At 71.3% G+C, this 47,187-nt stretch carries 39 protein-coding genes and 1 pseudogene; 24 read left to right on the forward strand and 16 right to left on the reverse strand.

Annotation, left to right across the window (positions count from 1 at the left end; genetic code table 11):
• From AWQ71_RS42695 to AWQ71_RS20475, 7 genes are all read left to right on the forward strand, one after another.
• On the forward strand, nt 1-2,139 hold a 2,139-nt coding region (locus tag AWQ71_RS42695), incomplete at its 5' end, for a MinD/ParA family ATP-binding protein (protein WP_500778565.1).
• 215 nt (nt 2,140-2,354) lie between these two features.
• Entirely contained in the window at nt 2,355-4,832 is a 2,478-nt protein-coding gene (locus AWQ71_RS20450) for an ATP-binding protein (RefSeq protein ID WP_067135501.1), read from the forward strand.
• Nucleotides 4,829-7,144 (forward strand): type IV secretion system protein, encoded by a 2,316-nt coding sequence (locus tag AWQ71_RS20455; RefSeq protein WP_067135502.1) that lies wholly within the window; start codon nt 4,829-4,831, stop codon nt 7,142-7,144. Before AWQ71_RS20450 ends, AWQ71_RS20455 begins: the two co-directional genes overlap by 4 nt.
• A 2-nt stretch (nt 7,145-7,146) precedes the next feature.
• On the forward strand, nt 7,147-7,791 hold the full coding sequence (locus AWQ71_RS20460; protein WP_067135504.1) for a hypothetical protein: 645 nt from the start codon (nt 7,147-7,149) through the stop codon (nt 7,789-7,791).
• Nucleotides 7,788-8,879: a C40 family peptidase gene (locus tag AWQ71_RS20465; RefSeq protein ID WP_245658385.1), complete on the forward strand. Its 1,092-nt coding sequence runs from the start codon at nt 7,788-7,790 to the stop codon at nt 8,877-8,879. Before AWQ71_RS20460 ends, AWQ71_RS20465 begins: the two co-directional genes overlap by 4 nt.
• Nucleotides 8,880-8,884: 5 nt before the next feature.
• Entirely contained in the window at nt 8,885-9,277 is a 393-nt protein-coding gene (locus AWQ71_RS20470; protein ID WP_067135506.1) for a (deoxy)nucleoside triphosphate pyrophosphohydrolase, read from the forward strand.
• Nucleotides 9,278-9,350: 73 nt separating this feature from the next.
• Nucleotides 9,351-10,361, forward strand: coding sequence for a hypothetical protein (locus tag AWQ71_RS20475; RefSeq protein ID WP_067135508.1), 1,011 nt, complete (start codon nt 9,351-9,353; stop codon nt 10,359-10,361).
• A gap of 140 nt (nt 10,362-10,501) precedes the next feature.
• Here the strand turns inward: AWQ71_RS20475 and AWQ71_RS20480 are convergent, their stop codons facing one another.
• From AWQ71_RS20480 to sdhC, 3 genes are read right to left on the reverse strand one after another with little or no spacing between them, the layout of a single operon-like run.
• Nucleotides 10,502-11,254 (reverse strand): succinate dehydrogenase/fumarate reductase iron-sulfur subunit, encoded by a 753-nt coding sequence (locus tag AWQ71_RS20480; protein WP_067135510.1) that lies wholly within the window; start codon nt 11,252-11,254, stop codon nt 10,502-10,504.
• Nucleotides 11,254-13,149, reverse strand: coding sequence for a fumarate reductase/succinate dehydrogenase flavoprotein subunit (locus AWQ71_RS20485; RefSeq protein ID WP_067135512.1), 1,896 nt, complete (start codon nt 13,147-13,149; stop codon nt 11,254-11,256). The genes AWQ71_RS20480 and AWQ71_RS20485 overlap by 1 nt, the downstream gene beginning before the upstream one ends.
• Nucleotides 13,150-13,161: 12 nt before the next feature.
• Nucleotides 13,162-13,962 (reverse strand): succinate dehydrogenase subunit SdhC, encoded by an 801-nt coding sequence (sdhC, locus tag AWQ71_RS20490; protein ID WP_067135514.1) that lies wholly within the window; start codon nt 13,960-13,962, stop codon nt 13,162-13,164.
• A gap of 312 nt (nt 13,963-14,274) precedes the next feature.
• Between sdhC and AWQ71_RS20495 the strand changes: the two genes are divergently transcribed.
• On the forward strand, nt 14,275-16,398 hold the full coding sequence (locus AWQ71_RS20495) for a sensor histidine kinase (protein WP_218001880.1): 2,124 nt from the start codon (nt 14,275-14,277) through the stop codon (nt 16,396-16,398).
• A gap of 25 nt (nt 16,399-16,423) precedes the next feature.
• Here AWQ71_RS20495 and AWQ71_RS20500 read toward each other — a convergent pair whose 3' ends face one another.
• Complete coding sequence (locus AWQ71_RS20500; RefSeq protein WP_067135516.1) at nt 16,424-17,029, reverse strand: response regulator transcription factor; 606 nt, start codon at nt 17,027-17,029, stop codon at nt 16,424-16,426.
• Nucleotides 17,030-17,127: 98 nt separating this feature from the next.
• On the opposite strand from AWQ71_RS20500, the gene AWQ71_RS20505 reads away from it, so the two are divergent.
• Nucleotides 17,128-17,859, forward strand: a complete 732-nt coding sequence (locus AWQ71_RS20505) for an ABC transporter ATP-binding protein (RefSeq protein WP_067135518.1) — start codon at nt 17,128-17,130, stop codon at nt 17,857-17,859.
• Entirely contained in the window at nt 17,859-20,336 is a 2,478-nt protein-coding gene (locus AWQ71_RS20510; protein ID WP_174550739.1) for an FtsX-like permease family protein, read from the forward strand. The genes AWQ71_RS20505 and AWQ71_RS20510 overlap by 1 nt, the downstream gene beginning before the upstream one ends.
• A gap of 56 nt (nt 20,337-20,392) precedes the next feature.
• On the opposite strand, the gene AWQ71_RS20515 is transcribed toward AWQ71_RS20510, so the two are convergent.
• Entirely contained in the window at nt 20,393-21,319 is a 927-nt protein-coding gene (locus tag AWQ71_RS20515; protein ID WP_067135522.1) for a LysR family transcriptional regulator, read from the reverse strand.
• A gap of 155 nt (nt 21,320-21,474) precedes the next feature.
• On the opposite strand from AWQ71_RS20515, the gene AWQ71_RS20520 reads away from it, so the two are divergent.
• The 3 genes from AWQ71_RS20520 to AWQ71_RS20530 are packed head-to-tail and all read left to right on the forward strand — an operon-like array spanning nt 21,475 to nt 24,913.
• Complete coding sequence (locus tag AWQ71_RS20520; protein ID WP_084259092.1) at nt 21,475-22,233, forward strand: succinate dehydrogenase cytochrome b subunit; 759 nt, start codon at nt 21,475-21,477, stop codon at nt 22,231-22,233.
• Nucleotides 22,230-24,170 carry a fumarate reductase/succinate dehydrogenase flavoprotein subunit gene (locus AWQ71_RS20525; RefSeq protein ID WP_067135527.1) on the forward strand — a complete coding sequence of 647 codons (1,941 nt, stop codon included), beginning with the start codon at nt 22,230-22,232 and terminating at the stop codon, nt 24,168-24,170. The genes AWQ71_RS20520 and AWQ71_RS20525 overlap by 4 nt, the downstream gene beginning before the upstream one ends.
• 5 nt (nt 24,171-24,175) lie before the next feature.
• Nucleotides 24,176-24,913, forward strand: a complete 738-nt coding sequence (locus AWQ71_RS20530) for a succinate dehydrogenase/fumarate reductase iron-sulfur subunit (RefSeq protein ID WP_067135650.1) — start codon at nt 24,176-24,178, stop codon at nt 24,911-24,913.
• A 185-nt stretch (nt 24,914-25,098) separates the two neighbouring features.
• On the opposite strand, the gene AWQ71_RS20535 is transcribed toward AWQ71_RS20530, so the two are convergent.
• The gene (locus AWQ71_RS20535; RefSeq protein WP_067135529.1) at nt 25,099-25,575 is read right to left on the reverse strand and encodes a hypothetical protein; all 477 of its coding nucleotides are present in this window, start codon (nt 25,573-25,575) and stop codon (nt 25,099-25,101) included.
• A 173-nt stretch (nt 25,576-25,748) separates the two neighbouring features.
• Complete coding sequence (locus AWQ71_RS20540) at nt 25,749-26,342, reverse strand: TetR/AcrR family transcriptional regulator (RefSeq protein ID WP_067135533.1); 594 nt, start codon at nt 26,340-26,342, stop codon at nt 25,749-25,751.
• 103 nt (nt 26,343-26,445) lie between these two features.
• Here AWQ71_RS20540 and AWQ71_RS41760 point away from each other — a divergent pair, with 103 nt between their 5' ends.
• The 5 genes from AWQ71_RS41760 (at nt 26,446) to erm (ending at nt 29,893) form a co-directional block, all read left to right on the forward strand.
• Nucleotides 26,446-26,610 (forward strand): hypothetical protein, encoded by a 165-nt coding sequence (locus AWQ71_RS41760; RefSeq protein WP_157570456.1) that lies wholly within the window; start codon nt 26,446-26,448, stop codon nt 26,608-26,610.
• A 78-nt stretch (nt 26,611-26,688) separates the two neighbouring features.
• Complete coding sequence (locus tag AWQ71_RS20545; RefSeq protein ID WP_067135535.1) at nt 26,689-27,261, forward strand: dihydrofolate reductase family protein; 573 nt, start codon at nt 26,689-26,691, stop codon at nt 27,259-27,261.
• 42 nt (nt 27,262-27,303) lie between these two features.
• Nucleotides 27,304-27,873: a dihydrofolate reductase family protein gene (locus tag AWQ71_RS20550; protein WP_067135538.1), complete on the forward strand. Its 570-nt coding sequence runs from the start codon at nt 27,304-27,306 to the stop codon at nt 27,871-27,873.
• 201 nt (nt 27,874-28,074) lie between these two features.
• A complete protein-coding gene (locus AWQ71_RS20555; RefSeq protein WP_067135540.1) occupies nt 28,075-28,896 on the forward strand; it encodes an SDR family NAD(P)-dependent oxidoreductase in 822 nt (273 codons plus the stop codon).
• 199 nt (nt 28,897-29,095) lie between these two features.
• Complete coding sequence (gene erm, locus AWQ71_RS20560; protein WP_067135542.1) at nt 29,096-29,893, forward strand: 23S ribosomal RNA methyltransferase Erm; 798 nt, start codon at nt 29,096-29,098, stop codon at nt 29,891-29,893.
• A gap of 97 nt (nt 29,894-29,990) precedes the next feature.
• On the opposite strand, the gene AWQ71_RS20565 is transcribed toward erm, so the two are convergent.
• The 3 genes from AWQ71_RS20565 to AWQ71_RS20575 form a co-directional block, all read right to left on the reverse strand.
• Nucleotides 29,991-30,581, reverse strand: a complete 591-nt coding sequence (locus AWQ71_RS20565) for a Clp protease N-terminal domain-containing protein (RefSeq protein ID WP_067135545.1) — start codon at nt 30,579-30,581, stop codon at nt 29,991-29,993.
• A 2-nt stretch (nt 30,582-30,583) separates the two neighbouring features.
• Complete coding sequence (locus AWQ71_RS20570; RefSeq protein WP_067135547.1) at nt 30,584-30,817, reverse strand: RNA polymerase subunit sigma-70; 234 nt, start codon at nt 30,815-30,817, stop codon at nt 30,584-30,586.
• A gap of 128 nt (nt 30,818-30,945) precedes the next feature.
• Nucleotides 30,946-31,698, reverse strand: a complete 753-nt coding sequence (locus AWQ71_RS20575) for a VIT1/CCC1 transporter family protein (protein WP_245658386.1) — start codon at nt 31,696-31,698, stop codon at nt 30,946-30,948.
• Between the two features lie 242 nt (nt 31,699-31,940).
• On the opposite strand from AWQ71_RS20575, the gene AWQ71_RS20580 reads away from it, so the two are divergent.
• Both AWQ71_RS20580 and AWQ71_RS20585 read left to right on the forward strand, forming a co-directional pair.
• Nucleotides 31,941-33,632 (forward strand): ABC transporter ATP-binding protein, encoded by a 1,692-nt coding sequence (locus tag AWQ71_RS20580; RefSeq protein ID WP_067135548.1) that lies wholly within the window; start codon nt 31,941-31,943, stop codon nt 33,630-33,632.
• A 3-nt stretch (nt 33,633-33,635) separates the two neighbouring features.
• Nucleotides 33,636-35,507 carry an ABC transporter ATP-binding protein gene (locus tag AWQ71_RS20585; protein WP_084259093.1) on the forward strand — a complete coding sequence of 624 codons (1,872 nt, stop codon included), beginning with the start codon at nt 33,636-33,638 and terminating at the stop codon, nt 35,505-35,507.
• Between the two features lie 112 nt (nt 35,508-35,619).
• On the opposite strand, the gene AWQ71_RS20590 is transcribed toward AWQ71_RS20585, so the two are convergent.
• Nucleotides 35,620-37,665: a S9 family peptidase gene (locus AWQ71_RS20590; RefSeq protein WP_067135550.1), complete on the reverse strand. Its 2,046-nt coding sequence runs from the start codon at nt 37,663-37,665 to the stop codon at nt 35,620-35,622.
• A 31-nt stretch (nt 37,666-37,696) separates the two neighbouring features.
• On the opposite strand from AWQ71_RS20590, the gene mshB reads away from it, so the two are divergent.
• From mshB to AWQ71_RS20605, 3 genes are read left to right on the forward strand one after another with little or no spacing between them, the layout of a single operon-like run.
• The gene (gene mshB, locus AWQ71_RS20595; protein ID WP_067135552.1) at nt 37,697-38,602 is read left to right on the forward strand and encodes an N-acetyl-1-D-myo-inositol-2-amino-2-deoxy-alpha-D-glucopyranoside deacetylase; all 906 of its coding nucleotides are present in this window, start codon (nt 37,697-37,699) and stop codon (nt 38,600-38,602) included.
• Complete coding sequence (locus AWQ71_RS20600) at nt 38,586-38,999, forward strand: DUF6113 family protein (RefSeq protein ID WP_157570457.1); 414 nt, start codon at nt 38,586-38,588, stop codon at nt 38,997-38,999. Before mshB ends, AWQ71_RS20600 begins: the two co-directional genes overlap by 17 nt.
• Nucleotides 39,000-39,044: 45 nt before the next feature.
• Nucleotides 39,045-39,506, forward strand: coding sequence for a hypothetical protein (locus tag AWQ71_RS20605; protein ID WP_067135556.1), 462 nt, complete (start codon nt 39,045-39,047; stop codon nt 39,504-39,506).
• On the opposite strand, the gene AWQ71_RS20610 is transcribed toward AWQ71_RS20605, so the two are convergent.
• A complete protein-coding gene (locus AWQ71_RS20610; RefSeq protein WP_067135558.1) occupies nt 39,466-40,071 on the reverse strand; it encodes a TetR/AcrR family transcriptional regulator in 606 nt (201 codons plus the stop codon). The two genes, AWQ71_RS20605 and AWQ71_RS20610, sit on opposite strands and share 41 nt — an antisense overlap.
• A gap of 78 nt (nt 40,072-40,149) precedes the next feature.
• On the opposite strand from AWQ71_RS20610, the gene AWQ71_RS20615 reads away from it, so the two are divergent.
• Entirely contained in the window at nt 40,150-41,643 is a 1,494-nt protein-coding gene (locus AWQ71_RS20615) for an FAD-dependent monooxygenase (RefSeq protein ID WP_067135560.1), read from the forward strand.
• A 25-nt stretch (nt 41,644-41,668) separates the two neighbouring features.
• Here the strand turns inward: AWQ71_RS20615 and AWQ71_RS20620 are convergent, their stop codons facing one another.
• From AWQ71_RS20620 to AWQ71_RS20635, 4 genes and pseudogenes are all read right to left on the reverse strand, one after another.
• Nucleotides 41,669-42,373, reverse strand: a complete 705-nt coding sequence (locus AWQ71_RS20620) for a cysteine--tRNA ligase (RefSeq protein WP_067135562.1) — start codon at nt 42,371-42,373, stop codon at nt 41,669-41,671.
• A 162-nt stretch (nt 42,374-42,535) separates the two neighbouring features.
• Complete coding sequence (locus AWQ71_RS20625; RefSeq protein WP_245658387.1) at nt 42,536-44,368, reverse strand: sigma factor-like helix-turn-helix DNA-binding protein; 1,833 nt, start codon at nt 44,366-44,368, stop codon at nt 42,536-42,538.
• A gap of 60 nt (nt 44,369-44,428) precedes the next feature.
• On the reverse strand, nt 44,429-46,489 hold the full coding sequence (locus AWQ71_RS20630; RefSeq protein ID WP_067135566.1) for a UvrD-helicase domain-containing protein: 2,061 nt from the start codon (nt 46,487-46,489) through the stop codon (nt 44,429-44,431).
• Between the two features lie 6 nt (nt 46,490-46,495).
• Nucleotides 46,496-47,187: pseudogene (locus tag AWQ71_RS20635) on the reverse strand (hypothetical protein); the annotation flags it as partial.

Raw genomic sequence — 47,187 nt, forward strand, 5'->3', positions numbered from 1 at the left:
CCCGCCCCTGCCCCAGCGCCCGCCCCCGCCCCCGTCGGGAAGGGGACGGCGGACGCCGGCGCCGGGAGCACCCTTATCAGGAACGACGGCACACCGGCCAGGAGCGAGCGGGCGCCCTCCCGAACCGACGCCGGGTACGGCGCGCCCGCGGTGCCGCGCATCGGCCCCGACGCGCTGCGCAAGCTCCGCAGGCTGGCCGCCTCCGCGCAGGACGGCTCGGGGGAGCGCCGGGTCGCGGCACGGGCCGTGGGCCAGCCCGGCCTGGCGGAGCCCGGAACGCCCGCGCGCGACGAGCGCGGCGCCGCTCCGGGAGGCGAGGAGACGCTCCGCCTGCCGCAGAAGGTCTGGTCCTCGGCCGAGGCCCCGGAGCCGGACCCCGCGACAGCGGCCCACCGCGCCGATCCGGTCGGCGTCGCCCGTCCGGAGGTGGAAGTCGCCGAGGCGGAGCGAGCCGCCGAGGCGGCGGCCCTCGCGGCCGACAAGGCCGCCGAGGTGGAAAAGGCTTCCGAACCGGAAAAGGCTTCCGAACCGGAAAGGGCCGCCGAGGCGGCCGTGGCCGCTCCGGCGGAGGTCCCGCCCGCCGAACAGCTCGCACACGACCGGCCCCGGCACGCCCGGCCCGATTCCCCGCAGGGGGAGGAGCGCGAGGCCGCGCCCGAGGCGGCGAGACACGCGCGGCCGGATTCGGCCCCGGAGGAGGATTCGGCCCCGGAGGAGGCGGGTGCGTCCGCGCCCGAGCCGCCGCGGCCCGCCGAGGCGGAAGCGGCCGAGGAGCCGGGACGGATCGACCCCGGCCACCCGGACGTCGCCGCCGTGCCGTCGCACGTCCAGCCATCGCTTGCGGAGCGGCCCGTCCGAGATGCGGACGTGGCGCGCCCGGCAGCCGAGGCCGTCCACCCGGCCGACGGGGAGACCGGCGGGACTCCGCCGGTCCGCCCGCTTCGCGAGGTCGCGAGCGCCGCTGCGACCTCGACGGAGGAGCCGGCCCGCGAGGTCGTACGTCCGCTGCCGCGGGTCCCCCTGGAGGAGACGCGGCCGGGACGGCCGGCACACGAGCCGGTGGCGGAGACCCCGAGGCAGGGCGGAGCCGCAGAGAACGCCGGGGAAGCCGTCCCGCCGGTACGCGAGCCGGTCCACGAACCCACTGGGCAGCCGGCCCACGAACCCACCGGGCGGCCGGTCCAGCCCGCCGACCCGCCCGCGGTGCCCGTCTCGATCCGCGCCGCCGCGCCGGGCGACGAGCCGAAGGTGCGCCGGGTCGAGTCGGTCGTCGGCCGGGACACCTCCGGAGGGTGGCGCAGGATCGCTCAGGTCGTCGTGGGCGGCGGCGGAGGCCGTACCGACGGCATGGAGATCGACGTGGCGCGGGCCCGCACCGTGCTCACCGGGAGCAGGCGGATCCTGGTCCTCGGCTGCACCGGCGGCGCGGGACAGACGACGACGACCGTCATGCTCGGTCACACCTTCGCCAAACACCGCGACGACCGGATCGTCGCGCTCGACGCGAGCACCGGCGAGCACACCCTCACCACCCGCATCGCGGCGGAGTCACCCGAGACGCTCAGCTCCCTGCTCGCCGGATCGGGAGGGGTGAGCGGCTACCTCGGGATGCGCGCGTACACGACCCGGTGCGACTCGGGGCTGGAGGTCGTCGGCGCGGACGCCGACGCCGGTGCCGTTCAGCGGCTGGAGAGCGGGTGGCCGCGGATGCTCGCCGCGCTGGACCGCCACTACCGGCTGATCGTCGTGGACCCGGCCGCGGCGCTGGCCGCGCGGCTCCTGCCGTACGCGGACCAGCTGGTGCTGGTGGCGCCGGCCAGCGAGGACGCGCCCGACGCGGTGGCCATGACGTACGAGTGGCTGGACGGGCACGGCTGCTCGGACCTGCGGCGCCGGGCCGTCATGGTGGTCAACGGCGTGAGCAGGCGCAGCGCCTCCGACGTGGAGCAGGCCGAGGCGGTGGCCAGGGGACGCTGCCGGGCGATCGTCCGCATCCCCTGGGAGGACGAGCTCTCCCGGCAGGGGCCGGTCGATCCGGCCCGGCTCCGGCCGGGGGGCCGCAGGGCGTACGTGGCCCTCGCGGGAGTGATCGCGAGCGGCCTGGCGGCGAACCAGCACAAGCAGGAGGTGGCCAGGTGAGCGGTCCGCGGAGTGAGCGGGAAGGGGTGAGCGACCGATGAACACGGAGCGAACCCCGGCTCGCGAGCGGCGTGGCGCGCGAGGCAGGAGCGGTCCGCGGAGTGGGTGGGGAGTGGTGAGCGACAAGTGAACACCGGGCGGGCCCGGCACGGCGAGCTGAGCGATACTCCGGGAACGGGCGGCCCTCGGGGGCGGCGAAGAGTGGTGAGCGACCGGTGACCAGGACGCGCAGCCGGCTCGCGGTGCGGTACTTCGACGATCGAGTCCTGCTCACCGACACCGCGGCATGGGCGTATTTCCGGCTTCCGACGGTGAGCTACGAGTTCGTCACCCCGGAGGAGCGCGAGGCGCTGGCCACGAACATCACCATCGCGCTCGCGGCGATCAGAATGCCCGACGCGGAGGTCCACCTGCGGATCGCGCACCGGACCTATCCGGCGGCGGAGTGGGCGATGGCCCTGAACGCCACCTCGGACGAGGGGCCGGGCTGGCGCGACTACCTGGAGGAGATGTACCGGCACGTCTGGGCGAAGGACTTCTGGAGCAAGGAGATCTATCTCGGTGTGCGGCTTGGCCGGCGAGGGGCCCAGCTCGGCACCGGGGTGCTGGCCCAGTTGTTCGGCTTCTACCAGCGCAGCGAGAAGGCGCTCGGCATCGAGGACGACCACGTGCCCGAGCGCGAGATCGAGCGGTGGACCGAGCAGGCCGAGCGGCTCGGGCGCGCGCTCGCCTCCAGCTCCCTCTACGCCAGGCACGCCAACTCGACGGAGGTCGCCTGGTTGTTCCAGCACGCGGTGTCGGGCGCGCTCGGCGACCCGCCGCCGTCCGCGGCGCCGCGCCGCAGGTGGGGCAAGGGCGAGATCGAGTCCCTGGTCGAGGGCCAGATCCACAACGGCCGCTCGCTGCTGCGGATCGAGCAGCCGACGGGCGACTCGTTCACCGCGCACCTGTCGTTCGCGCGGTTCCCCGACCTGATGCCGTTCCCGGACGGCGAGCCGTGGATGCACTTCGCCGACCAGCTGCCGTTCCCGGTGGAGACCTCCAGCAGGATGCGGCTGATCTCTCCGGTGATGGCGAGCAAGGACGTGGCCAGGAAGCTGGCCCACGCCCGCGACATGGACATCCACATCCGTGAGGCGGGCGCGGAGGCCCCGCTCGCGCTGGCCGAGCAGATCGACGCCGCCCGGATGCTCGAACACGGCATCACCAAGGAGCGGCTGCCCTTCGTGTACGGCTGGCACCGGCTGAGCGTGAGCGCCCCCACGGAGGAGATCTGCGTCCAGCGGGTCGAGGCGATCGTCGAGCACTACCGCGACCTCGGCATCGACGTGGTGAACTCCACCGGCGACCAGTTTTCGCTCTTCTGTGAGGCGCTGCCCGGCGAGAAGGTGCGGGTCAACGCGTACGCGCAGCGCCAGCCGCTGCGGACGATCGCGGGCGGCATGGCGACCGCGACGGTCGATCTCGGCGACCGGGTGGACGAGTCGGGAGCGGGCTGGCACGGGCCGTACATCGGGGAGACGCTGGGGCGGGCGCGCAGCATCGTCCAGTTCGACCCGCTGGTCGCGGCGACCCGGAACCGCCCGACGGCCATCGCGATCACCGGCGAGCCGGGCGGCGGCAAGACGACGCTGGCGCTGCTGCTGATGTACCAGATGGCGCTGCGCGGCGTCACGGTCGCGGTCATCGACCCGAAGGGCGACGCCGAGTCGCTGGTGCGCCTGTTGGAGGACCGCGGCCGCCAGGCGCGGATCATCCCCCTCGGGGCGGCGGCGCCCGGCCTGCTCGACCCGTTCTCCTTCGGCGACGACATCGCGGCGAAGAAGACGATGGCGACGGAGACGCTCCGGCTGCTGCTGCCGCGCATGTCCGAGGAGCGCGAGTCGGCGATGATCCAGGCGGTCGCGGCGATCTCGAACCAGCCGGACCCGTCGCTGGGCAAGGTTGTCGACCATCTGGAGCGCTCCGAGGACCCGGCCTCGAAGAACCTCGGGGCCGTGCTGCGGTCGATGTCCGAGATGCACCTGGCGCAGCTCTGCTTCGACCCCTCGGGCGGCGACCAGATCGACACCGAGGGCTGGACGACGGTCTTCACCCTGGACGGGCTGACCCTCCCCGACGTGGCGACGCCCCGCGACGACTACTCGTACGAGCAGCGGCTCTCAGTGGCCCTGCTGTACCTGGTCTCGCAGTTCGCCCGGCGGTTGATGAACGGCCTGGACCGGCGCACGCCGAAGGCCATCTTCCTGGACGAGGCGTGGGCGATCACCTCCACGCCCGAGGGGGCCAAGCTGGTGCCCGAGGTGTCGCGGATGGGCCGATCCCGCAACACGGCGCTCGTCCTGGTCTCACAGAACGCCGGTGACCTGCTGAACGAGCAGGTCACCAACTGTCTCTCGTCGGTGTTCGCGTTCCGCTCCACGGAGCGGGTGGAGGTCGAACACGTGATGGAACTTCTCGGGGTCGAGCCGTCGGAGGAGCACAAGGCGGTGCTGCGGTCCCTGGGCAACGGAGAGTGCGTTTTCCGGGATCTGGACGGGCGGGCGGGGCGGATAGGGGTGGACCTTATCTCCGATGAGCTGCTCCGCTGGCTGGATACGAATCCGACCCACGACAAACCGCACGAGAAAAGGCATGATCTTCTTGGCGGGGGCGCCGACAAGCAGGGGGTCGCGCAGGAGGTGCGGTCTTGAGAACGCGGGTGAACGGTCGCGCTCGCTCTGGTCGTAGACGCAGGGTCGCCCTGCTCCTTGTGGTCGTCGCGGCGTTCCTGACGCTGCCCCTGGTGCTGTCCGGCACCGCCAGCGCGGCGGGCGTGTGCGACCTCTCGCCCGCCCTCGCCCCCGAGATCGTCGACGGCGGCGTGGACGGCCTGGTCAAGCCGCCACCGCCGGACAGCGCCGCCACCGCGGCCGGCGGCGCCGAGGGGACCGGCACCGAGTCGACGGGCGGCGTGACCGGCACCGGCGCGGGCGCCGCCCCCGCCGAGCAGGCCGCCCTCACCAACTACGGCCGGTACGGCATGGCCGGCCAGTTCTGGCACACGTACGACCTGGGCTGCTCCGATGTGACGGCCGTGCTGGGCAACTCCTGGGCGAACGCGATCTTCTCCTGGGCCAAGGCGATCGACCGGCTGACGATCAGCACCTACCAGGCGGCGGCCTCCGAGGGCCCGATCCAGCCCATCAAGAACGTGGTCGACGACATCGTCACCAACCTCGCCAACGCCATGTACTGGCCGTACCTGCGGCCGATCGTCATCCTCGGCGCGATCTGGCTCGCGTGGTACGGACTCATCCGCAAGCGGGCGACGACCACCACCGAGGGCGTCATCTGGATGGTCATCGCGGTGGTCGCGGCGGTGTGGTTCTTCAGCCGCCCCGGCGACTTCACCGGGCTCGGCAAGGTGGTGACCGACAAGACCGGTGAGATCGTCAACTCGGCCTTCTCCGGGTTGCCGGGGGCGGGGGGCGCGTCCTGCCTGCCCGCCAAGGAGGGCGGCGACGCCGAGACCACGGCCGGCGGGTACGCCCAGCCGGGCACGCCGGGAGTGGACCAGAATGCCGACGCGCTCTGGTCCACACTTGTTTGCAAGCCCTGGCTGATGGGCGAGTTCGGCACCGCGGACCCGGACGCCCCGGTGGTGAAGACGTTCGGCGCCAAGCTGCTCAATATCCAGGCGATCGACCGTGCGGAGCAGGTGGCCCGGCAGATGCCCGGCACCGACGCCCACCAGAAGCGCTTCGAGGAGGAGGTCGCCAAGCCGCTGCAGACCACCTCGATGTACTTCCTCTTCCAGGGGAAGGACTGGACCAGTCGGCTCGGCATCGCGATCGGCGCGTTCGTCGCGGCGATGGTCGCGGGCCTGCTGATCTTCCTGGTGGCCGTGTCCCTGCTGGCCCTCAAGATCGGCTTCCTGCTGCTGCTGATCCTCGGGCCGGTGTTCCTGTTGATCGGCGTCCATCCCGGCACGGGGCGGATCATCGCCATGCGCTGGGTGGAGATGGTCGTCGGCACGCTGCTCCGCCAGGCCGTGCTGGCGCTGGTGCTCGGCGTGCTCGTGTACGGCTACGCGCTGATCATCTCGACCAGCCTGCCGTGGGGCATGCAGATCCTGTTCATGGCCTTGATGACGATCGCGGTGTTCTTCTACCGGCGGCCGTTCCAGCACCTGTTCTCCTCGATGGACGGGCACACGTTCACCACGCGGATGCTCGGCGAGGCGGCCAGCGCGCCGACCCTCTCCCGCGCCGCGAACGCGTTGCCGCCGGTGGCGGCGAGCCGCGTCGGACGGTGGGGCCTGCGCAAGGCCGAGCCGATCATCGGCGCCGCCGCGATGGCGACCGGCGCGGGCACGGCGGCGGCGGTGGCCACCTCCTCGGTCGCGCAGGGCAGGGTACGCGGCGAGGAGGGTGCGCCCGGGACGATCCCGGCCGGGGTCCGGGCCGGGGCGCAGCCGGCGCCGCTGGAGACCGACGCGTCCGGCCCCGGGCGGCGCAAGACCACCACGATCCCGCGCCAGGGGTCGGCCCCACCGCTCAACCTTTCCGGCGTACGGCCCGCCACGCCCACGCGCGCGCCGTCCGGCTCGGGCTCGTCGGCCGGGTCGGGTTCCGGATCGGGCTCGGGTGGCGGTTCCGGCGGCGGCTGGTTCAGCGGCCGCTCGGGCGGCTGGGCGTCGCGCCCGTCCCGTAACGGTTCGGGGGGCCGCAGGTCGCTGTGGTCCGGCTCGTCGGGTGGCTCGTCCTCGCGCGGCGGCTCCGGCGGGTCGAGCCGATCGGGTGGATCGGGTGGATCGAGCCGGTCGAGCGGCTCGGCGCCCCGATCCGGCTCCGGCGGACGGTCGTCGGGAGGGAGCATCTTCGGCGGCGGTTCGGGCTCCGGCGGCTCGCGTTCCTCCGACGCGCCCCCGCTGTGGCTGTCCAGCCGCGGCGAGAGCGGACGCAACCCCGGTGACGCGCCCGGTCCCTTCTGGGCGAGGCCCTCCGGCTCCGACAAGGAGTGACCATGAAGGGAAGGGACGGCCGGCGGGGGCTGGCCTTCGCCGGGGTCGTGGTCATCCTCGCCGTCGTCGGCGTCTATCTCACGTCGTCCGGGTCGTCGGGCGACGAGGCGTCCGAGCGGCCGCCGGGCACGTCCGAGCCGACCAGAACGCCGTTGCCCGGGGCCGCCCCGACCACGGCGCCGAGCCAGGTCGCCACCACGCCCGCGACCTTCGACATCTACTCCTACCTGCCGCTGTCGAAGGCCGAGCTGGGCGCGGCGGCCGATCTCGCCCGCCGGTTCACCGAGTCGTACGGGACGTTCCGGCACGACGAGGACCCGGCGGCGTTCGCGAAACGGCTCGCGGGGTTCGCGACGGTCGAGTTCGGCGCGGACCTGACCCGCACGATGACCGCGCCCGCACTGGTGAACCACAACCGGTCCGACGAGGTGGTGTCGCGCGGCACGGCGACCGTGCGCTCCATCCGCGACATGACGGCCAACATGGTCACGCTCGTGGTCGGCTCGGTCCAGCACGTCACCGCGAAGAGCGGCGAGAAGGAGCAGCGGGACGAGTTCGCGGTGACGGTCGTCAAGGTCGGCGCCGACTGGAGGGTGTACGACCTGCAGCCCGCGGACGCCGGCCAGGACGGGGACACGTCGCAGTGATACCGTCCAAGGCCCTTGCGGGGAGGTTCTCCTGGCGCGGGCTGGCCGTCGCCCTCGCGGTCCTCGTCCCGTTCACGCTCTTCGGGTCGATCATGCTGATGACGCCCTCGCCGTCCATGCTCATCGGCGGGGGACTGGGCGGGGCGGACTGCGCCGAGGCCGCGACCGCCACCGACCTGTCCGAGTCGGCGCGCGAGGACATCCCCGCCGACTACCTGGAGCTGTACAAGAAGTTCGGCGCGCAGATCGGCGTGCAGTGGAACGTGCTCGCGGCGGTGGGCAAGCGGGAGACCGACCACGGCAGGTCCTCGCTCCCCGGCGTGAAGGACGGCACCAACTACGCCGGAGCCGCCGGCCCCATGCAGTTCCTGATCAGCACGTGGGGCGGCAAGTCCAGGATCAAGATGGGCACCGACTACAACGGGTACGCCTCGGACGGCGACGGCGACGGGTACGGCGACGTCTACGATCCCGCCGACGCGATCCTGGCCGCGGCCAAGATGCTCAAGCGCAACGGCGCCCCCGACGACCTCAGGCGGGCCATCTTCGTCTACAACCGCGCCGACTGGTACGTCGACCAGGTCCTGGCCATCGCCAAGCGGTACGCCGCCACGGGCGGGATCGACACGCCGAACCCCGCCTGCGACTTCGCCGAGGACGCCCCCGACGGCGTGGTGCAGAAGATCCTCGAGTACGCCCTAGCGCAGCGCGGCAAGCCGTACCGGTGGGGTGGGACCGGTCCGGACGCGTTCGACTGCTCCGGGATCATCTACATGGCCTACCGCAACGCGGGCCTGACGATCCCGCGCACGACCTTCGGCCAGTGGCCCTTCGGCCTACGGATCGAGCCGGGCAGCGAGCAGCCGGGCGACCTGGTGTTCTTCAACGCGGGACCGGGCACCGGGCCGGACCGGCCGGGACACGTCGGCATGATCGTCTCGCCCGGGAAGATGATCGAGGCCCGTTGCACCAGATGCGGCCCCATCAAAGTCACGACATATGCGGATCGCGGGAATGTGGTCGGGTTCACCCGTCCCCTCCAGAACGCGGATGTGCTGGAGCAATTGAAAAGCGCCGCTCTAACGTAAGGGGCATGGAGACCATCGTCGTCGGGGCAGCGATCATCGAGAACGGCCGACTCCTGGCCGCCCAGCGGGCCGACCCGCCCGAGCTGAAGGGTGGCTGGGAGTTCCCCGGAGGGAAGGTCGATCCCGGCGAGAGTGACCACGACGCGCTGGTCCGCGAATGCGCCGAGGAGCTCGGCGTCAAAATCGCGGTCGGGCGCCGGGTCGGCGGCGAATGGCCCCTGTCCAGCGGCTCGGTGCTGCGGGTATGGGTCGCCACCATCGTGTCCGGCGTGCCCGAGCCCCTGGAGCATCTCGCGCTGCGGTGGCTGGGTCAGGAGGAGCTTTACGACGTTCCATGGCTGCCGGGCGACCTGCCGATTGTCCGGGCGGTCCAGGGTTTGCTCAATGGTTCTTCGTGAGTTGTCTTTACTGTTCCTTTTGTCTGCGTAGAATTCCGCTTTAAGAAAGCGCGGGAAGGCGACGGAGGCGGCAGTGAGCGGAAGCGCACGACTGAGGGCCGCCTTCTCTGCCCTGATCATCACGATTTCGGTGCTGGTCGCGGTCCCGGTCATCGCCGCCGCGGCGGACGACGACCGGGTCGAGCCGTGCGAAGCCGGCCAGGTGTGCCAGCCCGAGGTCACGGTGACGATCACCGAGACGCCCGACGGCGCCTCCCCGAGCGAGACGGGCAGCCCGGTGGTGACGCAGACGGTCACCGTGACGCCGACCCCGAGCACGACGCCCACCCACACGCCCACTCCGTCGCCGACACCGAACACGGTCGAGAGCACGACGGCCGAGCCGATCCCCGACGTCGTGGAGACGACGCAGGAGCCGCAGCAGGAGGAGCAGAAGCCGGAGGAGAATCCGCAGATCTCCCTGCCGGAGGCGTCGGACAACCCCGCCGAAGTGGTGGCGCCGCCGACCGACTTCGGCGACCCGGCCCCGCAGGACGCGGCGTACGAGCTGCGCAACGCGACGCCGGAGTTCGACCAGGTCACGCTGAGCCACAAGCTGGCCATCCCGGCGGCGCTGCTCGTGCTGATCGCCCTGTTCGGCTGGCTCATCTTCGAGGGCCGGCTGCGGCGGATGGCGCACGCGACGGCGGCGCGCAAGGGCGGCCCGGCGGCCGGGGCGGTGCCCGTGCCGGGAGCGGCGTACGCGCCGATGGTCGGCCTCGTGCCCGTCCCGGTGGCGTACCCGCCGGCCTACGGCTACCCCTACGCCGCCGAGCACCCGTACGGATATCCGCATCCGCAGCAGGGCTACCCGCAGGGATACGCGCCCCAGCAGGCGTACGGCGCCCACCCGGCCTACGGGATGCCCCATGGGTACGGCGTGGCCCCGGGGTACGGCGTACCCGGGCAGCAGGCAGACGCCTGGAGCCTCGCCGTGAACGAGGCGGACCCGGCGGCGGCGCCCCGCCCGGACGTTCCGGGGAGCCCCGCTCCTGGCGCGCCCGAAGCCGGCGGAACCCCGGGCACCCCCGGCCAGACCGGCTGACCGTTCCGTTCTCCCCGACGACGGTCCTCGGGGAGACCCGTGAAAACGGCTTCCGGGGAGGCCCGTGAAAAGGGAACGGCCGCCCGCGCCCGAGGCGCGGACGGCCGCACATGGCTCCAGGGAGCCCGTTCAGCCCCTTCTCAGCTGGACCGCCGGAAGATCTTGTTACCCAGCCAGACCAGCGGGTCGTACTTCCGGTCGACCACGCGCTCCTTCATCGGGATCAGCGCGTTGTCGGTGATCTTGATGTGCTCGGGGCAGACCTCGGTGCAGCACTTGGTGATGTTGCAGTAACCGAGGCCGTGGTCCTCCTGCGCGGACTCCTTGCGGTCGGCCGTGTCGTACGGGTGCATGTCCAGCTCGGCGATCCGCATGAGGAAGCGCGGGCCGGCGAAGGCCGGCTTGTTCTCCTCGTGGTCGCGGATGACGTGGCAGACGTTGTTGCACATGAAGCACTCGATGCACTTGCGGAACTCCTGGGACCGCTCGACATCGATCTGCTGCATCCGGTATTCGCCGGGCTCGACGTCCTTCGGCGGGGTGAACGACGGGATCTCGCGCGCCTTCTGGTAGTTGAACGAGACGTCGGTCACCAGGTCCTTGATGACGGGGAACGTCCGCATCGGGGTGACCGTGATGGTCTCGGTCTCCTCGAAGGTGGACATCCGGGTCATACAGCCGAGCCGTGGCCTGCCGTTGATCTCCATCGAGCAGGAGCCGCACTTGCCCGCCTTGCAGTTCCAGCGGACCGCGAGATCGGGAGCCTGCGTCGCCTGCAGCCGGTGGATGACGTCAAGGACGACCTCGCCCTCGTTCACCTCGACGGTGAAGTCCTCCAGGCGGCCCTCGCCGCCCTCGCCGCGCCAGACGCGGAACTTGGCCTTGTAACCCATCACGACTCCTTGACCGCGTCGTACTTCGCCAGCTCGTCCCCGGTGAGGTACTTGCTGAGCTCCTCCCGGTCGAACAGGACCAGCAGGTCAGCGCGCATCGACGGCTGGATCCGCTCCTCGACGTCCACGGTGGCGCCGTCCGGCGTCGCCGAGCAGACCAGGAGTTTGCGCCGCCACTCGGGCGACATCTTCGGGTAGTCGTCCCTGGTGTGCCCGCCCCGGCTCTCCTCGCGCAGGAGCGCGGCCCGCGCCACGCACTCGCTGACGAGCAGCATGTTGCGCAGGTCGAGGGCGAGGTGCCAGCCGGGGTTGTAGATCCGGCCGCCCGGGGACGCGGTGTGGTTCGACCGCTCCTTGAGCTTCTCGACGGCGTCCAGCGCCTCGGAGACCTCCTCGGTCTTGCGGATGATGCCGACGAGGTCGTTCATCGTCCGCTGCAGCTCGTGGTGGACCTCGTAGGGGTTCTCGCCGCCCGACCGCTCCAGCGGCGCGAGCGCCTCGGCCCGCGCGTCCTGGACCGCCGTCTCGGACACGGCGGGCCGCCGTGCCAGGCCGTTCACGTACTCGGCCGCGCCGGCGCCGGCCCGGCGGCCGAACACCAGCAGGTCGGACAGCGAGTTGCCGCCGAGACGGTTGGAGCCGTGCATGCCGCCGGAGACCTCGCCCGCCGCGAACAGTCCCGGCACGGAGGCGGCGCCGGTGTCGGCGTCCACCTCGACGCCGCCCATGATGTAGTGGCATGTCGGGCCGACCTGCATGGGCTCCTTGGTGATGTCGACGTCCGCCAGCTCCTTGAACTGGTGGTGCATCGACGGCAGCCGCTTGGTGATCTCGTCGGCCGGCAGCCGGGTGGAGACGTCGAGGAAGACGCCGCCCTGCGGCGAGCCGCGGCCCGCCTTCACCTCGGCGTTGATGGCCCGGGCGACCTCGTCACGCGGCAGCAGCTCCGGCGGCCGGCGGTTGTTCGCCTGGTCGGTGTACCAGCGGTCGCCCTCTTCCTCCGTCGTGGCGTACTTGTCCTTGAACACGTCCGGCACGTAGTCGAACATGAAGCGCCGACCCTCGGAGTTGCGCAGCACGCCGCCGTCTCCGCGTACGGACTCGGTGACGAGGATGCCGCGCACCGACGGAGGCCAGACCATCCCGGTCGGGTGGAACTGGATGAACTCCATGTTGATCAGCTTCGCGCCCGCGAGCAGGGCGAGCGCGTGGCCGTCGCCCGTGTACTCCCAGGAGTTGGACGTGACGACGTAGGACTTGCCGATGCCGCCGGTGGCCAGCACGACGGCCGGGGCGTCGAAGACGATGAACTTGCCCGTCTCGCGCCAGTAGCCGAAGGCCCCGGAGACGTCCTCGCCGTCCTTGAGCAGGCGGGTGACCGTGCACTCGGCGAAGACCTTGATGTACGCCTCAGGGTCGCCGTGCAGCTTCTCGTCCTCCTGCTGGAGTGCGACGACGCGCTGCTGCAGGGTGCGGATGAGTTCGAGGCCGGTGCGGTCGCCGACGTGGGCGAGACGCGGGTACTCGTGGCCGCCGAAGTTCCGCTGGCTGATCTTGCCGTCCTTGGTGCGGTCGAACAGCGCGCCCCACGCCTCCAGCTCCCAGACGCGGTCCGGGGCCTCCTTGGCGTGCAGCTCGGCCATCCGCCAGTTGTTCAGGAACTTGCCGCCGCGCATGGTGTCGCGGAAGTGAACCATCCAGTTGTCGTCGGGGTTGACGTTCCCCATCGCGGCCGCCGCGCCGCCCTCGGCCATGACGGTGTGCGCCTTGCCGAAGAGCGACTTGCAGACGATGGCGGTGCGCTTGCCCTGCTGCCGCGCCTCGATCGCCGCGCGGAGCCCGGCGCCTCCCGCGCCGATGACGACGACGTCGTATTCGTGACGCTCGATTTCCACTGTGATCCCTCGTTATGCGAACGGGAAGTTGATGATGCCCTTGGCGACCAGCCGGACGTAGAGGTCGGCGATCATGACCGAGAACATCGACGCCCAGGCGAATTGCTGGTGCTTGGCGTTGAGTTTCGACACGAAGGTCCACGCCTTGTACCTGATCGGGTGCTTGGAGAAGTGGTTCAGCCGGCCTGCCGTGATGTGCCGGCAGGAATGGCAGCCGAAGGTGTAGGCGAGAATCAGGATCGCGTTGACGAGAAGGATGATCGTTCCCAGCCCCACGTGTCCCCAGTTGCCGTCTTTATCCCGGAACGAGAGAACCGCGTCATAAGTCAGGATTAGACCGATGATGACGGCGAAGTAGAAGAAGTAGCGGTGGATGTTCTGGATGATCAGCGGCAGGCGGGTCTCGCCGGTGTACTTGCCGTGCGGCTCGGCCACGGAGCAGGCGGGCGGCGACAGCCAGAACGAGCGGTAGTAGGACTTGCGGTAGTAGTAGCAGGTGAGACGGAAGCCCGCGGGCAGTCCGAGGATCAGCAATCCCGGCGGCCAGGTGTACCAGTCGCCGATGGGCGCCAAGCCGAACAGGCGTGCCCCTTCGGGGCAGGCCGTCGCCAGGCAGGGAGAGGCGAAGGGCGCGATGTACGGCTCCGCCAGGTAGCTCTGGTCGAAGATCGCCCAGAACCCGTAAACAAGGAATGTCATCAGTCCGGTGAATGTCAGCGCCGGCGCCAGCCACCATCGGTCGGTGCGCAGAGTGCGTACCTTGATCTGGGCGCGTTGCTTTCTGGCCGAGTTTTCGGCCGTTGTCTGGGTCATCAGAGACCTCTCCACCTTCCGCGGTCCCTTTTCTGTACGCCGAGGGCTCCGCGTCCATTCGTGTCGCGCCGGCCGATGCGCCACGAGGTGTAACAACGCCGTGTAACAACGCCGACGCCTGTTGGTGGGGCATACGTTACGACGCCGACAGGGCAAAATGTGAGAAGGGTCACCCCCTATTTCGGCAAGAGAGTGTGATTGTCGTCACGTCTCACTGAAGCGCAGGCACTATTCCCCCTCATGTCCGGTTTTTTCTGGTGTTCTGGAAGACTTGCCCTGGCGAATGGGGAGGTCGAGGCCAGAGTGAACAGGGTGAGATCCTTCGTGGCCGGCACCGAGCCCGGCCCCCGGCTCGCGCGGCTGACCGTCGCCGTGGTCTTCGCGGGTTTCGCCTCCGTGTACGTGCTGGCAGCCGACGGCGTGGCGGAGGCGCTGCTGCCGCTGGGCGTCCTCGTGCTCCAGCTGGGGCAGGTCTTCCCCCGGTGGCGCCGCCTGCGCGGCCCGGCCGCGCTCGCCGCGCAGGCCGTTCTCGCGACGGTGGCGGTGCTCGTCTGCGGCGTGTCCGTCGGTCTCTTCGGCTTTCTCGCCGGTTCGCTACTGCTCGTCTCCGCGTGGCCCGTGGCGGTCCTCGTGGTGGCCGGGGCCGCGCTCGTCCAGGCCACGCGTTCGGCGGACGCGCTCGCGGTGATCGATTCCACGATCACCCCGGCGCTCGCCGCTCTCGTGATCTACGGTCTGACCCGGATGGCGGAGCGGGTGGACGAGGTCGCCGCGGCCCGGGTGAGGCTCGCGCTCGCGGCCGTCGCGGAGGAGCGGCTCCGGATCGCCACCGAGCTGAACGAGGGCATCGGGCGGGGGCTCGACGCGATCGAACGCGGCGCGCGCCGCGCCATGGAGTCGGCGGTGGACGCGGGGGCGACCGGGCAGACGATCGGGGACGTCGCCGCCACGGCGCGGCGCTGCCTGGCGGACGCCCGCTCGGCGGCGGCGGACTACCGGGCGCTGTCGCTCGCCCCGGAGGTCGCCGCGGCGCGGGCGCTGCTGTCGGCGGCGGGGGTCGAGACGGAGGTGCGGATCGGTCACACCGAGCCGCTCGGCTCGGCCGGGGCGCTGCTCGCGACGGTGCTCCGCGACGCCGTCACCGACGTCGTACGGCAGGGAACCGCCCGGCACTGCCTGATCGAGACCGTGCACCGTGACGGCATGGTTCGGTTGCGCGTCACCAACGACGGTGTGCGAACGGCGGGCGCGGGCGTCGAGGGGTTGGACGACGTCATCGACCGGATGGCGGCGGTGTCGGGGGCCCTGCGCGTCGGGCTCGATCCCGACGGCAGGTTCGGCGTCGAGGCCGCCATCCCGGCCACGCCGCCCGCTCCGCCGCCACCGGACACCGCCTACGGCCTGTCGATCGCCCTGCTCGGCACGGTGGTCGCCGGATTCTGCGTCAAGGCGTTGCTCCTCGTCCCGGGAGATCTGGTTCTGCCGGCGGCGGCGTGCCTGGCCGTGATCGCGTACCTGCAGCTCCGGTCCGTGCGCGGGCGTCATCCGTACGCGTTGGCGGCCATGGCCCTGCTCGCCTATGCGCCGTTGTTCGTGTTCGGCCAGGACTGGCTGGGCGTGGGCGGCTTCCTGGCGGGCCCGCTGCTGCTCATGTTCCGCTGGGCGGTGTCGTTGCCGCTCGTGGCGGTCGTCATGGCGAGCGTGGCGACGGCCGCGGCGGCGTTCGGGCTTCCGGCGGAAGCCGTCGTCAACTACACCGCCAGCACGCTGGTCACCGGGTTGGTGATCCACGGCCTGGTCGGGTTGGCCCGGGTGGTCAAGGAGCTCCAGGACTCGCGGGAGGAGCCGGCCCGCGCCGCGATCGTCCAGGAGCGGCTGCGCGCCGCGCGCGACCTGCACGACCTTCTCGGACACAACCTGGCGGCGATCCTGCTCAAGTGCGAGCTGGCCCGGCGCCTGGCGGACGCCGCCCCGGAGCGGGCCCGCGCGGAGATCGCCGACGTCATCGTGATGGCCGGGCGGGCCAGGGCCGATCTGCGGGCCGCGTCGGGCGACCACCGTGAGATGTCGCTGGAGGAGGAAGCGGAGTCGGCCCGTTCCGTGCTGGCCGCGGCCGGGATGGAGGTCCGGCTCTCGCTCGGCCACGGGCCGCTGCCCGCTCCGGCCGAGACCGTGCTCGCGACCGTTCTGCGGGAAGCCGTGACCAACGTGCTCAGGCACAGCTCGGCGCGGAGCTGCCACATCGCGTCCGAGGTCTCCCAGGGCGTCGTACGGCTCAGCGTGCGGAACGACGGGGTGCGCCCGGACGCGGGGCGCGGCCGGCCGGGCTCGGGCATCGGCAACCTCACCGCCCGGCTGGCCGCGCTCGGCGGCGAGCTGACCGCGCGGGTGGAGGACGACGGCTGGTTCCGGGTGCGGGCCGTCCTGGTGCCGTGACCGGCAAGGTTTGCCCGGACGGGCATTAGATCCAGCCGGCCTCCCGGGCGATGCGGGCGGCGTCCGTCCGGTTGCGGGCGCCGAGTTTGGTCACGATCGTGGTGAGGTAGTTGCGTACGGTCCCGGCGCTGAGGAACAGGTCGGCGGCGATCTCGGTCGCCTCGGCGCCGCCGGCGGCCAGCCGTAGCACGTCGGCCTCGCGCGGCGTGAGGGGGTTGTCGGCGAGGTCCCAGGCGGCGACCGCCAGCGAGGGGTCGAGGACGCGGCCTCCGGCGGCGATCGTGCGGATCGCCGCGACCAGGTCGTCCGGCGGCGCGGTTTTCAGCATGAACCCGTTGACCTGCGCGCTCAGCGCCCGGCGAAGGTGGCCCGGCCTGCCGTTCCCGGTGAGCATCAGCGTGCGGCAGGCGGGCAGCTTCGCGCGCAGTTCGGCCGCGGCGCCGAGGCCGTCCAGGCCGGGCATGTCGATGTCGAGCACGGCGATGTCCGGCCGGTGCCGGAGCGCGGCGGGCAACACGGCCTCACCCGAGCCGACGGCGTCCACCACCGTCAGGTCGTCCTCCAACTCCAGCAACGCGACGAGTGCTCCGCGTACCACGTGCTGATCTTCTGCCAGCAGAACCTTGATCACGGCAATATGTCTATCAGTGTCCGACTCATGACGTCGTCATGTCCGACTCGTGATCGGCTCTCTGGTCCGCGTTTCCCCGGTTCAGCAGGCTTGATTCCATGAACGACGCGGTACGGCTGGACGCCGTGAGCAAGGTGTATGGCAAGGGGCAGGGCGCGGTGGCCGCCCTGCGCGAGGTGACGATCGGCATCCCGCGCGGGGGCTTCACCGCCGTGATGGGGCCGTCCGGTTCGGGCAAGAGCACGTTCCTCCACTGCGCGGCGGGGCTGGACCGGCCGACCTCAGGTTCGGTACGGCTCGGCGGCACCGAGCTGGCGGGGATGGACGAGACTCGGCTGACCGAACTGCGCCGGGAGCGGGTCGGCTTCGTGTTCCAGGCGTTCAACCTGGTCTCGTCCCTGACGGTGTCGGAGAACATCACGCTCCCGCTGCGGCTGGCCGGGTCCGCTGTGGACCGGCCCTGGCTGGACGAGGTCGTCCGGCGGGTCAAGCTCGACGGCCGTACCGGCCACCGCCCCGCGCAGCTCTCCGGCGGGCAGCAGCAGCGAGTGGCGATCGCCAGGGCGCTGGTCACCCGGCCCGAGGTCGTGTTCGGCGACGAGCCGACCGGCGCGCTCGACACGGTGACGGCACGCGATGTGCTCACCCTGCTCAGGGAGGTGGTCGACGGCCTCGGCCAGACGGTGGTGATGGTGACCCACGACCCGGTGGCCGCGTCGTACGCCGACACGGTGCTGTTCCTCGCCGACGGCCGCATCGTCGACACGATGAGCGCGCCGACGGCCGACAGGGTCGCCGACCGCATGACCCGGTTGGGAGCGTGGGTGTGATGTTCGGGTTCGCCCTGCAGACAATGCGGAGCCGCAAGGCCGGCTTCGCCGGAGCGTTCTTCGCGCTCCTGTGTGCCGCCGCGCTCGTCTGCGCCTGCGGCGCCCTGCTGGAGACGGGGCTGCGCGGCCAGATTCGGCCCGAGCGGTACATGGGCGCTCCCATGCTGGTCGCCGGGGACCAGAACGTCCGCGAGACGATCAAGAAGGAGAAGGGGGACGGCGAGGTCAAGACGAAGGTCAAGGCCAAGCCGCTGTCCGAGCGGGCCTGGGTGCCCGCCTCTCTCGCCGACCGACTGGCGGGCGTCCCCGGCGTGCGCTCGGTGGTCGCCGAGGTGACCTTCCCCGTCCATTCCGGCGGTGCCACGTTCACCGGCCACGGCTGGGAATCCGCCGCACTGACCCCCTTCACCCTGCGTGCGGGACGTGCGCCGGGAGCGGCCCGAGAAGTGGTCGCCGACGCCGCGTCGGGGCTGGCCGTCGGAGCGCGGCTCACCGTCGAGGCCGCGGGCGAGTACCGCGTGGTCGGCGTGACGGCGGAGGCGCTGGACAGCCAGGCCACCCTGTTCTTCGGCACGGCGGAGGCCCGCAGGCTGGCCGGGCTGCTGGGCGGGCGCGCGGCCGACTCCGTCAGCGCGATCGGTGTCTTCCCCGAGGGGGATGTCACTGCCGTTTCGGCGGGCGTGAACGCGGTGCTGAAAGGCACGAACACACTCGCCTACACCGGGGACGACCGTGGCACGGTCGAGTTCCTCGCCGCCGAGAACGCCAGGATCAAGCTGATCAGCCTCGGTGGCGCGCTGGGCGGCACCTCGCTGCTGGTCGCGATCCTCGTGGTCGTGGGCACGTTCGCGCTGTCGATCCAGCAGCGCCAGCGAGAGATCGCGCTGCTCCGCGCGGTCGCCGCCACGCCCCGGCAGATCAGGAAGATGCTCGGCGGCGAGGCCCTGCTCATCGGCCTGGTCGCGGGCGTCCCGGGCTCCGCGCTGGGGGTCGGGCTGGCGTTCTGGCTGCGGTCGCGGTTCGTGGACCTCGGCGCGATGCCGTCGAACCTCGACCTGGTGCTGAGCCCGTTCCCCGTCTTCGCCGCGCTCGGGGCGACCCTGCTGGCGGCGTGGGCCGCGGCCAGGATCTCCGCCCGCCGCACCGTCAGGATCCGGCCGGTCGAGGCGCTGGGCGAGGCCGCGCTGCGCCAGGCCGGGCTGCCCAAGGGCCGGTTGGTCGCCGGGCTGCTCTGCCTCGCTGCCGCCGTCACGCTCACGCTGGTGCTGTCCACGCTGTCGATCGAGGCCGCGTCCAGCCCGGTGACCATGCTGACCGCGCTGGTGTGGACGACCGCGATCGCCCTGCTCGGCCCCGTCATCGCCAAGGTCGCCGTCACCGTGCTCGGGGCGCCGATGCGCGCCTTCCGGGTGGGCGGGCACCTCGCCGCGGCCAACCTGCGGACGTCCACCGGCCGCCTCGCCGCCGTCGTCACCCCACTCAGTCTGATGGTGGCGATGACCTGCACGATCCTGTTCGTCCAGACGACCATGGGGCACGCGGCCCAGGAGCAGGCCCGCACCGGGACCCGCGCCGATTACGTCCTCGGGCCGCGCGTCTCCGAGGCGGCGGCCGACGCCGTACGTAAGGTGCCGGGCGTGGTGGCGGTGACCGAGGTCCTGCGCACCTCGGTCCGGGTCGGCCTGACGAGGTACGGCGCGCAGGCCGTGACCCCCGAAGGCCTCGCGTCCACCATGGACCTCGACGTGCGGAAGGGCTCCGTGGACCGCATGGGCGCGGGCACGCTCGCGGTCAGCGAGACCGCGGCGGAGGGCCTGGGCGTGTCCGTCGGCGACCCGGTGGCGCTGACGCTCGGCGACGGCACCCCCGCCACGCTCACGGTCGCCGCCGTCTACTCCCGAGGTCTGGGCTTCGCCGATCTCACGCTGCCGCACGATCTGGTCGCGGCGCACGTGGACGACCCGCTGGCCCGGACCGTTCTCGTGGCCGCCCCATCGGTGGACCGGGCCGCGCTGGCCGCCACCCTGCGCGACCGTCCGGGCATGGGCGTGCTCGACTGGGTCGAGGCGACCGCCGCACCCGCCAACGCCGAGGTCAACTACGTGGCGATGGGCCTGATCATCGCCTTCACCGCGATCGCGGTCGTCAACACGCTCGCGATGGCGACCTCCGACCGGGCCCGCGAGTTCGCGCTGCTCCGCCTCGTCGGCACCACCCGGCGGCAGATCATGCGCATGCTGCGCTGGGAGACCTTCGTCGCGGTGCTGGTCTCGGCGGCACTCGGCACGGGCGTCGCCCTGGTGACGCTCACCGCGTTCAGCACGGGGATGACCGGATCGGCCACGCCGTACATGCCGCCGGTGACCTACCTGGCGGTGGTCGCGGCGGCGGCGGCGCTGGCCCTGGTCGCCACCGTCGTCCCCGCCCGGTTGGTTCTGCGTGACAGGCCGGCCGACGTCATCGGGGCGAGGGAGTGAACGCCGCCCAGAAGCGGTCCGAGATGGAGCGCGGCCTCATCACCGGCGGGGACTCGTCAGTCCGCGCAGATGAGCTCGATCCCCTGCGGCAGGCTGCCGTGGTGCGCCGCCTCGACGAGATAGAAGAGCAGGGTCGCGCGGAACGCCTGGGCCGCGCGGGTCGGCTCGACGTCCTTGCGGTGCGCCAGCGCGACGGTGCGGCGCAGCCCCGGAGGGGCGAGCGGGGTGCCCGCGAGGCCCGGCCGGCCGTCCAGCACCATGGACGGCACCACCGCGACGCCGAGCCCCGCCTCGACGAAGCGCAGCACCGCGTCCATCTCGCCGCCCTCGACCGCGAAGCGCGGCTCGAACCCCGCCTGCCGGCACGCGGCGAGCGTCGCCTCGCGCAGGTCGTAGCCGCGCCGGAACATCACCAGCGGCCGCCCGCGCAGGTCCTCGATCCGCATGTACGGCTTGTTGCGTCCCGGGGGAGAGGCGACGACGAGGTTCTCGCGGAGGATCTCCTCGGTCACGAGGGAGGGGTCGCTGCTCTGCAGCGGCAGGATGATGAGCGCGAGATCGAGCTGCCCCCTGGCCAGGTCGCGTACCAGGTCGCGGGAGCCGCTCTCCTCCACGAGCAGTTCGACGCCCGGGTAGTCCCGGTGGAAGCGGGCGAGGGCGTCGGCCAGCAGGCCCGCGCACAGGGACGGCGTCGCGCCGAGCCGGACCCGGCCGCGGCGCAGCCCGGCCAGCTCGGCGACCTCGCGGCGCGCGGTCTCGGCGTCGGCCAGCATCCGGCGGGCGAGCGGGAGCAGCGCCTCACCGGCCGGGGTGAGCGTCACGTTGCCGCGCGCCCGGCTGAACAGGGGCGCGCCGAGCTCGGTCTCCAGAGTCCTGATCTGCTTGCTCAGCGAGGGCTGGGCAACCCGCATCCGCTCGGCGGCATGAGTGAAGTGCCGGGTTTCGGCCACCGCCACGAAGTACGCGAGTTGCTGGAGCTGCACGCCTCCCAAGCGTACGGCTGTGAGATTCGTCGCATCAGGGCGAGGCCTCCGGAACGGATAAGCCCCGACGGCCAGAGGTCATAGCCTGCGGCTATCGGAACGACGCCTGCGATGACTTGGACTCGTTTCGGAACCCGAACCTAGCGTGAACAGCTGTGACAGCCACGATAGACCGGGGAGCGGCCACCACGTCGGTCGCACCCCACGCAGCGCAGAAAAATCCCCCCACACGCCGACGCCCGGGCTTCTTCGCCTCGTCGAACGGCAAGAAGGCCGTCATGGCCGTCACGGGTGCGGTCCTGGTGCTCTTCCTCCTCGGCCACATGGTCGGCAACCTCAAGGCGTTCTTCGGAGCGGACGCCTTCAACCACTATGCCGAATGGCTGCGGACCATGGGCTCGCCCGCCGTGCCCTACCGCGTCCTGCTGACCGTCGTCGAGATCGCTCTCGTGGTCGCGGTGGTCCTGCACATGTGGTCCGCCGTGTCCCTCGCCCGCCGCGCGGCCCAGGCCCGGCCGGTGAAGTACGCCGCGAAGCGCAAGTCCCAGGCCAACGGCTACGCCACCCACACCATGCGGTACGGCGGGGTCATCATCCTGCTGTTCGTCATCTGGCACCTGCTGGACATGACCTTCGGCGCGGTGAACCCCAAGGGCTTCGACGCGGACCCGTACGACCGGCTGGTGGCGGGCTTCGACCCCTCGCGTTGGTGGGTCACCCTCTTCTACGTCGTGGCGATGATCATGGTCGGTCTGCACCTGCGGCACGGCCTGTGGAGCGCGTTCCAGACGCTGGGCCTGGCCGGCGGACGCAGCTACGGGAAGTTGAAGGCGGGCGCGGCGCTGGTGTCGCTGGTTCTCGTGGTCGGCTTCCTGGCCGTGCCCGTCGGGGTGATGATCGGAGTGATCAAGTGAGCGACCAGACGCATCACTACAAGGTCGGCGAGCCGATCCGGGACACGAAGGCGCCCGAGGGCCCGATCGAGGACCGCTGGGACAAGCGCCGTTTCTCGGCGAAGCTGGTCAACCCGGCCAACAAGCGCAAGATCAACGTCATCGTGGTCGGCACCGGCCTCGCGGGCGGGTCGGCCGCGGCCACCCTCGGCGAGCTCGGGTACCAGGTCAAGTCGTTCTGCTACCAGGACACGCCCCGGCGCGCGCACTCCATCGCCGCGCAGGGCGGGATCAACGCCGCGAAGAACTACCGCGGTGACGGCGACAGCGTCTACCGGCTCTTCTACGACACGGTCAAGGGCGGCGACTTCCGCGCCCGCGAGTCCAACGTGTACCGGCTGGCCCAGGTCAGCGTGAACATCATCGACCAGGCCGTGGCCCAGGGCGTCCCGTTCGCCCGTGAGTACGGCGGCCTGCTCGACACCCGCTCCTTCGGCGGCGCGCAGGTGTCCCGCACCTTCTACGCCCGCGGCCAGACGGGCCAGCAGCTCCTGCTGGGCGCGTACTCGGCCCTGGAGCGGCAGATCGCGGCCGGGACCGTCGAGATGCACACCCGGCACGAGATGCTCGACCTGGTGATCAGCGACGGCCGGGCCCGCGGCGTCATCGTGCGCGACATGGTGACCGGCGAGATCGAGACCCACCTGGCCGACGCGGTCGTGCTCGCGACCGGCGGCTACGGCAACGTGTTCTTCCTGTCCACGAACGCCAAGGGCTGCAACACGACGGCGATCTGGCGCGCGCACCAGCGCGGCGCGATGTTCGCCAACCCGTGCTACACGCAGATCCACCCGACCTGCATCCCGGTCAGCGGCGACTACCAGTCGAAGCTGACGCTCATGTCGGAGTCGCTGCGCAACGACGGCCGCGTGTGGGTCCCGCTCGCCAAGGGCGACGCGCGCAAGCCGGCCGACATCCCCGAGGACGAGCGCGACTACTACCTTGAGCGGATTTATCCCGCTTTTGGAAACCTGGTGCCGCGTGACATCGCCTCCCGGGCGGCCAAGAACGTCTGCGACGAGGGTCGCGGCGTCGGCCCCGGTGGTCTCGGCGTCTACCTCGACTTCGCCGACGCGATCGCCCGGCTCGGCCGGGACGCCGTCGAGAAGAAGTACGGCAACCTCTTCGAGATGTACGAGCGCATCACCGGGGAGAACCCGTACGAGACGCCGATGCGCATCTACCCCGCCGTCCACTACACGATGGGCGGACTCTGGGTGGACTACGACCTGCAGTCCACGATCCCCGGTCTGTTCGTGGTCGGCGAGGCGAACTTCTCCGACCACGGCGCCAACCGCCTCGGCGCGTCCGCGCTGATGCAGGGCCTGGCCGACGGATACTTCGTGCTCCCGACCACGGTCGGCGACTACCTCGCGAACGTGAAGTCGTTCGGCGACGTGGACCCGGCGGAGGTGGAGCAGGCGCGCGAGGCCGTCCAGCAGAAGATCGACAAGCTGCTGAGCGTGAACGGCACCCGCACCGCCGACTCCTACCACCGGGAGCTCGGCAAGATCATGTGGGACTACTGCGGCATGGAGCGCACCGAGGAGTCGCTGCGCAAGGCCCTGGAGCGGATCCCCGAGCTCCGTGAGGAGTTCTGGAACAACGTCAAGGTGCCGGGCGACCCCGAGGGGCTCAACCAGGCGCTGGAGCGGGCCGGGCGGGTCGCCGACTTCTTCGACCTCGCCGAGCTCATGTGCATCGACGCGCTGCACCGTACGGAGTCGTGCGGTGGCCACTTCCGCGCCGAGTCCCAGGACGCGGACGGCGAGGCGCTGCGCGACGACGACAACTTCGCCTACGTCGCGGCCTGGGAGTGGGGCCAGGACGGCCCGACGCTGCACAAGGAAGTGCTCGACTACGAGTACGTCAAGATGACCCAGCGGAGCTACAAGTGAGCGGCATGAACCTGACCCTGAAGGTCTGGCGTCAGAACGGTCCGTCCGACGAAGGACGGATGGTGACCTACAAGGTCGAGGACGTCTCGCCGGACATGTCCTTCCTGGAGATGCTGGACGTACTCAACGAGCGGCTGATCCTCGCGGGCGACGACCCGGTCGCCTTCGACCACGACTGCCGCGAGGGCATCTGCGGCATGTGCGGCATGGTGATCAACGGCGTGGCGCACGGCGAGCAGCGCGCCACCACCACCTGCCAGCTCCACATGCGGCACTTCAAGGACGGCGACGAGATCACCATCGAGCCGTGGCGCGCCGCGCCCTTCCCGGTGGTGAAGGACCTGGTCGTGGACCGGGCGGCGTTCGACCGGATCATCCAGGCCGGCGGCTTCATCAGCGTGCCTGCGGGCTCGGCGCCGGACGCGCACAGCGTCCCGGTGAAGAAGGAGGACGCGGACGCGGCCTTCGACGCGGCCACCTGCATCGGCTGCGGCGCCTGCGTGGCGGCCTGCCCGAACGGCTCGGCCTCGCTGTTCACCGCCGCGAAGATCACCCACCTGGGCCTGCTGCCGCAGGGCCAGCCGGAGCGTGACTCGCGGGCCAAGGCCATGGTCGAGCAGATGGACCTGGAGGGCTTCGGCGGCTGCACCAACACGGGTGAGTGCACCGCGGTCTGCCCGAAGGGCATCCCCCTCGACACGATCGCCCGCATGAACGCCGACTACCTGAAGGCGTCCAAGTAAGAACCTGCCGGTGCGGCGGCCCGCCGCCGCACCGATCGCTTTCCCGAAGGCGTGAGACGTACATGATGTACGTCTCACGCCTTGTCTTTCTCCTGGGAGAACCTTCTGTCGCGCTCATCATTCATGCATGAGCATGAATGATGAGAAGCAGCCCATCACGATTTCCCTCCCGCGCCGGGGGAAGATCAGTCCGTGGCCGCCTCGGGCATGGCGGCCGGTCCGAGATCGCCGTCCGGCTCGCGGGTGAGGACGGAATACAGGGCGGGGTCCGCGTAGATCTCGGCGCTGTGCCGCCACTGGGTGAGCAGGAGGGCGATCGGAGTGAGGTTGTCCAAGGCCACCGCGCCGCGTGCCGTGTCCACCAGCTCGGAGAGGAGGGTGTCGATGTCCTCGGCGGGCAGGAAGGTGCTCCACGGGAGGGCCTCGGGCAGTGCCTGGCGCAGTGCGGAGATGTTCTCGGTCCGGACCAGCCCGGCCAACAAGCGGGAGGTGAAGTCCACGACCGTGGTGTCGCGCTCCAACTGGTCGACGCGCATCAGTGCGAGGTCCCCCGCGTCGCGCCGCCGCAGCCGCAGCGCGCGGACGGCGTCCAGGCGGCGCGTGGTCGCGCCAGGATGATGGAGTAGCTCACTGAAGGGCACATCCTCATAAGGCGCGGTCATGACATCCACAGTAGCTCGGATGTCGATCCGGTGGTAGGGAGTGTCGCGTCACCTGCGTCAATTGGTCTACAGGACGGCCGTCGTAAAGGGATCGCGACCGCCCGCGCGCGTCGAGTCCACCGCACTTCCCGCGATCGCGCAGGTGGCGGTGGATCGTGAAATGCCGCCGTCGCCTACGCATCGCGTACAGGAGCGTCCGGGGGCAGGATGCGTTCGACGACGTCCGCGATCAGGTCGTCCACCTGCGCCTCGGGGAAGAGGTCGGGCAGGGTGAGCCGTTCGAGGATCAGCCAGTTCAGCGCCATGTAGAGCACCACCACCGTGGTGGCGTCTCCCGGCATCTTGGCCTCCAGATGGAAGCCGATGTTGGCGTCCAGGTCGGCCCGGATCCTGCGGGTGAGCACGGAGCGCAGCTCGGGGCGGCGGGTGGCCTCCAGGCGCAGCTCCACCAACGCCAGATAGCCCGCCGGGAAGGCGGTCAGGCGGCCCACCATCTCGCGCATAAGCGCGGTCACGTGGGCGCGGTCGTGCGGCCCCTCCAGGATGTTCGCAAAGAGGGAGGAGTCGGGCTGCCACCGCTCGTAGACGCGGGCGCCCGCCTGGGTGAGCAGGTCGTCGCGGTTGGCGAAGTAGTTGGACGCGGTGCCGTTCGGCACCTTCGCCTCGACGTCCACCGCGCGGAAGGTCAGGCCGCGCGCTCCTTCGCGGGCCAGCACCTCAATGGCGGCGTCGACGAGCGCCGCTCGCCGGGCCGGATTCTGCCGCATCGCAACCTCCATGGGTCTCGGGTTGACATCACTCTAAGTGTAGTACTACGGTCTAACCACTCCAAGCAGAGTACTACAGGCGAGACGCTTCGAAGGGTTCCGTATGCGAATTGAATTCACCGCCCTCTCCACCGTCGGGGGCGCGAAGGCCGTACCGGGCGGGGGCGGCGCGCCCGTGCCGGGTGTCCGTCCGGACCGCCGCCAGACTCCGCGGCCGCGTTCCGTGCCCCGCCCGCGGCCGCTGCCCAAGCCCGGCGCGGCCCGCTGACGGGCGCACCGTCATCCGGCGCCGGTCGTCCAGCACCGTCATCCAGCACCACCATCCAGCACCGCGAAGAGGGTTCAGATGCGAAAGCTCACGTACTACGTCGCCACCACGATCGACGGCTTCATCGCCGACCCCGACGGGGGATTCGGCTTCTTCCCCGAGGCTGAGGACATGGTGCGGGTCCTCAACTCGGAGCGGCCCGAGACCGTCCCGACCGCGTTCCGCGGCCCGGCCGGGCTCGACGGCGTCGGCAACAAGCGGTTCGACACCGTCCTGATGGGCCGCGGCTCCTACCAGCCCGCGCTGGACATGGGAGTGACCAGCCCCTACCGCCACCTGCGCCAGTACGTCGTCTCCACCACCATGGGCGAGATCGCCGACCCCGAGGTGGAACTGGTCTCCGGAGATCCGGTCGAGCTGGTGCGCCGGCTCAAGCGGGAGGACGGCCTCGGGATCTGGCTGTGCGGTGGAGGGAAGCTGGCCGGCTCCCTGCTGTCCGAGATCGACGAACTGGTCATCAAGCGATACCCGGTGGTCATCGGCGCGGGCATCCCGATCTTCAGTGCGCCGTTCCGGCCCCAGCTGTTCGACCTGGTCGACACCCGCACGTTCAGCAACGGCGCGGTCGTCCTCACCTACGCCAAGAAATAGCCGCTGCCGGTTCCCCGATTCTCCACTCGACGAAAGAAGCGCATGCGAAAGCTCACGTACTACATCGGCATGACCATCGACGGCTTCATCGCCGCTCCGGACGGCGCCGCCGACTTCTTCCCGGTGACGCAGGATGTCATCGACTTCATCCGCGACGACTATCCGGACACGCTGCCGTCTCATGTCCGCCCCCAGCTCGGCCTCGACGACGGCAACCGCGATTTCGACACCGTGGTGCAGGGGCGCGTGACCTACGAGCCGGCGCTGGAAATCGGCGTGACCAGCCCGTACGCGCACATGCGCCAGTACGTGGTGTCCGGGAGCATCGCCGGCAGCCCCGACCCGGCCGTCGAGATCGTCACCGGCGAGGTGCTCGCCAAGATCCGTGAACTCAAGGCCGAGGACGGCAAGGGCATCTACCTGGCCGGCGGCGCCCGCCTCGCCGGTGCCGTGCTCCCCGAGATCGACGAGTTGGTGATCAAGGTCTATCCCGTCGTGGCCGGGTCCGGCATCCCGCTGTTCACCGCCGACTTCTCCCCGGCGTACTTCGAGCTCACCGGGACCCGCGCCCTCGACAGCGGGATGGTCGTCCTCACCTACGTCCGAAAGTGATCGGCGACGCCCGGCGGGGCGCGCCGTACGACCGGGACGGCCGTCGGGGGCGGAAGGCCTTGGGCAGGGTGCCCACGTCGCACGAGACGGAACGGTCCGTCTTGACACTGGTGGAGTTCCGGTGCACACTGGGGCCGTCTACGAGACGAGACGAACCGTCTCGCTTATGGGGTCTCACTGTTGAGAAGGAGATGATGCCCTGTGACGACCGGGAAAGTATGGTTCATCACCGGCGCTTCACGCGGTCTGGGCAGGGCGTTCACCGAGGCCGCCCTCGGTTCCGGAGATCGTGTCGTGGCCGCCGCCCGCGATGTCGAGCCGCTCGCCGACCTGGCCGCGGAGCATCCGGGCGCTCTCGTACGGCTTCCGCTGGACGTCTCCGACCGCCAGGCCGTGCGCGCGGGTGTGGACCGGGCCGCTGCGGCGTTCGGCCGGCTCGACGTGGTCGTGAACAACGCCGGCGGCCTGTTGTACGGCATGGTCGAGGAGGCCACGGAGGAGCAGATCCGCGCGCATCTCGACGTCAACTTCTTCGGTGCGGTCTGGGTGGCGCAGGCCGTGGTCCCGCACCTGCGGGCGCAGGGCGGCGGGCGCATTCTGCAGGTCACCTCGATGGCCTCCGGCGGCGGGATGGCCACCGTCGGGTTCTACGCCGCCGGCAAGACGGCGCTCGACTCGATCAGCGAGGCGCTGGCGATGGAGGTCGAGCAGTTCGGCATCAAGGTCACCATCGTGCAGATGGGCGGCTACGACACAGGGCTGTTCACCACCGGCACCACGGTGACCGCGCCCCATCCGGCCTATGAGTCCCTGAGGACGAAGATGGCGGAGATGTGGGGCGACGACGCCGGCCCGGACCCGCGCACGGCCGCCCCCGTCATCATGGAGCTGGCCAAACTGCCGGAACCGCCCCGGCGGCTGATCCTCGGCAGCCGGTCCTACGACATCGTCCAGGAGATGGACCGCGCCCGAGCCGAGCTCTACCACGCCTGGGAGCACCTCAGCCGGATGGCTCCGGGCTGATCGGGCGGTTCGGACTTCTCAGGTAGGGTGCGGGCATGGGTAGCGCTTTTTGTGCCTGCGCGTGCGCATGTTACGGCAGGACCCGCCGCGCCTAGCGGCGGGCTGATCTCACCTTTCCCAGTTCCGCCGCACATCGGAGTCATCGCCGGTGCGGCATCGCGTGCTGCCCGGCTCCGACCGTCCAGCGCGGAGCGAACCCATGCATCACCCTTCACAGGGCGGCCGACACGAGCTCGGCCAGAACTTCCTCGTCGACCCCTCGGTCATCGCCACCATCGAACGACTCATCGCGCGTACGCGCGGACCGATCGTGGAGATCGGTCCGGGAGACGGGGCCATGACCCTGCCGCTGAGCAGGCACGGTAGGTCCATCACAGCGGTGGAGATCGACCCCAGGCGCGCCCGGCGCCTGGAACGGCGCACCCCGCAGAACGTCGTCGTCGTGAACACGGACGTCATGCGCTTCCGGTTCCCCCGGCATCCTCACGTGATCGTGGGCAACCTTCCCTTCCACCTGACCACCGCGATCATGCGGCGTCTCCTCGTCGAGGATCGGTGGCGCGCGGCGGTGCTGCTCGTGCAGTGGGAGGTCGCCCGGCGCAGAGCGGGCGTGGGAGGCGCCACCCTGCTGACCGCGAGCTGGTGGCCCTGGTACGAGTTCGAGGTGCACTCGCGCGTGCCGGCCCGGTCCTTCCGTCCCGTGCCCTCGGTCGACGGCGGCCTGCTCACCATGGTCCGCCGAGAGACCCCGCTCGTCGTCGACCGCGGGCGGTACCAGGACTTCGTCAAGCAGGTCTTCACCGGCAGGGGGCACGGGCTGCGCGAGATCCTCGACCGGACCGGACGGCTCGACCGCACGGCGGTGCGCGAGTGGATGCGCGCCGAGCGCGTCGCACCGAACGCGCTGCCGAAGGAGCTGACCGCCGAGCAGTGGGCCTCGCTGTGGCACCTCGTCGCCGACGGCGCCGCCGATCGCCGGCCCGTACAGCGCCGCTGACGAGCGGGAGTGGTCGGCTGTCGCGACGTGCCCGCAGACTCCCGCGTCCAAAGCGGATGCGGGAAGAACGCGGGCACTCGCGACCGCCGGTGACCGGTCAGGAGGCGCGGGGCCGGCGAGCGCTCGGCGCGAGCAGTCGTTCCAGTTCGGTACGGAGGGCGGCGATGTCGATGCCCGACGAGCTGATCACCCGCGCGCCGAGCCCCTCGGCCTCCCGCAGCAGGCCGAGGAGGATGTGGCCGTCACGGATCTCCTTGCACTTCAGGGCGATCGCCTCGCGCAGGGACAGTTCGAGGGCCTTCTTCGCTCCGCTGTCGAAGGGGATGTGGCGACCGCTGACGAGCAGACCGCGATGGTTGCGGCTCGGTGCCCGGTCGAGGGCGCCCGGCCCGAACGCCGCCTCCACGCGTTCCCGTACGGCCGTGAGATCGATGCCGATCGCCTCCAGCGCGTCGGCGTCCAGGTCGCCGCCCCGAGGATCCGGACGCGACGCCCGGAGCACCTCCGCCTCCGCCCGTTCGGAGGTGAGTCCGTGTCCGTGCAGGATGCGCGCCGACATGGTGTCCGGCTGCTCCAGGAGGCCGAGCAGCAGGTGCTCGGTGCCGATTTTGGGGTGATTCAGGCGCCGGGCGTGTGCCTGCGCCTGGGCGACCGTCTGCCGGGCTTCCCTGGTGAACCGCTCGAACATCCCTACTTCTCCCGTCTCAGTAGCCCACGCCCGCCCGCGTACTTCTTGTGAACCGCCTGCCGGGTGACGCCCAGCAGGACGGCGATCTCCTGCCAGGACCAGCCCTGGGCCCGCGCGTTCTCCACCTGTAGTGCTTCTAGCCGCTCGACCAGCACCCGCAGGGCGCGTACCGCCCTCAGTCCGATGCCGGGATCGCGGCTGCCGGCATCGCTCGCCAGCTGCGCCGTATCGTTCATGCTGTCAACTTAGGTTTACATCCGCTCGGTGTCAACCAAGGTTTACACAACGGCCCGGCGACCTCGCCGTTCGAGCTTCCGCCTCGCGCTCAGCCGTGGACTTCGTGGATGCCGGGGCGTACCGGCCGCTATCCGACTGCCGCCCCGACGAGATGGCCGATGCCGTAGGTCACAGCGGCCGACGCGAGTCCGAAAAGCAGCTGTCGCGCACCCGAGTACCACCAGGTTCGGGTGGTGTATCGAGCGACAACCGCCCCTGCGACGAACAGTGCGACCAATGTCAGCGCGGCGGCGACGCCGAGCGCGTCGACGCCCAGGAGGTAGGGCAGCAGCGGAATCGCAGCTCCCGCGACGAAGGAGAGGAACGATGAAATCGCCGCCGTCCACGGATTGGGCAGGTCGTGGAGATCGACGCCGAGTTCCTCGCGGACATGGACTTCCAGGGCCTGATCGGGATCGCGTAGGAGCTGGTACGAGACTGCCTGCGCCAGTTCCGGATCCACGCCTCGCTTCACATACATCTCGGCGAGTTCCCGCTGCTCGGCCAGCGGGTTATGGCGCAGCTCATGTCGCTCGGCCTCGATTTCGGCGAGCATCGACTCGTTCTGGCTGCGCACAGACGTATATTCGCCCGTGCCCATCGAAAAGGCGCCGCCCACCAGGCCGGCGAGCCCGGCGAGGGCGACCGCCTTCGTTGATCCCTGCGCACCGGCGACGCCGGCGACCAGTGCCAGGTTGGAGCACAGCCCATCCATCATGCCGAAGACGGTCGGGCGCAACCATCCCCCAGAAACATCCCTGTGCGCGTGATGAATCTCGAATTCAAATGGTTCCGTAGTTGTTGTCATGCCGAGGGAGGTTACCCGGTTGCGAATTTCCACAATTCCTCAGGCTCGCCTAACGTTGCTTTGCCTTCCCTAATAAGGGGCATTCTCCATTCGCCTCAAGGGCCGGTGGCGTAAGGCAAGGCTTTCTGGGAAACGCCAAATTAGGGCAGGCTTGCCAAAATTGTGGGCCCGCGGAGTGCGGCTGGTCAGGCCGGCACGTCGGGCGAGGTCGGCGACACGCCGTCGGGAAAATCGTTTGCCGGGCCGGTGACCGGCCTGTGAGCCTGGAAGACGCCATGTTCTCCTTGCCCGTCGCCGATCCCGGCGTTCCCGATGCCCGGAGTCCCATCCGCTATCTGTGGTGGGTCGCCCGTGCCCAGTCCGTTCCGCTGCTGATCGGCATCGGATTCGCCATCCTGTGGTGGCTGGGCCAGGCCCTCGTGCCCGCCGCCATCGGCGCCGCCGTCGACGCGCTGTCAGCAAAGGACACGGACGGCCTGGTGCGCTGGTCGTCGGTGCTGCTCGGGCTCGGCGTGGTGCAGGCCGTCGCCGGCGTGCTGCGGCACCGGTTCGCGGTGTTCACCTGGCTGGCCGCCGCGTACCGCACCGTCCAGGTCACCGCCCGCCAGGCCACCCGGCTCGGGGCGACGCTCCCGAAGCGGCTCTCGACCGGCGAGGTGGTGAGCGTCGGCAACTCCGACATCGCCCACATCGGCAACGCGATGGACATCCTGCTTCGCGGTACGGGAGCGGTCGTCGCCATCGTCACGGTGACCGTCATCCTGCTCACGTCGTCGCTGCCGCTCGGGCTCCTGGTGCTGATCGGCGTGCCGCTGATGGCCGCCGCCGTCGGCCCGCTGCTGCGGCCGCTGCATCGCCGCCAGCACCTGCAGCGCGACCTTCAGGGTGAGCTGGCCACGCGGGCCTCCGACATCGTGGCGGGTCTGCGGGTGCTCCGCGGCATCGGCGGCGAGCAGGTGTTCGCGGCCCGATACCGCGAGGAGTCGCAGCGGGTGCGGCAGGCCGGCGTCCGGGTCGCGTCGATCGACTCGATGCTCGAAGGCGCCCAGCTCCTGCTGCCCGGCCTGCTCATCGCCTGTGTGACCTGGATCGGCGCGCGGTTCGCCCTGGCCGGCGAGATCAGCCCGGGCCGGTTGCTCGCCTTCTACGGCTACGCGGTCTTCCTGATCTCGCCGCTCCGGACGCTCACCGAGGCAGCCGACAAGATCACGAAGGGCCATGTCGCGGCGGGCCGGGTCTGCCGGATCCTGTCGCTGACCCCGGAACGGACCGGAGGCGACGCGCCCATGCCGGCCGGCGGCGACCTGCACGACGAGGAGTCCGGGCTGACCCTGCCGCGGGGCCGGCTCACCGCGCTGGCGGCCACGACGCCCGAGGACGCGATCGCCGTGGCGGAGCGGCTCGGCGGATACGCGCCAGGAAACGTGACGCTGGACGGCGGCCCGCTCGACGAGCTGCCGGTGGACCAGGTCCGGCGGCGCATCCTCGTCGCGGACAACGCGGCCAAGCTCTTCACCGGCCGGTTGCGCGACGAACTGGACATCGTCGGAACCGCGTCCGACGAGTCGGTACGGCGCGCCCTGGCGGCTGCGTGCGCGGAGGACATCGTGGAGGCGCTCCCCGACGGCCTGGACGAGCACGTGGCCGAGTCCGGCCGGGAGTTCTCCGGCGGGCAGCAGCAGCGGATCCGGCTGGCCCGGGCGCTGGTCGCCGACCCCGAGATCCTGATCCTGATCGAGCCGACCAGCGCGGTGGACGCGCACACCGAGGCGCGGGTGGCCGAGCGGCTGAGCCCGGCCCGAGCCGGTCGCACGACCCTGGTCTGCACCACCAGCCCGCTCGTCCTCGACCACGCCGACACCGTCCTCTTCCTGGAGGACGGCAAGGTGCGGGCCGAGGGCTCCCACCGGGAACTGCTCGCGACGGAACCCGGATACCGGTCCACCGTCACGCGAGGGGAGGAATAGCCGATGGCCCGCGAGATCCTGCCGGTCGCCGACGAGGCGCAGGTACGTGCCTACGCGCGGCGGCTCACGCTGAAGTACCCTCGCGAGCTCGCGCTCGCCCTGGGGCTGCACGCGCTGGCCGCCCTGTCGGGTCTGGCCGCTCCACGGCTGCTCGGTGAGCTGGTCCAGGCCGTCGCCGACCGCGACTCCGGCATCAACGTGGACACGCTGGCCCTGGCCATCGCCGGGTTCGTGGTCGTGCAGGCCGTCCTGGTCAGGTTCGCCGTCTACGTCTCGTCCCGGCTGGGCGAGAAGGTGCTCGCCGAGCTGCGTGAGGACTTCGTCGACAAGATTCTCGCCCTGCCGCTGTCCACCGTCGAGCGAGCCGGATCCGGCGACCTTCTCACCCGTACCTCCCGGGACGTGGACGCGCTCTCCCGCAGCGTGCGGCACGCGGTGCCCGAGACGCTGATCGCGATCGTCACCGGCTTCTTCGTGGTGGGCGCGGTCCTCGTGCTCGACCCCATCCTGGCGGTGCCCTCGCTGCTCGCCGTTCCGGTGCTGTGGGTCGCCACCCGGTGGTACCTCAAGCGGGCCAGAGACGGCTACCTCCGGGAGAACGCCGCGTACGCGGAGATGACCGAAGGGCTCGCCGAGACCGTGGACGGCGCGCGGACCGTGGAGGCGCTGGGCCTGCGCGAGCGCCGCCACCGCAGGACCGACGACGACATCGCCCGCTCCTGGAAGGCCGAGCGCTACACCCTCGGCCTCCGCACAGTGTGGTTCCCGGCGGTCGAGTTCGGCTACGTCATCCCGGTCGTGGCCACCCTGCTCATCGGCGGGCTGTTCGCCACCAAGGGATGGGTCTCGCTGGCCCATGTGACCGCGGCGACCCTCTACGTCCAGCAGCTCATCGACCCGCTGGACCGGCTGCTGTCCTGGGTGGACGAGCTCCAGGTCGGCGGCGCGTCGCTGGCGCGGCTGCTCGGCGTGGCTGCCGTCAAGGAGGATCGCGTGGTCGGCTCGGCGCGTCCCGGGGGAGAGGAGCTCCGGGCGTCCGACGTGCGCTACTCCTACCGCGACGGCCGCGACGTGCTGCACGGCATCGACCTGGAAGTCCGGCCGGGCGAACGGCTCGCCATGGTCGGCCCCTCCGGCGCGGGCAAGTCCACCCTGGGCCGGCTGCTCGCGGGCATTCACGGCCCGCGTACCGGCTCCGTCGCCGTGGGCGGCGTGCCGCTGGTGGAGCTGCCGTTTGACGACCTGCGCGGTCACGTGGCCCTGGTCACCCAGGAGCACCACGTCTTCCGGGGGACGCTGCGGGACAACGTGCTGATCGCGCGTCCCGACGCCTCGGACGATGACGTCCGGCGCGCCCTCGCGGCGGTGGACGCCTGGGAGTGGGTCGAGCAGCTCGACCAGGGGCTGGACACCGACGTCGGCTCCGGTCGCACCACGATCTCCCCGGCGCAGGCGCAGCAGCTCGCGCTCGCCCGTCTCGTGCTGGCCGATCCGCACACGCTGGTGCTCGACGAGGCCACCTCGCTGATCGACCCGCGCGCCGCCCGTGACCTGGAGCGTTCACTCGCGGCCGTCCTGGAGGGGCGGACCGTGATCGCGATCGCGCACCGGCTCTACACGGCGCACGACGCCGACCGGGTCGCCGTCGTCGAGGACGGCCGGATCAGCGAGCTGGGCTCGCATGACGAGCTGGTCACGGCGGGCGGCGCCTACGCCGCGCTGTGGCAGAGCTGGAACGGTGGTTCCGGGCACGCGGACGGGCGACGGCCGGGCGACGGCGGCCTGACTGAGGGGACGCCGACCATGGAGCTTCTCGACCCCGAGGACCCGGATCCGGAGAGTCCCGACGCACAAGGCGTCCCGCTTGGGGCGTAACCGTCAGGTTGTCGCCGGGCGCGACGACCCGCTGCGCCCGCTCCAGTCGGACATCGAGTGATATATCCGGGGGTGCCTCCCTGGGAAATCGGGGAGGCACCCCCGGATACGTCTAGCCGAGAGCCCGCTTGAGGAAGTCGAGCTGGAGGAGCAGCAGGTTCTCCGCGACGACCTCCTGCGGCGTCATGTGCGTCACCCCGGACAGCGGCAGCACGGTGTGCGGGCGCCCGGCGGCGAGCAGCGCCGAGGACAGCCGCAGCGTGTGCGCGGCCACGACGTTGTCATCCGCGAGGCCGTGGACGAGCAGCAGCGGCCGGTCCAGCTTCTCCGCGTCGGCGAGCAGCGACGACCCGTCGTAGTGCCCCTCGTCCGGATGGCCGAGGTACCGCTCGGTGTAGCACGTGTCGTACAGCCGCCACTCCGTCACCGGAGCGCCCGCGACCGCCGCGTGGAACACGTCGGGACGCCGGAGCACGGCCAGCGCGGCGAGATAGCCGCCGAACGACCAGCCGCGGATGGCCACCCGCGACAGGTCGAGGTCGTACTGCTGCGCCGCGCCCTGCAGCGCCTCGACCTGGTCGTCGAGCGTGAGGGTGAAGTCGTGCAGCAGCTCGCGCTCGAAGGCCGGGCCGCGGCCGGGGGTGCCCCTGCCGTCGGCGACGATCACCGCGAAGCCCTGCTCGGCCCACCACTGGGACTCCAGGAACATCCGGCCGGAGGCGAGCACCCGCTGCGCGCCGGGCCCGCCGTACGGGTCCATGAGGACGGGCAGCTTGCCGCGGCCCGGCTCGTACCAGGAGGGGAGCAGCACGGCCGTGGCCAGGTTGCGCTTGCCGGTCGGGACGAACGTGACCCGCAGGTCGAGCCCGGGGCGCGCGGCGTGGGAGTCGATGTGGCCGCGCAGCTGCCCGTCACGGAAGACCCGGGTGACGGAGGTCTGGCTCTCCATCGTGGAGCCGATGATCAGCGTCGTCCCGCCGGCCGAAGTGCCGCTGTAGACGCCCGGCTCCTCGGGGCTCACCCGCGCGAGGACGCCGTCGGCGCAGGTCCAGACCTGCACCTCGGTGGGGTCGGCGCTCGCTTGGAACAGGACGGTGTCGCCGTCCACGGTCAGCACCGAGCGCACCTGCAGGGTCGGGGGCGTGACCGGCCGGTCGCCGACGATCAGGCGCCGCCCGCCCTCGGAGTCGGCCACCCACACCAGGGTGCCGTCGGAGAGCCGGTCAGGGACGCCGGCGATGACCTCCACCCAGGCCGGGTCCAGGTCCTCGCGCACCAGCGTGGGCGTGGACGCCGGGTCCGCCGTCGTGAAGAGCCGCATGGCCTTCTGGTCGCGCGGCATCGTGACGATCGCCAGGCCGTGGTCGTCCCACACCGCCGTGACCAGGTACTCGTCCTCGTACGGCACCGGGGTGCGCGAGCCGTCCAGGCCGAACACGTACAGCTCGGTGCGGGCGTTGGGCGTGCCCGCCGCCGGATAGGCCACGGTCACCGGGTCGGACGCCGGGTTGGCCGGGTCGGCGATGTGCCAGCGCGTCACCGGGGACTCGTCCACCCGCTCGACCAGCAGCGCGTCGCCGGAGGGCGACCACCAGTAGCCGCGCATCCGGTCCATCTCCTCGGACGCGATGAACTCGGCCAGGCCGTACGTGACGCCCTCCTCGGTGGCGACCGCGACGTCCTCGTCCGTCTCCAGGTCGCGCACCCGCAGCGCGCCCCCGGTCACGTACGCGACGCGGGTGCCCTGCGGGTTCAGCCGCGGGTCGATCACCGGCCCCGGCGTCTCCAGGCGGCGTACGTCGCCGGAGGCGAGATCGACCAGGTGAAGCGCGCCGGAGAGGGCGAAGACGGCCTTCTCGGCCGCGGAGTCGGTGGCGTAGGCCACCACGCCGCCCGCCGCCTCCCGGGCCCGCTCGCGGCGGGCGCGCTCCTCCGGCGGCAGGTCCTCGTCGGCGGCGCCGAGGCCGAGCGGGTCCACGACGAGCCGCTCCGCGCCGGACGCGACGTCGAACTCCCACAGGCACGTCACCGGATCGGTGCCGGACCTCGACCGGAGGAAGATCACCCGACCGCCGTCGGGAGAGATCGTGAAGCCGCGCGGGACGCCCAAGGTGAAGCGCCTGGTCCGGGCAAACAGCCGGGGAAAGCTCTCAGTCATAGCTCCCCATCCTGCCAGCTAGGCTCGAAGCATGACTGATCGGCGATTGCTGCTCGTACACGCCCATCCCGACGACGAGTCGATCGGCACGGGGGCCACCATGGCCAAGTACGCGGCCGAGGGCGCCCACGTCACGCTGGTGACCTGCACGCTGGGTGAGGAGGGCGAGGTCATCCCGTCGGATCTCGCGCACCTGGCCGCCGATCGGTCCGACACCCTCGGACAGCACCGCATCGGCGAGCTGGAGTCGGCCTGCCGGGCGCTCGGCGTCACCGATCACCGCTTCCTCGGCGGCCCCGGCCGCTGGCGCGACTCGGGCATGATGGGCGCCCCCACCAACGAGCGCGCCGACTGCTTCTGGCAGGCCGATCTCGACGAGGCCGCGGGCGCGCTGGTCGCCGTGATTCGCGAGGTCAGGCCGCAGGTGCTCGTCACCTACGATGAGAATGGCTTCTACGGCCATCCCGACCACATCCAGGCGCACCGTGTGGCCATGCGTGCGGTCGAGCTCGCCGCCGATCCGGGGCATCCCGGCGGCGAGCCGTGGCGGGTCGCCAAGTTCTACTACACCGCCATGCCCAAGTCGGTCATGAAGCGCGTCGCCGACGCGATGCGCGAGGCCGACGTGGAGTTCTTCGGGGAGGATGTGGACGCCCTGCCCTTCGGCTGCACGGACGAGGAAGTGACCACGGAGATCGACGCCCGCGCCCACGTCACCGCCAAGCTCGACGCGATGCGCGCGCACGCGACGCAGATCGCGGTCGACGCCCCGTGGTTCGCGCTGTCCAACAACGTCGGCCAGGCGGCGCTCGGCGTCGAGCACTTCATCCTCCACTCCGGCACTCCCGGCCGGCCCGGCGTCGGCGCGCCGTACGAGTCCGGGGGCATCGGCGAGCCGTACAACCGCGAGGACGATCTCTTTGCAGGCATCGACTAGTCACCCGGAGACCGGCAGGGAGCCGGTCGAGTCCCCGGTCGTCACGGGCGCGGCCTACGGCATGCTCTTCGTGCTCGGGGCCGTCCTCGGCGTGGTCGGCGGCTTCGCGCACGCCTGGTACGTCGGAGACGTGCCGGTCGCCGCGATCGCGTGGCTGGCCGTCCTGTTCGCCGTGCCGTTCGCGATGGGGCGGCTCCTCGGCGGCAAGCTGGGGGCGGTGCTGCCCGCCGCCGGGTGGATGCTCGTCTCCTTCTTCCTGGCGGACAAGCAGGCCGCGGGAGACCTGGTCATCGCCGGGAACACCGCCGGATACTGGTACCTCTACGGCGGCATGGCGGCCTTCGTGGCCGCGATCGTGATCGCGCCGTCCCGGGGGTCGTGGCTCCTCAGGCACTGACCGGCTCCTACGGGCGGCGGCTGGGACGGCGGTGAGCGGGACGGCATGAGATGGCATCGGGTCCGGCAGGTCGTCAACGTCGTCAACCTCTCCACCCCGGCCGGCCTGCTGATCGCGCGGATCGGCGGCGCCACCCCGCGCAAGGGAGAGCACGGCCTGATCTTCGCGCACGGCTACCGCATCCCGTTCCCCGTCGCCGGCGCGTTCACGGTCGGCAACGTGATCCTCACCAAGAACGCGGACGGCTACCTCGTCGGCGAGCTGCTCGACCACGAGTCCCGGCACGCCACGCAGTACGTTCTCTGCGCCGGGCTGCCGATGCTGCCGCTCTATCTGCTCGCGGCCGCGGTGTCGCTGCTGATCTGTGGCGACCCGGCCTCGTACAACGTGTTCGAACGGCTGGCCGGCCTGGAGGACGGCGGCTACGCCCGGCGGCGCCCCCGGTGGCGGCGAGCTCGTGACACCGTCAGGCCAGGGCACGCTCCAGCACGTCGAAGGAGCGATTGAGCAGGACGATGTGGTCGTCGCGGATGTCCTCCGGGCGATCACCGTCGAGCAGCCGCCGGAAGCTGGTCGCGTACGTCGAGCGGACGGCGGCGACGACGAGCGCCGCGGCCACCCGTGACCAGGGGCCCTTGGCCTCGATCTCCTCGAACAGCTTCGCGAGCAGGTCCTCGACCTCGTCAACGAACTCTCTGACCCGTGCCCGCAGCGCGGGAGAGTTCACCACGACCCGCGCGAAATGCTCGTACCCCTCGCCGATCCCGCCCAAGGGGTGGCCTTCGCGTACGAGACGCACGGCGGCTTGGCGCAGCGCGGTCAGCGGCTCCATGTCCGCCGGGCGCTCCCGGACCGTCCGGGCGATCAGGTCGGTGGCCTCCGGGATCCGGTCGAGGAAGAGGTCCTCCTTCCGCGGGAAGTAGTTGAAGACCGTCTTCGTGGACACGCCGGCGGCCTCGGCGATCTCGGCGACGGTGACCGTGTCGAACCCGCGCTGCATGAAGAGCCAGGACGCCGTGTCCGAGATCTGCTGCCGGGTCTCCTGCTTCTTTCGCTCCCGCAAGCCACTCATGCGAGAAGTATAGTTGATAAAAACTTTTAGTCGATGTATGTTTCGTGTCGAGGGAAAAACCTAGCGAGGAGGAACGGCATGTCGTATGACGCGGACGTCGTGGTGTCCGGGGGCGGTCCGGTCGGGCTGATGCTGGCCTGCGAGCTGCGGCTCGCCGGGGCGTCGGTCACCGTGCTCGACCGGCTGACCGCGATCGACCCCACCGTCAAGGCCGGATCGCTCACGGTCCCCACGGTGGCGGCGTTCCACCGGCGCGGTCTGCTGCCGCAGCTGGAGGAAGCACAGCGGCAGAACCTGCGGGGGTTCGCGCCGAAGGCGAAGACGGCGGCGGGGCCGAAGTTCATCGGGCACTTCGGCGGGATCATGCTCACCTCCGAGCATCTCGACCCGTCGAGTCAGGCCGGTGAGCACGGGCCGGCGGCCGGCATCACCCTCGTCGCCCAGCAGCAGGTGGAGGCCACCCTCGCCGAACGGGCCGCGGAACTCGGGGTGGACGTACGCCGCGGTGTCGAGGTGACCGGCATCGCCCCCGACGACGACGGCGTCACGGTGACCACCGACCAGGGGCCGGTCCGCGGCCGGTGGCTGGTCGGCTGCGACGGAGGCAGGAGCATCGTCAGGAAGCTCGCCGGGTTCGACTTCCCGGGCACGGATCCGGAGATCACGGCCTACCAGGCCATGGCCGAGATGGAGGGCACCGAGGCGCTGCCGACGGGCTGGCACGCCACCCCGACCGGCGTCTACGTGTACGGCCCGCACCCGCGCCGCATCCTCGTCGTGGAGTTCGGCGGCACGCCCGCCGACCGCGACGCACCCGTGACCGCCGCGGAGCTGGAAGCGTCGATCAGGCGCGTCACCGGAGTGGACGTCGCGGTCACCGCGATCAACAGCGTGACCCGGTTCACCGACAACACGCGCCAGGCGAGCACGTACCGGCTCGGGCGGGTGCTGCTGGCCGGGGACGCCGCCCACGTCCACCCGCCCTTCGGCGGGCAGGGGCTCAACCTGGGCGTGGGGGACGCGGTCAACCTGGGGTGGAAGCTCGCCGCGGTGATCCGGGGCCAGGCCCCGCACGGGCTGCTGGACACCTACACCGCCGAGCGGCACCCCGTCGGCGCCTGGGTGCTCGACTGGACCCGTGCCCAGATCGCCATCATGCGGCCCGACCCGCACGCCAGGGCGCTCCGGCAGGTCATGACCGATCTGGCCAATACGACCGACGGCACGACCTACCTCGCCGGCCGGATCTCCGGAGTCTGGCAGCGCCACGACCTCCCGGGCGACCATCCGCTGGTGGGCACGAACGCGCCCGACCTCGAACTGGCCGACGGCTCCCGGCTCGCCGACCACATGCACGACGGCCGGGCCCTGCTGCTCGACCCGTCCGGCGAGCTGAGCGCCGCCGCCCAGGGATACGACGACCGGCTGAAGGTGGCCGACGGGCCGCTCGGCCTGCTCGTCCGGCCCGACGGGATCGTCGCCTGGGCGAGCGACGACGGCGCCGAGCTGGACGGGCTGGACAAGGCCCTGTCGGCCTGGCTCGGCACCCCCGGCTCACCGGCCACCGCGTAGGCCCGCCCGGAGCCGTGCGGCGGGGTCAGACCTTCCCGATGTCCGAGGACAGGTCGAGCCCCAGGACGTGGTCGAGATGCAGGAACGTCTCGAAGCACGTCCCCGGCGCCACCGAGTCGTCGGTCTCCAGCTCGCGCACCAGCCGCAGCGCCCGCGGCGTGTCGAGGTCGTCGTCGAGTGCCTCACGGACCGCGGCGGCCCGGCCGGCGGCGATCGGCGCGCTCGGCGACTCCGCCCAGCGGGCCACCCGCCCCCGCCAGCGCCGTACCGTCCGGTCCGCCGAGCGCAGCAGGTCCCAGGTCAGGTTCACCGGCTCGCGGTAGTGGTGCTCCAGGAACGCGAGCCGTACGGCCAGCGGGTCGATCCCGGCCGCCGCCACCTCGGCGAGCAGCGACCCCGCCGCCTCACCTCCCTCGAACCGCAGCGGCCCGCCCACCACCCGGTGCCGGCCGCCCGGTCCGCCGTCGCCGAACACCAGATCCACCGGCTCCCCGGCGTACGGCAGCGGTGAGAACGGGTGCACGTTCAGCGCGAGCGGCGCGGCGAGTTCGCGGGCGTCGCCGCGGGCGAGCACCCGCAGGCCCTGCCGCTCGGCCACCCGCCGCACCAGGTCGGGCAGCAGGTACGTCAAGGGGTCCGGCGACGCGGGGATGTGCATCCGCAGCGCCCGCGCCCCGGCCGGGACGACCTGTTCGACGCTGTTCCGCAGGGTGTCGTGGAGCCGTAACATGCTCCGAGCCTAGGCCGTGTCCGGCACGTCATGCCCTGCCGCGCGCGGTCCGGATGGCGCTTCGTCACGTTGTCGCCCACCCGCGAATCAGCGGGCGAATATGATCAGTCGATTCGCCGCGATTGTGCTCGATGCCCCCCGTGAAACTTCACCAGGCCGGCCTCAGGAGTCGAGGAAGCCGAGGATGTCCCGGTCGCCGCGCTCCCGCAGCCGGGCCACGATCTCGTCGCGGGCCGCGCCCTCCGGTAGGCCGATGCGCGCCCCGATGAGCCGCAGGCCCTCGGCCTCGGAGGCCACCGGAGCGGTGTAGCCGATCAGGTGCAGCGCCCGGTTGAGCGGGGCCAGGCCGGGCGCGGCGGTCGGAAGGAAGCGGGTCAGCAGCTCACCGCCGTCGGAGACGGTCATGAAGACGTGGTCGCCCTCCGACGCGTTGTATCCCGCGAGCACCGGCCGGATGGACCCCATCGTCGGCTGGTTGTGCCAGCTGATCACCACGTCCCCGGACGGGGTGGAGGCGGTGAGCTGGCCGCCGGGAGCCATCCCGAGGTGCGCGGCGAACCCGGTCGGCAACGGCGATCCCGAGCCGCGCAGGTGCTCCGGATTGATGTCCACCCGGTGCCACCAGCGGCCGTCCCTGCTGCGGAAGCAGCGGCGGGTCATCGACACGTCCCGGCGCGGCTGGTACGGCTCGGCCTGTTCCTGGCCCGCCACCCGGATCCAGCCGCGCTGCGTGCGCTCGAACCCCGGCCCCCCGGCGTACGCGCGGACGGAGCTCTCGCTCACCTCGTACCGGGAGGTGAGGTTGTTGACGATCGTGCTGACCGACGCCTCGCCGCCCGCCCGCTCGATCTCGCGCGTGATCATCTCGCGGATGCCGAGGTACTCCTCGCCGCCCCAGCGGCGCAGGCCGTACTTGTTGCGGTCGAGGCGCAGGAACCGGTCGTCCGCGGTGAGCTGGTTGCGGATGCCGACCAGGCTGTAGTCCTCGCCGATCCGCGCCTGGATCTCCTCCGGTGACAGCGCGGTGCCGGCGACGGCCAGCACGGCCTCGGCCTTGTCGTTGACGCTGCGCGGCCACGGGACCACGTGCTCCTCCAGCACGCGCAGGTGCGGCACGGCGGCGAGCCAGCGCTCGGCGACGTCTTCGCGTATGCCGAGCTGGGCGGTGAGGGACACCGCCTCGGCGAGCGGGCGCGGGCCGTCGGCGAAGAGCTGCCGCGTCTTCTCCCGCAGCTCGTCGGCGCCTCCGGCGATCAGCCAGCCGTCCACCTGGTCGTAGCCGCTGAGCAGCGTGCGCAGGAACCGCCAGGCGGGGATCTTCAGCGTGGCGAGATCGGCGCGGTGCCACGGCACCGCCGCCGCCAGGTCGTCGGCCGGTACGGCGGAGCCGAGACGGCCGCGGAGCCAGTTCAGGTGCGCGGTCAGCGGGGCGGCGTCGGGTGAGGCGAGCCACGACTCGACGTGCTCGCGCAGGTCGCGCTCGATCTGCCGGATGCGCTCGCGGGTCACCGAGAACCGCTGGGCCAGCTCGTCCAGCGTCACCCGCTGCTCGGCGTAGAGCCGGTCCCTGGCGATCGCGCGCTGCCGGTCGTCGAGCTTGGCGAAGACCTCGTCGATGATCTCGGGGATGGGGCGCTCAGGAAGCGCGGGCGCGACCGGGGCGCCGGGCTCGTCCTCCATCGGCTCGGTCTCCAGGAGCTTGCCGATGACGCCGGCGAACAGGTTCTGTACGGTGTCGCGCGAGCCGGGTGTCTGCAGGCTCTCCTGCGGGTTGGTGAACCTCAGCAACGGCAGGATGTCCCCGAGCGCCAGGTGCCCCCAGCACGCCGTGGCGAGATCGGCCAGCCGGGAGACGACCCGCTCGATCCCCACCGCCGCACACGCCCGATCGAGCGGAATCGCCTGCCACCACGCGTCTGGAAGACCGGGGTCGCTCGCGATCGGCTCGACCTGACTGGGGGCGGTCCAGCGCAGGGGAGGCACGATGTCGCTCAAGCTAAGGTTCATGCAGGTCCAACCGGCAAGGGGAATATATCCGCAGTTCAGACTATGGGATCAGGCGGGAAGGAAGGGACTTGCCCGTCCGGTGTGGGACACGTAGAGCATCTCGCTGGCCCGTGTGCATGCCACGTAAAGGAGCCCCCGTTCGCGTTGCAGATCGTGAGCCCGAGCCGTCGGATCCTCGGCGGCGGGGGTCAGTGCCTCGGGTGCCGGAACGATTCCGTCAGCCACGCCTATCACGGCCACCCGACGGAATTCCAGCCCCTTCATGCCGTGCAGCATCGTCACCTTGACGCTGATCCCGGCCTGCTGTAGCGCCGCGCGCGCGGCCCGTACCAGGTCGGTGCTGCGGGCCGCCACGGCGATCTCGCTCTCGGGCACGCCGTCGGCCAGCCACGACGAAAGGTGGGACACCAGCCCGGCGAGCTCCGCCTCCTGGGAGACGTATCCGAGAACCGTCGGACGCGGCCCGTGCTGCAGCGCGCGATAGCCGTGCAGCTCCGCGATGCCCTCGACGAGGCCGTCCGCGGGGCCGCCGCCGCGCAGCCGGATGCCGAACGACAGGATCTCGTGCGGCAGCCGGTAGGAGATCTTGAGGTGGAACCTCCGGACCGGGATGCCGAGCCCGGCCAGCGCCACGCGGGTGTCGAACATCCGCTGGTGCGGGTCCCCGACGATGAACATGTCGTTCGGGGCGAGCGGCACCGCCGCGCGCAGCAGCCGCCACTGCGCCGGGTGCAGGTCCTGCGCCTCGTCCACCACGATGTGCCGGTACGGCTCCCGCCCCGGAGCCTCGTCACCCAGCATGTCGCCGGTGGACCGGCCCAGCAGCTCCGCCGCCTCGGAGGCGAGCTGGAGCAGCGTGCGGCGGCCGGACGCCCGCAGCCGCTCCTCGACGTGCTGCACGGCCCGCCAGACGGTGGTGCGGATCTCCGGGGACAGCTCGACGGTGCGGCCGGAACGCGGGGCGGCGAGGTACTCGTCGAGGGTGCGCAGGTTCTGCGAGAGGATCACCTGCTCCCACTCGCGCAGCAGGAACGCGGCACCGAACCGGCTGCCCGCCGCCTCCTTCCACAGCGCGGCCAGGTCGCCGGTGCCGACGAGGGTCGGCGGGCGGCCCTCCGCCTCGGACACGATCCGGTGCGCGAGGCGGTCCACGTTGCGTACCTCGATGCGCTCGCGCACCGTCTCGTCATCGATGATCAGGTCGAGCCGCGCGGCCAGCTCCGACGCCAGCGCCTGGGAGAAGGTGACCAGCAGGACGGGGCCGGCCCCGGCCCTGGCGAGATAGGCGGCCCGGTGCAGGACGATGACGGTCTTTCCGGTGCCCGCGCCTCCGGTCACCAGCGTGGACTGGTCGTAGCGCTCCCAGTTGGAGTAGGTGTGCTGCGGCGGATAGAGGAACGTGGCCCAGTGCGGGGCGTTGAGTATCCGGTCCAGCTCCTGCTGACTGGTGGCGAAGGCCGCCCGCCCCGGGCTGCGCTGCAGCGCCGCCACCAGGTCGTCGGGGTCGATCTCGCCGGGCTCCATGCAGCGGCAGCCGTCCAGCTCCGACCAGGCGGCGGCCAGCGAGCCGCCCTTGACCAGCGCCATCAGCGGCGCGAGCTGACTCTCCGGCAGGAACGGCTCGATCCCGGTGAGGTGCGCCTCCGACGTCATCAACCGCAGCAGCGGGAGCAGGGTCGGGTCGATGCCGATGTCGAGCAGGTCGTTGTCGCAGAACATCTCGAACAGGCGGTCCCGGCTGCGCCGCGACGCCCGATGCAGCGCGGCCTCCGACTCGTCGATCGCCACGGCGTCCCACACCTCGACGACACCGATGGCCGAGTTGACGCCGACGCGGTGCCGCTGCGCGTACGACCACGCCTCGTCGTCCGGCAGCACGGTCAGCAGCCAGTAGGTGTCCTCATGCCGTACGACGACGCCGCGGTGGCCGGCGGACAGGCGCAGGGTCGCCACGCGGGGGTCCCGGCCGTTGCGCACCCGCTCCGGATGCGGCGCGGCGAGGGAGTTGTTCAGGAACCGGCGCAGCGCGACGGCGGCGTCCCGCCGGGTCTGGCTGTCCAGCGCGGCGAGCTTCCGGACGAAGTCCGGTGAAATGACGAGGTTCGGCATCTCCGGCTAACCCAACAGGGAGAGGATGTCGCGGTCCCCTCGCTCTCGAAGGCGGGTGAGAAGTTCGGTCTCGTCCACGGGGCCGGCCAGGCCGATCCTGGTGGCGATGACCCGGAACGCCTGCTCGCGGGTGCCCCCGGGCGCGGTGTAGCCCACCAACCGGAGCGCCCGCGCGGTCGCGTCCCCGCCGCTCGCCGCCGGCAGGTGCCGTACCCGCAGCATCCCCTCGTCCGAGAGCGTCAGGAAGATGTGGCTTCCCTCCTTGGCCGCCATCTCTGTGAGGATCGGCTGGAGCGATCCGAGGGCCGGATGGGCCTGCCACGAGAGCGTGACGTCCCCGGCGGCGCTTCGCACGGTACGGCTGCCGCCCGGCGAGATCCCGAGATAGGCGGCGAACCCACTGGGCAAGGAGATCTCCGCTCCTTCCAGATGCTGCGCGGTCACGTCGACCCGCAGCCACCAGCGCCCGTCGGGCTGGCGGAAGCAGCGCCGGGTGAGCGCGACGTCCTTCAACTGGCCTTGCTGCATCGCCGGCGCGGCCGGCGGGAAACCGGGCGCGCCGCCTGGCGCGAAGCCCGGAGCGTGCCCCGGGCCCGGTGCGGGCGCGCCCTGCGGCGCTCCCGGAGGCGTGTGCGGGGCCGGCGCTTCCGGCGGCGGGCCGGAGACCGGGGCTCCCGGCGCCGGGGCGGGAGCGGGCG

This window comes from Microtetraspora malaysiensis (assembly GCF_001528665.1).
GTDB lineage: Bacteria > Actinomycetota > Actinomycetes > Streptosporangiales > Streptosporangiaceae > Microtetraspora_A > Microtetraspora_A malaysiensis.

What these genes read in the sequence shown, in the direction of transcription:
- AWQ71_RS20460 (WP_067135504.1), top strand. Translation starts at nt 7,147, where the DNA reads ATGAAGGGAAGGGACGGCCGGCGGGGGCTGGCCTTCGCCGGGGTCGTG.
- AWQ71_RS20470 (WP_067135506.1), top strand. Translation starts at nt 8,885, where the DNA reads ATGGAGACCATCGTCGTCGGGGCAGCGATCATCGAGAACGGCCGACTC.
- AWQ71_RS20480 (WP_067135510.1), bottom strand. Translation starts at nt 11,254, where the DNA reads ATGGGTTACAAGGCCAAGTTCCGCGTCTGGCGCGGCGAGGGCGGCGAG.
- sdhC (WP_067135514.1), bottom strand. Translation starts at nt 13,962, where the DNA reads ATGACCCAGACAACGGCCGAAAACTCGGCCAGAAAGCAACGCGCCCAG.
- AWQ71_RS20505 (WP_067135518.1), top strand. Translation starts at nt 17,128, where the DNA reads ATGAACGACGCGGTACGGCTGGACGCCGTGAGCAAGGTGTATGGCAAG.
- AWQ71_RS20510 (WP_174550739.1), top strand. Translation starts at nt 17,859, where the DNA reads ATGTTCGGGTTCGCCCTGCAGACAATGCGGAGCCGCAAGGCCGGCTTC.
- AWQ71_RS20530 (WP_067135650.1), top strand. Translation starts at nt 24,176, where the DNA reads ATGAACCTGACCCTGAAGGTCTGGCGTCAGAACGGTCCGTCCGACGAA.
- AWQ71_RS20535 (WP_067135529.1), bottom strand. Translation starts at nt 25,575, where the DNA reads ATGACCGCGCCTTATGAGGATGTGCCCTTCAGTGAGCTACTCCATCAT.
- AWQ71_RS20540 (WP_067135533.1), bottom strand. Translation starts at nt 26,342, where the DNA reads ATGCGGCAGAATCCGGCCCGGCGAGCGGCGCTCGTCGACGCCGCCATT.
- AWQ71_RS41760 (WP_157570456.1), top strand. Translation starts at nt 26,446, where the DNA reads ATGCGAATTGAATTCACCGCCCTCTCCACCGTCGGGGGCGCGAAGGCC.
- AWQ71_RS20545 (WP_067135535.1), top strand. Translation starts at nt 26,689, where the DNA reads ATGCGAAAGCTCACGTACTACGTCGCCACCACGATCGACGGCTTCATC.
- AWQ71_RS20550 (WP_067135538.1), top strand. Translation starts at nt 27,304, where the DNA reads ATGCGAAAGCTCACGTACTACATCGGCATGACCATCGACGGCTTCATC.
- erm (WP_067135542.1), top strand. Translation starts at nt 29,096, where the DNA reads ATGCATCACCCTTCACAGGGCGGCCGACACGAGCTCGGCCAGAACTTC.
- AWQ71_RS20565 (WP_067135545.1), bottom strand. Translation starts at nt 30,581, where the DNA reads ATGTTCGAGCGGTTCACCAGGGAAGCCCGGCAGACGGTCGCCCAGGCG.
- AWQ71_RS20570 (WP_067135547.1), bottom strand. Translation starts at nt 30,817, where the DNA reads ATGAACGATACGGCGCAGCTGGCGAGCGATGCCGGCAGCCGCGATCCC.
- AWQ71_RS20580 (WP_067135548.1), top strand. Translation starts at nt 31,941, where the DNA reads ATGTTCTCCTTGCCCGTCGCCGATCCCGGCGTTCCCGATGCCCGGAGT.
- AWQ71_RS20585 (WP_084259093.1), top strand. Translation starts at nt 33,636, where the DNA reads ATGGCCCGCGAGATCCTGCCGGTCGCCGACGAGGCGCAGGTACGTGCC.
- AWQ71_RS20590 (WP_067135550.1), bottom strand. Translation starts at nt 37,665, where the DNA reads ATGACTGAGAGCTTTCCCCGGCTGTTTGCCCGGACCAGGCGCTTCACC.
- mshB (WP_067135552.1), top strand. Translation starts at nt 37,697, where the DNA reads ATGACTGATCGGCGATTGCTGCTCGTACACGCCCATCCCGACGACGAG.
- AWQ71_RS20605 (WP_067135556.1), top strand. Translation starts at nt 39,045, where the DNA reads ATGAGATGGCATCGGGTCCGGCAGGTCGTCAACGTCGTCAACCTCTCC.
- AWQ71_RS20610 (WP_067135558.1), bottom strand. Translation starts at nt 40,071, where the DNA reads ATGAGTGGCTTGCGGGAGCGAAAGAAGCAGGAGACCCGGCAGCAGATC.
- AWQ71_RS20615 (WP_067135560.1), top strand. Translation starts at nt 40,150, where the DNA reads ATGTCGTATGACGCGGACGTCGTGGTGTCCGGGGGCGGTCCGGTCGGG.
- AWQ71_RS20620 (WP_067135562.1), bottom strand. Translation starts at nt 42,373, where the DNA reads ATGTTACGGCTCCACGACACCCTGCGGAACAGCGTCGAACAGGTCGTC.
- AWQ71_RS20630 (WP_067135566.1), bottom strand. Translation starts at nt 46,489, where the DNA reads ATGCCGAACCTCGTCATTTCACCGGACTTCGTCCGGAAGCTCGCCGCG.